At 66.8% G+C, this 54,738-nt stretch carries 54 protein-coding genes and 1 riboswitch (2 of these 55 cut by a window edge); of the genes, 28 read left to right on the top strand and 26 right to left on the bottom strand.

All coding sequences use genetic code 11. The annotated features are described in order from the left end of the window. A protein-coding gene (locus CBY09_RS13175) for a LysR family transcriptional regulator (protein WP_094290051.1) crosses the window boundary here: on the bottom strand, window positions 1-124 show its beginning. 791 nt of this gene lie to the left of the window's left edge; the window shows 124 of its 915 coding nt (coding positions 1-124); its start codon is at window positions 122-124; its stop codon lies beyond the left edge, outside the window. A 158-nt stretch (window positions 125-282) separates the two neighbouring features. Between CBY09_RS13175 and CBY09_RS13170 the strand changes: the two genes are divergently transcribed. Next, complete coding sequence (locus CBY09_RS13170) at window positions 283-684, top strand: RidA family protein (protein WP_094290050.1); 402 nt, start codon at window positions 283-285, stop codon at window positions 682-684. Window positions 685-757: 73 nt separating this feature from the next. Here the strand turns inward: CBY09_RS13170 and metH are convergent, their stop codons facing one another. The 3 genes from metH to CBY09_RS13155 all read right to left on the bottom strand — a co-directional run bounded on the left by metH (window position 758) and on the right by CBY09_RS13155 (window position 4,974). Continuing rightward, entirely contained in the window at window positions 758-3,508 is a 2,751-nt protein-coding gene (gene metH / locus CBY09_RS13165; protein ID WP_276208288.1) for a methionine synthase, read from the bottom strand. A 20-nt stretch (window positions 3,509-3,528) separates the two neighbouring features. Next, window positions 3,529-3,627: riboswitch (S-adenosyl-L-homocysteine riboswitch) on the bottom strand. Window positions 3,628-3,668: 41 nt separating this feature from the next. Next, window positions 3,669-4,355, bottom strand: coding sequence for a hypothetical protein (locus tag CBY09_RS13160; RefSeq protein WP_240515731.1), 687 nt, complete (start codon window positions 4,353-4,355; stop codon window positions 3,669-3,671). Between the two features lie 166 nt (window positions 4,356-4,521). After that, window positions 4,522-4,974, bottom strand: coding sequence for a PACE efflux transporter (locus CBY09_RS13155; RefSeq protein ID WP_094290047.1), 453 nt, complete (start codon window positions 4,972-4,974; stop codon window positions 4,522-4,524). Between the two features lie 74 nt (window positions 4,975-5,048). Between CBY09_RS13155 and CBY09_RS13150 the strand changes: the two genes are divergently transcribed. After that, complete coding sequence (locus tag CBY09_RS13150) at window positions 5,049-5,990, top strand: LysR family transcriptional regulator (protein WP_094290046.1); 942 nt, start codon at window positions 5,049-5,051, stop codon at window positions 5,988-5,990. A 5-nt stretch (window positions 5,991-5,995) separates the two neighbouring features. Here the strand turns inward: CBY09_RS13150 and CBY09_RS13145 are convergent, their stop codons facing one another. Beyond that, window positions 5,996-6,877, bottom strand: coding sequence for an MBL fold metallo-hydrolase (locus tag CBY09_RS13145; protein ID WP_240515711.1), 882 nt, complete (start codon window positions 6,875-6,877; stop codon window positions 5,996-5,998). Window positions 6,878-6,995: 118 nt separating this feature from the next. Between CBY09_RS13145 and CBY09_RS13140 the strand changes: the two genes are divergently transcribed. The 7 genes from CBY09_RS13140 to CBY09_RS13110 all read left to right on the top strand — a co-directional run bounded on the left by CBY09_RS13140 (window position 6,996) and on the right by CBY09_RS13110 (window position 15,440). Continuing rightward, entirely contained in the window at window positions 6,996-7,976 is a 981-nt protein-coding gene (locus tag CBY09_RS13140) for a helix-turn-helix domain-containing protein (RefSeq protein ID WP_094290219.1), read from the top strand. A gap of 113 nt (window positions 7,977-8,089) precedes the next feature. After that, on the top strand, window positions 8,090-8,491 hold the full coding sequence (locus CBY09_RS13135; protein ID WP_094290045.1) for a GFA family protein: 402 nt from the start codon (window positions 8,090-8,092) through the stop codon (window positions 8,489-8,491). Window positions 8,492-8,542: 51 nt separating this feature from the next. Continuing rightward, entirely contained in the window at window positions 8,543-9,388 is an 846-nt protein-coding gene (locus CBY09_RS13130; protein WP_165773907.1) for a PPK2 family polyphosphate kinase, read from the top strand. Window positions 9,389-9,604: 216 nt separating this feature from the next. After that, window positions 9,605-10,909: a Glu/Leu/Phe/Val family dehydrogenase gene (locus CBY09_RS13125; RefSeq protein WP_094290044.1), complete on the top strand. Its 1,305-nt coding sequence runs from the start codon at window positions 9,605-9,607 to the stop codon at window positions 10,907-10,909. 313 nt (window positions 10,910-11,222) lie between these two features. Then, window positions 11,223-12,878: a class I adenylate-forming enzyme family protein gene (locus CBY09_RS13120; RefSeq protein ID WP_094290043.1), complete on the top strand. Its 1,656-nt coding sequence runs from the start codon at window positions 11,223-11,225 to the stop codon at window positions 12,876-12,878. After that, a complete protein-coding gene (locus tag CBY09_RS13115; protein ID WP_094290042.1) occupies window positions 12,875-14,239 on the top strand; it encodes an MFS transporter in 1,365 nt (454 codons plus the stop codon). Before CBY09_RS13120 ends, CBY09_RS13115 begins: the two co-directional genes overlap by 4 nt. A gap of 112 nt (window positions 14,240-14,351) precedes the next feature. Then, on the top strand, window positions 14,352-15,440 hold the full coding sequence (locus CBY09_RS13110) for a sensor domain-containing diguanylate cyclase (RefSeq protein ID WP_094290041.1): 1,089 nt from the start codon (window positions 14,352-14,354) through the stop codon (window positions 15,438-15,440). A gap of 19 nt (window positions 15,441-15,459) precedes the next feature. Here the strand turns inward: CBY09_RS13110 and CBY09_RS13105 are convergent, their stop codons facing one another. After that, window positions 15,460-16,284 carry an EAL domain-containing protein gene (locus CBY09_RS13105; RefSeq protein WP_094290040.1) on the bottom strand — a complete coding sequence of 275 codons (825 nt, stop codon included), beginning with the start codon at window positions 16,282-16,284 and terminating at the stop codon, window positions 15,460-15,462. A 137-nt stretch (window positions 16,285-16,421) separates the two neighbouring features. Further along, a complete protein-coding gene (locus CBY09_RS13100; RefSeq protein WP_094290039.1) occupies window positions 16,422-17,552 on the bottom strand; it encodes a hypothetical protein in 1,131 nt (376 codons plus the stop codon). Window positions 17,553-17,745: 193 nt separating this feature from the next. On the opposite strand from CBY09_RS13100, the gene CBY09_RS13095 reads away from it, so the two are divergent. Next, window positions 17,746-18,387 (top strand): hypothetical protein, encoded by a 642-nt coding sequence (locus CBY09_RS13095; RefSeq protein ID WP_094290038.1) that lies wholly within the window; start codon window positions 17,746-17,748, stop codon window positions 18,385-18,387. 118 nt (window positions 18,388-18,505) lie between these two features. Here CBY09_RS13095 and CBY09_RS13090 read toward each other — a convergent pair whose 3' ends face one another. From CBY09_RS13090 to CBY09_RS13060, 7 genes are all read right to left on the bottom strand, one after another. Beyond that, window positions 18,506-20,158, bottom strand: a complete 1,653-nt coding sequence (locus tag CBY09_RS13090) for a magnesium transporter CorA family protein (protein ID WP_094290037.1) — start codon at window positions 20,156-20,158, stop codon at window positions 18,506-18,508. 159 nt (window positions 20,159-20,317) lie between these two features. Further along, window positions 20,318-21,688: an SH3 domain-containing protein gene (locus CBY09_RS13085; RefSeq protein WP_094290036.1), complete on the bottom strand. Its 1,371-nt coding sequence runs from the start codon at window positions 21,686-21,688 to the stop codon at window positions 20,318-20,320. Window positions 21,689-21,718: 30 nt separating this feature from the next. Next, a complete protein-coding gene (gene trhP, locus CBY09_RS13080; RefSeq protein WP_094290035.1) occupies window positions 21,719-23,155 on the bottom strand; it encodes a prephenate-dependent tRNA uridine(34) hydroxylase TrhP in 1,437 nt (478 codons plus the stop codon). Between the two features lie 34 nt (window positions 23,156-23,189). After that, entirely contained in the window at window positions 23,190-24,119 is a 930-nt protein-coding gene (gene ttcA / locus CBY09_RS13075) for a tRNA 2-thiocytidine(32) synthetase TtcA (RefSeq protein ID WP_094290034.1), read from the bottom strand. Between the two features lie 181 nt (window positions 24,120-24,300). Further along, on the bottom strand, window positions 24,301-25,365 hold the full coding sequence (locus tag CBY09_RS13070; protein WP_094290033.1) for a homocysteine S-methyltransferase family protein: 1,065 nt from the start codon (window positions 25,363-25,365) through the stop codon (window positions 24,301-24,303). Next, window positions 25,362-25,910, bottom strand: coding sequence for a GNAT family N-acetyltransferase (locus tag CBY09_RS13065; RefSeq protein WP_094290032.1), 549 nt, complete (start codon window positions 25,908-25,910; stop codon window positions 25,362-25,364). The genes CBY09_RS13070 and CBY09_RS13065 overlap by 4 nt, the downstream gene beginning before the upstream one ends. After that, window positions 25,904-26,365 (bottom strand): rhodanese-like domain-containing protein, encoded by a 462-nt coding sequence (locus CBY09_RS13060; protein ID WP_094290031.1) that lies wholly within the window; start codon window positions 26,363-26,365, stop codon window positions 25,904-25,906. Before CBY09_RS13060 ends, CBY09_RS13065 begins: the two co-directional genes overlap by 7 nt. Before the next feature lie 110 nt (window positions 26,366-26,475). Here CBY09_RS13060 and pdxR point away from each other — a divergent pair, with 110 nt between their 5' ends. The 7 genes from pdxR (at window position 26,476) to CBY09_RS13030 (ending at window position 36,160) form a co-directional block, all read left to right on the top strand. Further along, window positions 26,476-27,948 carry a MocR-like pyridoxine biosynthesis transcription factor PdxR gene (gene pdxR, locus CBY09_RS13055; RefSeq protein ID WP_094290030.1) on the top strand — a complete coding sequence of 491 codons (1,473 nt, stop codon included), beginning with the start codon at window positions 26,476-26,478 and terminating at the stop codon, window positions 27,946-27,948. Next, on the top strand, window positions 27,945-29,852 hold the full coding sequence (recQ, locus tag CBY09_RS13050) for a DNA helicase RecQ (protein ID WP_094290029.1): 1,908 nt from the start codon (window positions 27,945-27,947) through the stop codon (window positions 29,850-29,852). The genes pdxR and recQ overlap by 4 nt, the downstream gene beginning before the upstream one ends. A gap of 144 nt (window positions 29,853-29,996) precedes the next feature. Next, entirely contained in the window at window positions 29,997-30,842 is an 846-nt protein-coding gene (locus CBY09_RS13045; RefSeq protein WP_094290028.1) for a hypothetical protein, read from the top strand. A gap of 935 nt (window positions 30,843-31,777) precedes the next feature. Further along, on the top strand, window positions 31,778-32,977 hold the full coding sequence (locus CBY09_RS13040) for a threonine ammonia-lyase (RefSeq protein WP_094290217.1): 1,200 nt from the start codon (window positions 31,778-31,780) through the stop codon (window positions 32,975-32,977). Between the two features lie 75 nt (window positions 32,978-33,052). Further along, window positions 33,053-33,199, top strand: coding sequence for a hypothetical protein (locus CBY09_RS23870; RefSeq protein WP_165773906.1), 147 nt, complete (start codon window positions 33,053-33,055; stop codon window positions 33,197-33,199). 89 nt (window positions 33,200-33,288) lie between these two features. Then, the gene (gene queC, locus CBY09_RS13035) at window positions 33,289-33,999 is read left to right on the top strand and encodes a 7-cyano-7-deazaguanine synthase QueC (RefSeq protein ID WP_094290027.1); all 711 of its coding nucleotides are present in this window, start codon (window positions 33,289-33,291) and stop codon (window positions 33,997-33,999) included. A 289-nt stretch (window positions 34,000-34,288) separates the two neighbouring features. Further along, a complete protein-coding gene (locus tag CBY09_RS13030) occupies window positions 34,289-36,160 on the top strand; it encodes a phosphoenolpyruvate carboxykinase (GTP) (RefSeq protein ID WP_094290026.1) in 1,872 nt (623 codons plus the stop codon). Between the two features lie 195 nt (window positions 36,161-36,355). On the opposite strand, the gene CBY09_RS13025 is transcribed toward CBY09_RS13030, so the two are convergent. Next, entirely contained in the window at window positions 36,356-36,796 is a 441-nt protein-coding gene (locus tag CBY09_RS13025; RefSeq protein WP_094290025.1) for a hypothetical protein, read from the bottom strand. Between the two features lie 125 nt (window positions 36,797-36,921). Between CBY09_RS13025 and CBY09_RS13020 the strand changes: the two genes are divergently transcribed. From CBY09_RS13020 to CBY09_RS13005, 4 genes are all read left to right on the top strand, one after another. Then, a complete protein-coding gene (locus CBY09_RS13020) occupies window positions 36,922-37,890 on the top strand; it encodes a LysR family transcriptional regulator (RefSeq protein ID WP_094290024.1) in 969 nt (322 codons plus the stop codon). A 12-nt stretch (window positions 37,891-37,902) separates the two neighbouring features. After that, complete coding sequence (locus CBY09_RS13015) at window positions 37,903-38,748, top strand: metallophosphoesterase (RefSeq protein WP_094290023.1); 846 nt, start codon at window positions 37,903-37,905, stop codon at window positions 38,746-38,748. A gap of 114 nt (window positions 38,749-38,862) precedes the next feature. Next, window positions 38,863-39,285: a universal stress protein gene (locus CBY09_RS13010; protein WP_094290022.1), complete on the top strand. Its 423-nt coding sequence runs from the start codon at window positions 38,863-38,865 to the stop codon at window positions 39,283-39,285. 197 nt (window positions 39,286-39,482) lie between these two features. Beyond that, window positions 39,483-40,421, top strand: coding sequence for a fasciclin domain-containing protein (locus CBY09_RS13005; protein ID WP_094290021.1), 939 nt, complete (start codon window positions 39,483-39,485; stop codon window positions 40,419-40,421). A 78-nt stretch (window positions 40,422-40,499) separates the two neighbouring features. Here CBY09_RS13005 and CBY09_RS13000 read toward each other — a convergent pair whose 3' ends face one another. Together CBY09_RS13000 and CBY09_RS12995 are read right to left on the bottom strand one after the other, a co-directional pair. Then, a complete protein-coding gene (locus CBY09_RS13000) occupies window positions 40,500-41,114 on the bottom strand; it encodes a TetR/AcrR family transcriptional regulator (protein WP_094290020.1) in 615 nt (204 codons plus the stop codon). A 127-nt stretch (window positions 41,115-41,241) separates the two neighbouring features. Continuing rightward, entirely contained in the window at window positions 41,242-42,153 is a 912-nt protein-coding gene (locus CBY09_RS12995) for a LysR family transcriptional regulator ArgP (RefSeq protein WP_094290019.1), read from the bottom strand. A gap of 172 nt (window positions 42,154-42,325) precedes the next feature. On the opposite strand from CBY09_RS12995, the gene CBY09_RS12990 reads away from it, so the two are divergent. Then, entirely contained in the window at window positions 42,326-43,663 is a 1,338-nt protein-coding gene (locus CBY09_RS12990) for a D-amino acid dehydrogenase (RefSeq protein ID WP_094290018.1), read from the top strand. A gap of 33 nt (window positions 43,664-43,696) precedes the next feature. On the opposite strand, the gene CBY09_RS12985 is transcribed toward CBY09_RS12990, so the two are convergent. Further along, the gene (locus tag CBY09_RS12985) at window positions 43,697-44,380 is read right to left on the bottom strand and encodes a hypothetical protein (protein ID WP_094290017.1); all 684 of its coding nucleotides are present in this window, start codon (window positions 44,378-44,380) and stop codon (window positions 43,697-43,699) included. A 96-nt stretch (window positions 44,381-44,476) separates the two neighbouring features. Between CBY09_RS12985 and CBY09_RS12980 the strand changes: the two genes are divergently transcribed. Both CBY09_RS12980 and CBY09_RS12975 read left to right on the top strand, forming a co-directional pair. Continuing rightward, window positions 44,477-45,127 carry a TetR/AcrR family transcriptional regulator gene (locus tag CBY09_RS12980; RefSeq protein ID WP_094290016.1) on the top strand — a complete coding sequence of 217 codons (651 nt, stop codon included), beginning with the start codon at window positions 44,477-44,479 and terminating at the stop codon, window positions 45,125-45,127. Then, window positions 45,124-45,699, top strand: a complete 576-nt coding sequence (locus CBY09_RS12975) for an NAD(P)H-dependent oxidoreductase (protein WP_094290015.1) — start codon at window positions 45,124-45,126, stop codon at window positions 45,697-45,699. The genes CBY09_RS12980 and CBY09_RS12975 overlap by 4 nt, the downstream gene beginning before the upstream one ends. A gap of 5 nt (window positions 45,700-45,704) precedes the next feature. Here the strand turns inward: CBY09_RS12975 and CBY09_RS12970 are convergent, their stop codons facing one another. Together CBY09_RS12970 and CBY09_RS12965 are read right to left on the bottom strand one after the other, a co-directional pair. Next, window positions 45,705-46,463 carry a YdcF family protein gene (locus CBY09_RS12970; RefSeq protein WP_094290216.1) on the bottom strand — a complete coding sequence of 253 codons (759 nt, stop codon included), beginning with the start codon at window positions 46,461-46,463 and terminating at the stop codon, window positions 45,705-45,707. 75 nt (window positions 46,464-46,538) lie between these two features. Next, window positions 46,539-47,327 carry an alpha/beta fold hydrolase gene (locus CBY09_RS12965; protein ID WP_094290014.1) on the bottom strand — a complete coding sequence of 263 codons (789 nt, stop codon included), beginning with the start codon at window positions 47,325-47,327 and terminating at the stop codon, window positions 46,539-46,541. A gap of 104 nt (window positions 47,328-47,431) precedes the next feature. Between CBY09_RS12965 and CBY09_RS12960 the strand changes: the two genes are divergently transcribed. Both CBY09_RS12960 and CBY09_RS12955 read left to right on the top strand, forming a co-directional pair. After that, the gene (locus CBY09_RS12960; protein WP_094290215.1) at window positions 47,432-47,953 is read left to right on the top strand and encodes a flavin reductase family protein; all 522 of its coding nucleotides are present in this window, start codon (window positions 47,432-47,434) and stop codon (window positions 47,951-47,953) included. Next, window positions 47,950-48,540: an MOSC domain-containing protein gene (locus CBY09_RS12955; RefSeq protein ID WP_094290013.1), complete on the top strand. Its 591-nt coding sequence runs from the start codon at window positions 47,950-47,952 to the stop codon at window positions 48,538-48,540. The genes CBY09_RS12960 and CBY09_RS12955 overlap by 4 nt, the downstream gene beginning before the upstream one ends. 19 nt (window positions 48,541-48,559) lie before the next feature. Here the strand turns inward: CBY09_RS12955 and CBY09_RS12950 are convergent, their stop codons facing one another. The 4 genes from CBY09_RS12950 to minC are packed head-to-tail and all read right to left on the bottom strand — an operon-like array spanning window position 48,560 to window position 50,908. Further along, window positions 48,560-48,952, bottom strand: a complete 393-nt coding sequence (locus CBY09_RS12950) for a VOC family protein (RefSeq protein ID WP_094290012.1) — start codon at window positions 48,950-48,952, stop codon at window positions 48,560-48,562. A gap of 37 nt (window positions 48,953-48,989) precedes the next feature. Then, window positions 48,990-49,256 carry a cell division topological specificity factor MinE gene (gene minE / locus CBY09_RS12945; protein ID WP_056163087.1) on the bottom strand — a complete coding sequence of 89 codons (267 nt, stop codon included), beginning with the start codon at window positions 49,254-49,256 and terminating at the stop codon, window positions 48,990-48,992. Between the two features lie 3 nt (window positions 49,257-49,259). Beyond that, a complete protein-coding gene (gene minD, locus CBY09_RS12940) occupies window positions 49,260-50,078 on the bottom strand; it encodes a septum site-determining protein MinD (protein WP_063462148.1) in 819 nt (272 codons plus the stop codon). A gap of 53 nt (window positions 50,079-50,131) precedes the next feature. Beyond that, complete coding sequence (gene minC / locus CBY09_RS12935) at window positions 50,132-50,908, bottom strand: septum site-determining protein MinC (RefSeq protein WP_094290011.1); 777 nt, start codon at window positions 50,906-50,908, stop codon at window positions 50,132-50,134. Window positions 50,909-51,078: 170 nt separating this feature from the next. Here minC and CBY09_RS12930 point away from each other — a divergent pair, with 170 nt between their 5' ends. Further along, window positions 51,079-52,002: a DMT family transporter gene (locus CBY09_RS12930; protein ID WP_094290010.1), complete on the top strand. Its 924-nt coding sequence runs from the start codon at window positions 51,079-51,081 to the stop codon at window positions 52,000-52,002. Window positions 52,003-52,067: 65 nt separating this feature from the next. Here the strand turns inward: CBY09_RS12930 and pssA are convergent, their stop codons facing one another. Together pssA and CBY09_RS12920 are read right to left on the bottom strand one after the other, a co-directional pair. After that, the gene (gene pssA, locus CBY09_RS12925) at window positions 52,068-52,694 is read right to left on the bottom strand and encodes a CDP-diacylglycerol--serine O-phosphatidyltransferase (protein WP_094290009.1); all 627 of its coding nucleotides are present in this window, start codon (window positions 52,692-52,694) and stop codon (window positions 52,068-52,070) included. Continuing rightward, on the bottom strand, window positions 52,691-53,653 hold the full coding sequence (locus CBY09_RS12920) for a LysR family transcriptional regulator (protein ID WP_094290214.1): 963 nt from the start codon (window positions 53,651-53,653) through the stop codon (window positions 52,691-52,693). Before CBY09_RS12920 ends, pssA begins: the two co-directional genes overlap by 4 nt. A 116-nt stretch (window positions 53,654-53,769) precedes the next feature. On the opposite strand from CBY09_RS12920, the gene CBY09_RS12915 reads away from it, so the two are divergent. Continuing rightward, a protein-coding gene (locus CBY09_RS12915; protein ID WP_094290008.1) for an acyl-CoA synthetase crosses the window boundary here: on the top strand, window positions 53,770-54,738 show its 5' end (the start). 999 nt of this gene lie beyond the right edge of the window; the window shows 969 of its 1,968 coding nt (coding positions 1-969); the start codon lies at window positions 53,770-53,772; its stop codon lies beyond the right edge, outside the window.

Below are 54,738 nucleotides of genomic sequence, written 5' to 3'. Positions count from 1 at the left end.
CTTCGAGCTGCTGCACCAGCTGTGTGACGGTGGTGCGGCTCAGGTGCAGGGTGAGGGCGGCCTTGGTGAAGCTGCCGGATTCCACAACGCGGGCGAAGGCCTGCAGGGCGTCAAAACGGTCCATGGCGTAGAGGTAGTTGAGGCATGCCGAAGGGGCAGCGTGCCCGCCATTGTTTGGCAATTAGGAACAGTGGTGCGCAGATTAGCCTGTTTATCAGAACAACGCGCGCTTCTACAGTGCCTTCATCGCAATCATCTGCCCTGCAGAACGAAAGGATTTCCATGCCCCACCGTGATGTTGTCTTCCCCGCAGGCCGCCAGGCGCTGTACGAGCGCAACCGCTATTCGCCCGCCGTGCGCTCAAACGGCTTCTTGTTTGTGTCCGGCCAAGTGGGCAGCCGTGAGGACGGCTCGCCCGAGCCCGACCTGGCCACTCAGGTGCGCCTGGCGTTCAGTAACCTCAATGCCGTGCTGCAGGCAGCGGGCTGCACGTTTGACGATGTAGTGGACGTGACGATGTTTGTAGTCAACCCCGAAGCGAACTTCGAGACCGTCTGGGGCGTCGTGCCAGAGTTCTGGGGCGAGGCGCCCCACCCCACGCTCACCGGCATCGGCGTGACCTGGCTGTATGGCTTTCAGTTCGAGATCAAGGTGATTGCGAAGCTGCCGGGCAGCGCAGGTTGATGGTCAATTTTTCGAATCAAATAGGCTGCTAGAGCTTTTTGATCAAGCGCTAGCAGCTATCTAATTCATAGCATCACAGATTCGGCGCCAGCAGCCGCTCCAGCACCTTCTCGTCCATGCCCCGGCGCTGGGCCATGTCGTGCAGCTGGTCTTCGCCGATCTTGCCGACATTGAAATACACCGCGTCGGGGTGGCCGATGTAGAAGCCGCTCACGCTGGCCGCAGGAGTCATGGCCAGGCTTTCGGTGAGGCCCATGCCGATCTCTTCGGCGTTCAGCACGCGGAACAGGTCGGTCTTGGCGCTGTGGTCCGGGCAGGCGGGGTAGCCCGGCGCGGGGCGGATGCCGCGGTACTTCTCAGCAATCATGTCGTCGTTGCTCAACTGCTCGCCCGCTGCGTAGCCCCACAGGTCGGTGCGCACGCGGTGGTGCAGGCATTCGGCAAAGGCTTCGGCCAGGCGGTCGGCCAGGCTCTTGAACATGATGGCGGAGTAGTCGTCCAGCGCGTCGATGAAGGCTTTTTCCTTCTTCTCCACACCCAGCCCGGCGGTGACGGCGAACAGGCCCGCGTAGTCGGCAATGCCGCTGTCTTTGGGCGCCACAAAGTCGGCCAGGCAGCGGCTGGGGCGGGTCACGCCGTCGATGGTGTGTTTTTCGGCCTGCTGGCGCAGGCCGTACCAGGTCATGGCCACCTCGGTGCGGGTGTCGTCGGTGTAGAACTCGATGTCGTCGCCCACGCTGTTGGCGGGCAGCAGCGCCAGCACGCCGCTGGCCGTAAGCCAACGGCCTTCGATGATCTTTTTCAGCATGGCCTGGCCGTCGGCAAACACGCGCGTGGCTTCCACACCCACCACTTCGTCGGTGAGGATAGCGGGGTAGGGGCCGGCCAAGTCCCAGGTCTGGAAGAACGGGCCCCAGTCGATGTACTTGGCCAGTTCGGCCAGATCGAAGTTCTTGAACACGCGGCGGCCCAGCGCGCGGGGCACGGTGGGCTGGTAGGCCGACCAGTCGATCGGCGTCTTGTTGGCGCGGATCTTGGCCAGGGGCCACAGGGGTGTGGCCTTTTTGTTGGCGTGCTGGGTGCGCACTTTTTCGTAGTCGGCGTTCAGCTCATCGACGTAGCTCTGCACGCCGTCGCCCAGCAGGCTTTGCGCCACGCTCACGCTGCGCGAGGCGTCGGGCACATAGACCACGGGGCCTTCGTAGTGCGGCGCGATCTTGACGGCGGTGTGCACGCGGCTGGTGGTGGCGCCGCCGATGAGCAGCGGGATCTTCTTGATGCGGAAGTGGTCGTCCTTCTGCATCTCGCCGGCCACGTACTGCATCTCTTCGAGGCTGGGGGTGATGAGGCCCGACAGACCCACGATGTCCGCCCCCTCGACCTTGGCCTTGGCCAGGATCTCGTGGCAGGGCACCATCACGCCCATGTTCACCACCTCGAAGTTGTTGCACTGGAGAACGACAGTGACGATGTTCTTGCCGATGTCGTGCACGTCGCCCTTGACGGTGGCGATGACGATCTTGCCCTTGCTGCGCACGTCGCGCCCGGCCAGTTCGTCCTGGCGCTTTTCTTCCTCGATGTAGGGAATCAGGTGGGCCACGGCCTGCTTCATCACGCGCGCGCTTTTCACCACCTGGGGCAAGAACATCTTGCCCGCGCCAAACAGGTCGCCCACCACGTTCATGCCGTCCATGAGCGGGCCTTCGATCACGTGCAGCGGACGCCCGCCCTTGGCCAGGATCTCGCGGTAGGCCTCTTCGGTGTCTTCGGTGATGAAGTCGGTGATGCCGTGCACCAGCGCGTGCGACAGGCGCTCGCCCACGGTCTTGGGGTGCTCTGGCGTGCCGCGCCATTCAAGCTTCTTGCTCTCGTCCTTGGCGCCGCTCTTGGCGGTTTCGGCAATCTCGACCAGGCGCTCGCCAGCGTCGGGACGGCGGTTGAGCACCACGTCCTCCACGCGCTCGCGCAGCGTGGGCTCCAGGTCGTCGTACACGCCCACCATCCCCGCGTTGACGATGCCCATGTCCATGCCGGCCTTGATGGCGTGGTACAAAAACACGGTGTGGATCGCCTCGCGCACCGGGTCGTTGCCACGGAAGCTGAACGACACGTTGGAAACGCCGCCCGAGACCTTGGCACCCGGCAGGTTCTGCTTGATCCAGCGCGTGGCCTCGATGAAATCGACCGCGTAGTTGTTGTGCTCTTCAATGCCGGTCGCCACGGCAAAGATGTTGGGGTCGAAGATGATGTCCTCGGGTGGGAAGCCCACCTCATCCACCAGCACGCGGTAGGCGCGTTCGCAGATCTCGATCTTGCGGGCATAAGTGTCGGCCTGGCCCACCTCGTCAAACGCCATCACCACGGCGGCAGCGCCGTAGCGCTTCACAAGGCGCGCCTCGTGCTTGAACTTCTCCACGCCCTCTTTCATGCTGATGGAGTTGACGATGCCCTTGCCCTGGATGCAACGCAGCCCGGCCTCGATCACATCCCACTTGGAGCTATCGACCATGATGGGCACGCGGGCGATGTCGGGCTCGGACGCGATGAGCTGCAGAAACCGCACCATGGCGGCCTTGCTGTCGAGCATGGCCTCGTCCATGTTGATGTCGATGACCTGCGCGCCGTTTTCCACCTGCTGGCGCGCCACGGCCAGGGCCTCTTCGTACTGGCCGTTCAGGATCATGCGCGCGAACGCCTTGGAGCCGGTGACGTTGGTGCGCTCGCCGATGTTGACGAACAGCGTGCCCTCGCCAATGGAGACGGGCTCCAGGCCGGACAGCTTCATGGGGGGCAGGGACGGGGCAGACGCGGACATAGGACTCACCTGTGCAGGGACAGCAGAAAAACAGGTGAGCGTCGTTGCGGTGGGGCTTTACAGCTTTTGGGTACCCAAGCCTGACGGCCCCGTCGTGGTGAGAGGCCGCTGCAACGCTCCTTGGGCAGGTGCGGATTTTACCGGGTGATACAAGCAGGCGTTCGCCGCCTCAGCGCACGGGCAGGAATTGCAAAAAGGTACCGCCCACAATGCCCTGCACATAGCTGATGGCGGCGCGGCGGTACTTTTCGGTGGTGAAAGTGGCCAGCAGGTCCAGCCGCGCAATGATCTTTCCGAACTCACGCTCGAAGCTCAGGTTGCGGCCCTGGGCGCCGATCTCGTCGGCCAGCAGCAGCGGCTGGCCCTGGGCATTGCGGCGCTGCGCGAGCAGCCAGGCGGCGGTCTCGACGTTGCGCGCGGCGTTGTAGAGGTGCTGGGCGTCCACGCCATCGAGCAAGAAGAACTCCGTTTTGCCGCCGTGGGCCGTGATGACCATGTCGGCCGTGGCATGGATGAAGGCCGCCACGCGGTCGCCTGCAAACTCGGGCGCCAGGGCCAGCGCCATAGCGGCGATGTCACGGCGGCCCTGCAGTGGGGCCCAGGGCTGGCGCTGCAGCACGGCGGTGCGCAGTTGCTCCAGCGCCTGCTCGCGGCTGGTGGCGCTGCCCTTGCGCCATTCGGCGGGGTTGCGGCGGTAGAGCTTGTCGGCCAGGCGCAGCAGGCCGTCCAGGTTCTCTTGCATGGCCAGGGTGGCCATGCGGTTGGCGTCGGACTGGGCCAGCTCGGCCGCATGGGTGGGCGCACCCTTCACCTCGCCGCGCGGCGTGGGGGCGTTGCTGGCGCAGCCTGCCAGCATGCAGCAGAACACTGCCACGCCAGCCCACCGGCCCGGCAATCCCCGCAGCAGCAGCAATAAAAACGGCCCACGCATGGGGCCGATTATGGGTGGCGACTGAGCGCCCCTGCCCGCCGCCGAACTGCGGTTGACATTGTTTGAAGAAGCGCGCTCGGGGCTGTTGTTACTACGCTGCCATGGCCGATGCGGGCAGGCCGAACAGGTGGTCAAACACCCAGTTGAAGACGAAGGTGTAGCAAAGGAAGAACACGATCAGCCCCAGGTCCATCACAAACGCGTGCCAAAGGCTCACGCCAAACCACCAGGCAAACAGCGGCACCAGCGTGAACACCAGGCCGCCCTCAAACCCGATGGCGTGCGCCACGCGCCGCGCCACACTGCGCCCGCGCACGGGCTGGCGCGCCTCCCAGCGCTCGAACGCCCAGTTGAAGACAATGTTCCAGACGATGGCAATCACCGAGGCCGCCACCGCCACCACGCTCGAATGCCCCGCGCCCTGGCCCGTGAGCAGCGCCAGGCCCACCGTGGCGGCGCCGATGGCGATCAGCTCGTACAGGGTGACGTAGATCACGCGGCGCTTGACGCCCTGCAGGCCAAAAAGAGAAGGTTTCTTGTCCATGGCGGGTACTTTATATTCGTCACACTGACACATAAAGTCAGCTTGTTTCAGTTTTTTTGACAGATCAAACCACCATGGCCTTCAACTCCGACAGCGTGCAGGTGTTTCTGACCGTGCTCGACCAGGGCTCGTTTTCGGCCGCCGCGCGGGCGTTGTCGCGCGTGCCGTCGGCGGTGAGCATGACGATGGCGCACCTGGAGGCCGAGCTGGACATCCAGCTTTTTGACCGCAGCGGCCGCGAGCCCCGCCCCACCGCCGCCGCACGCGCGCTGGAACCCCAGGCGCGGCTGCTGGCCCAGCAGCTGCAGCAGCTCAACGCCCAGGCGCTGGCGCTGACCCAGGGACTGGAAGAACGCCTGACCCTGGCCATCGCCCCCGAGCTGCTGGCCGCACGCTGGCGCGGCCCGCTGGCGGCGCTGGCGCACGAATACCCGCTGCTGCAGGTCGAGGTGCTGGCCGCGCCGCAGGTGGACGCGCTGGCACTGCTGCACAGCGGGCGCGCGCAGCTGGCGCTGGTGTTCGAGCGACCCAGCATCGACGGGCGCGAGGGTTTTCAGGAGGTGGGCACCGAAACCCTGGTGGCCGTGATAGCTCCCGATCACCCCGTGCTGGCCGGGGCCCGAGCGGCCGCCCAGGCGCGCGGCGAGCCGCCCGAGCGCGCCATGCTGCGCGAGGAGCACCTCACCACCACGCGGCAGATCGTGGTGGCCAGCCGCGACCTGGGCCAGACCGATCCACGCTTTGTGTTTGCTCGCCACCACTGGCGCACCGACAACCACCTGGCCGCGCTGGGCCTGATCGAGGCCGGGCTGGGCTGGGGCTGGCAGCCGCGTGCGCTGGTGCAGCCGCGCATTGCGGCGGGCACGCTGGTGGAGATGCCGTTTGAAAACCTCAGCAACGGCACGGCGCTGTGGGTGGATGTGGTGTGGTCCAAGGAGCGGCCCCTGGGCCTGGGCGCGGCGCGGTTTGTGGCGCTGATGCGCGACAGCGCCACGCCGCAGGGCGCGGCCCGGTAACGCATTCAGGGCCATAAAAAGGAGTCAAAACCGGCCTCTGCGCGCGTCCATATTGTCTCATTAGCTATTATTTGTATAGCAACCTGCGCCGTCACAGCCTGGTACTCCCGGCACTCGCCGTCCTCCGGCACCCACAGGCGGTGGGCCCAGCCGCCGTCCAGCGCCCGCTGGCGCACGGCAGCGCGGGTGGTGGGGCAGTGGTCCAGCGCTTCCAGGTGGTTCACCACCAATGCCCCGGGGGTCAGCTGCGCGGCCTCGGCCATGTCGGCGGCGTCCATCAGGATTTCTGCCCCCACATCGAACCGCGCCCCGCCCGCAGGCAACACGGACACCTCGGGCTGCAGGCGCGCCAGGCAGTCGCGCACCGTGGGCGTGAGCACGGTGTCGCCCGCCAGATAGACGCTGGGCTCGCCCGGCAGCTCCAGCAGGTAGCCGTGGCCGTGCTCCATCAGGCGGCCCACCCAGCCCCGGCCGTGCACGCAGGGGATGGGCGTGATGTGGCCGCCCAGCACCAGCGGCTGGCGCCCGGGCCCTGCCAGCGGCACCACCTGCAGGCCCCGCTGCGCGAGGTACGCCGCATCGCGCGGCATGCACAGCACGGGGATCTGCCGTTCGCGCAGAAAGCGCTTGCCCGGCCGGTCCAGGTGGTCGAAATGGCCGCGCTGGCAGTGGGTGATGAGGGCGTGGGTCACGCGCTGCAGCAGCGCGTCGGTGCCCTCGGGCAGCGCCACGATGGGGTTGCGCTGGCGGCCCGCGCCCAGGTAACGCAGCGCGGGCAGGCTGCCCCGGGGCGCGAGCATGGGGTCCACCAGCAGGCCCACGGGGCGGCCCTCGGCGGAGGTGAATTCAAGCAACACGGTGGCGTTGCGCAACTGGGTGATTTGCATGGCGGGGCTCCAGGGGCGGTGGGAATGCCATGGATTGTTGGGATTCTGGGGTGCAGAGAAAATGGCTGGTTTTGACAACTTCTTTCCATTTCAGGCCACCTGCGCTGAAGCGACTGCCATGCCCTCATCCCCCCCGCCCCCCCTGCGCCTGGCGCTGCTGCTGTACCCCGGCTGCATGCCCGCCGGCCTGTTTGCCACGGCCGACCTCGCACGTGCCGCCAACCTGCGTGCGCAGCGCACCGTGGTCACCACCTGCTGGGCGGGGGTGGACCTGCAGCCCGTGCCCACCTGGCAGGGCCCGGCCCTCACGCCCGGCGTGGCACTGGCGCAGGCCGAGGTGGACGCGGTGCTGGTGCCCGGCCTGTGGCTGTCGTCGCCCGACGGCTGGCAGACGCCCGCGCTGCAGCAACAGCTGGCGCCCGCCGTGGCGGCGTTGCGCGCCCTGCCCCGTCGCACCCGGGTATGGAGCTACTGCGCCGGGGTGGCGCTGGCCGCCGCCAGCGGCCGCTTGCGCGGGCGCGGTGCCACGGCCACCTGGTGGCTGCGCGCTGCGCTGGAGCAGCAGTTTGGCGCCGTGCACTGGCGCTTTGACGAGCCCCTGGTGGAAGACGGCCCCGCCACCACCGCCGCAGGCGCCAACGGCCACCTGCCCCTGATGCTGCACGCCCTGGCCCAGCGGCTCGATGCCGTCGCGCTGGGCGACCTGCAGTCGCTGCTGATGCTGCCGCGCCCGCGCACCACCCACCCCGCGTTTGCGGAGCACGACCTGATGGCTGTGACCGATCCCACCCTGCGCCGTGCACTGCTGTGGGTGCAGCGTTGCCCGGCCACCGCGCTGCGCCTGCCCGCTCTGGCCGAGGCACTGGCCTTGTCGCCCCGCACGCTGGCGCGCCGGGTGCAGGCGCATACGGGGCTGTCGGCCGCATTGTGGATGCGGCGTATCAAGCTGCGCCAGGTGGGCGAGGCGCTGTGCGACACGCCCCTGCCGCTCAAGCGCATTGCCGAAGATTTGGGCTTTGCCAGCGAGGCGGGCCTGCACCGCGCGTTCCAGCAGGCCACGGGGCAAACGCCGCTGGCCTACCGCATGGCCCATGGCTGAACGCCGCTGCGGCCATGGAAGCGGCCCACGCCCCACATCGTTCATCCCAACGATGACTGCCGGGCCATCCTTTGCGATCATGTCCGCTGGCTGCCATGCTCAGGAGTGAACCCATGCCCACCACCCACACCGCCACCTGCCACTGCGGCGCCGTCGAAGTCGAGGCCACGCTGGACCTCAGCCAGCCCACCTACCGCTGCAACTGCAGCATCTGCCGCCGCACGCGCTTCTGGCCTGCGGTGGCCCTGCCCGGGGGCTTTCGCATCGTGCGGGGGCAAAGCGACCTCACGCGCTACACCTTTGGCACGCACAAGAACCACCATTACTTCTGCCGCCACTGCGGCGTGCGCGTGTTTGGCCACGGCACCGACACGCCCATGGGCGAGATGTATGGCGTGAACGTGGGCTGCATCAATGGCCTGACGGACGAAGACCTCGCGCGCCTGGCCGTCGTGCGGGTGGACGGGCTGCACGACCAGTGGCAGCAGGCACCGGCGCACAGCGGGTATCTTTGAGTTCCGGTTGAAATTCCCGGCGCATCGCGCCGCCCTGCCAGGAGCCCGCCCGTGCCTTCACCTTTTGCCACCACCCCGCCCTCCCTGCAGCAGCGCCTGCAGCCCTGGCAACCGCCGGGCAAGCACATGTCGCTGGACGACATCGACCCCGGCGCCAAACCGTTCTCGCTGGGCGACAAGGCCCGCGACAAGGCAGCGGTGGAGGAGCTGGCGGTGGAGCTGGATGCGCTGCAGAACCTGTTCTACGCCGACAAGCGCTACAAGCTGCTGGTGGTGCTGCAGGGCACTGATACCTCGGGGAAGGACGGCACGATCCGCGGCGTGTTCGGCCGCATGAGCGCCCTGGGCGTGCACGCCGTGGGCTGGAAGGCACCCACCGAGACCGAGCGCGCCCACGACTACCTCTGGCGCATCCACCAGCAGGTGCCGCAGGCGGGCGACATCACCGTGTTCAACCGCAGTCATTACGAAGATGTGCTGGTGCCTGTGGTCAATGGCTGGGTCACGCCAGAGCAGCACCAGCAGCGACTGGCGCACATCAACGACTTCGAGCGCATGCTCAGCGAGACGGGCACCATCGTGCTGAAGTTCTTGCTGCACATCGGCAAGGACGAGCAGCGCGAGCGCCTGCAGGAGCGGCTGGACGACCCCGCCAAACACTGGAAGTTCAGCATGGGCGACATCGACGCACGCAAGCAGTGGGCCGACTACCGCCGTGCCTACAACACGCTGCTGGCCGCCACCCACACGCCCTGGGCGCCCTGGACCATCGTGCCCGCCGACTCCAAGACGCACCGCAACCTGATGGTTGCCACGGTGCTGCGTGCGGTGCTGCAGAACCTGGACCTGCGCTACCCGACGGGCGACCCGGCGCTGGCGCATTTCACCGTCGAGTAGCCCTGTGCACCGGGGCCCGGGCAGATCCGGACGGCAGGTCGCGAAACGCGCTTTTGAGCCCGCGCTGCAGCCCTCATCTTGCTGCAGTGCCGCATAAACAGGCGCTTTCCGATGGTTATGCACAGTTTGCATAGCACTGAAACACTCCGGCCTTAGACAGCGTGCGGACACAGGCATAAGCTTCGCGGCTTGAACTGATCCCACAAGGAATTCACCATGTCTTCACCCACTGGCGCTGCCAGCCCCACCCACTCCCTGCCCTCGTACCTGCAGGCCGACCACCTCGGCCCCTGGGGCAACTACCTGCAGCAGGTGGACCGCGTCACCCCTTACCTGGGCAGCCTGGCGCGTTGGGTGGAAACGCTCAAGCGCCCCAAGCGCATCCTGATCGTGGATGTGCCGATCGAGCTGGACAACGGCACCATCGCCCACTACGAAGGCTACCGCGTGCAGCACAACCTGAGCCGGGGCCCCGGCAAGGGTGGCGTGCGTTTTCACCAGGACGTGACGCTGTCCGAGGTGATGGCCCTGTCGGCCTGGATGTCGGTGAAGAACGCGGCGGTGAACGTGCCTTACGGCGGTGCCAAGGGCGGCATCCGCGTGGACCCCAAGAAGCTGTCGATGGGTGAGCTGGAGCGCCTCACGCGCCGCTACACCAGCGAAATCGGCCTGCTCATCGGCCCCTCCAAGGACATCCCTGCCCCCGACGTGAACACCAACGGCCAGGTCATGGCCTGGATGATGGACACGTACTCGATGAACGTGGGCGCCACGGCCACCGGTGTGGTCACCGGCAAGCCCGTGGACCTGGGCGGCTCGCTGGGCCGTGTCGAAGCCACCGGCCGCGGCGTGTTCACCGTGGGCGTGGAAGCCGCCAAGCTGACCGGCCTGCATCTGGACGGCGCCCGCGTGGCCGTGCAGGGCTTTGGCAATGTGGGCGGCATTGCTGCCAAGCTGTTTGCCGAAGCAGGCGCCAAGGTGGTGGCTGTGCAAGACCACACCGGCACCATCTTCAACAGCAAGGGCGTGGATGTGCCCGCACTGCTGGCGCATGTGAAGGCACGCGGTGGCGTGGGCGGCTTTGCGGGTGCCGACGTGATGAAGGCCGAGGAGTTCTGGGGCGTGGATTGCGAGATCCTGATCCCTGCCGCCCTCGAAGGCCAGATCACCAAGGACAACGCGGGCCAGATCAAGGCCAAGCTGGTGATCGAAGGCGCCAACGGCCCCACGACCACCGAGGCCGACGACATCCTGCACGACAAGGGCGTGCTGGTGCTGCCCGACGTGATCGCCAACGCCGGCGGCGTGACGGTGAGCTACTTTGAGTGGGTGCAGGACTTCTCCAGCTTCTTCTGGAGCGAGGACGAGATCAACGCCCGCCTGGTGCGCATCATGCAAGAGGCCTTTGCGGGCATCTGGCAGGTGGCGCAAGAGCACAAGGTGAGCCTGCGCACCGCCACCTTCATCGTGGCCTGCCAGCGCATCCTGCACGCCCGCGAAATGCGTGGCCTGTACCCATAAGCCATCGCCCGCACCTTCGGCCCGCTCCTACCCGGGGCAGGCCGTCAAACCCACCGCCAGCCGCTGCGATCCAGCCCTGGCGGTTTTTTTCTGGCCGGTACATCGCCAGGCATCCAGCGGCCGATCTGGAATTTGTTGTGCTGCGGCGACGCGAACCCCGATGCATGCCCGCCGTTTGGGGAGCCAGAACGACCGCGCAGGCGAATCCGAAACACAAAGATACGTACACATACAAATGGTCATCTCTTGACACGCCTCGGCGTGAAAAACTTCCTGGACACAGTTTCAACAAGCCCTCTCCAGGGAGACTCCGATGGCTTTCCCATCCTTGCGCAGCCTTGTTGCGCGTTTTCTGCTCAACCGCCTGCGCACCGCGCGCTCGGTGGCGCGCCTGGCCTACCGGCGCCATGCCCACAAGCCTGCGCTGATTGACCGGCGCGGCACCCTCACCTACGCCCAGCTGCAGGACCGCGTGTACCGCCTGCAGGCCTGGATGCAGGCGCAGGGCGTTAAAAAAGGGGACGTGGTCTTCACCTGGTTGCCCGAGACTGGCGAGCAGTACGAAACCCGCCTGGCCACCTTCGAGAACGGCACGATCTTTGCCAGCTTTCACAAGCATCTGCCCGCCGATGCGGCGCTCACCACCATGGGCCGCGTCAAGCCCACGGTGTTCATCCACGACCCGCTGCTGAGCGCCCCCATCCTGCAGGCCGTGCGCGAACAGCTGCCCGGTCTGCGCACACTGGCGCTGGGCGACGAATACGAACAGGCCCTGGCACAGCATGCGCCCGCAGCGGGCACGGCCGATGTGCACGAGGACGATGTGTTCGCGCTGCACATGACCTCTGGCACCACGGGCCTGCCCAAGTCCATCGGCTACAGCAACCGCAAGTACCTGGACAGCGTGCGCCTGATCTCGCGCGCCATCGACTTCAAGCCGCCCGCCAACGGGCCGGACGTGAACATGCTGGGCCTGCCGCTCACCGGCCCGGGCTCGGGCCTGGTGCTGCCCACACTGCTGGCAGGCGCGGCGCTGTTGATGCCCGAGGACTTCCGCGCCACCACGCTGGCCGGGCTGATCCAGAAGCACCGCGTGTCGCGCGCTTTCCTGTCGCCCTCGGCCATCATCGACCTGCTGGACGAGCCCACACTGGACCGCTACGACCTGTCGTCCCTGACCCATGTGCCCTATGGCTCGGAGATGATGCCCGCACCCAAGATCGCTGAAGCCATCCGCCGCTTCGGGCCCATCTTCCAGCAGGGCTACGGCTGCCTGGAGGCGCTGCCCCCCATCACCTGGCTGCTGCCGCACGAACATGTGGACGCGCAGGGCAACCCGCTGGGCAACGACATCCTCTCGACCGTGGGCCGCGTGATGCCGGGGGTGGAGGTGGTGATCCGCGACGATCAGTTTGCGCCGCTGCCCCCGGGCCAGATGGGCCTGATCACCGTGATGACACCCGTGCGGTTTGAGGGCTACTGGCTGGACCCCGAAAAGACCAGCGAAACCCTGCGCGATGGCTGGGTGGTGATGGGCGATGTGGGTTATTTCGACGCCGCAGGCTACCTGCATGTGCTGGGCCGCAGCGCCGACCGCGTGACGCGCAATGGCCACGCGCTCAACCCGCGCGAGATCGAGGAGGTGGCGCATTGCCACCCCGCCGTGAAGGAGGCCTGCCTGGTGCAGCACGGCAGTGCCGCCGTGCTGGTGGTGAGCCTGCGGCAAAGCTGGCGCAGCGACCGCAGCACGCAGCCGCTGGAGCATGACCTGGCGGAATTCCTCGTGCAGCACCTGCCGGTGCAGATGCAGCCCGACGATGTGCGGGTGGTGCCCGAGATCCCGCGCAGCTTCCTCAACAAGATGCTGCGCCGCGAAGTGCGCCTGATGCTGGAAGCCACACCGCCCCGCACACCGGCCCCTGCGGTCGCTGACCAGATCCCCGGCCAACCCGCTGCCGCGCACCCATGAGTCTCTCCGCGAACCGCCTGAGCATGGGCACCAAACTCGGCTACGCCGTGGGCAATGTCGGCCTGCAGATGCTGATTGCCGCCATGAGTTTTCTTCTCATGATCTTCTACACCGACGTGGCCCTGGTGCCGCCCGCCGTGGCGGGCGCGGCGCTGCTGGTGGGCAAGGTGTGGGACACCATCAACGACCCGCTGTTTGGCTGGATGACCGACCGCACCCGCTCGCGCCATGGCCGCCACCGCGTGTACCTGATCTACGGCGCCATCCCGCTGGGGCTGGCGGCGGCCGCCGTGTGGATGGTGCCGCCAGGCCTCTCGCCCGTGGCCGCCTTCCTGTGGATCGCCATTACCTACACCGTGTTCGACACCATGATGACCCTGGTGCAGCTGCCATACCAGGCCATGGCCGCGAACATGACGCAGGACTACGACGAGCGCACCAGCCTCACGGCCTTTGCGTCGATGGGTGCACTGCTGGGCTTTTTTGCGGGCAGCGTGCTCATGCCCGTGCTGGTGCGCGCCGCACCCGATGCGCGCACGGGCTACGCGCTGGCGGGCGCCGTGTTTGGCCTGGTGGCCGGCATGGCCGTGGCCGTGGTGGCCTGGCGCGTGCGCGAACCCGCAACCAGTGCACCCGCAGCTGCCGAGGCCCACGCAGCGCCCCTGTGGGCCAGCGTGCGCGCCACGCTGGGCACCACGCTGCACAACCGCCCTTTTCTGCTGCTGATGAGTGCCGCCACCCTGGTGCGCCTGGGCCTCACGCTGGTGCAGGCCTCGCTGGCCTACTTCGTGATCTACCAGCTGCAGGGCGACAAGAGCGACCTGCCCCGCTTCATGGGCATCCTGCTCGGGGTGGTGGGGCTGTCGCTGTTTGTGTGGAAGGTCGTGGTAGACCGCTGGGAGAAGAACCGGGCCTACATCCTCGGGCTGGTCTTGTGCGCAGCCGGGCTGCTGGCGCTGTACTGGGTGAAACCCGGTGACCGGCACCTGATGACCGCGATCCTGGTGGTGGTGGGCATTGGCATGGGCGCGCACTGGATCGTGCCCTTTGCCATGGTGCCCGACACCATCGACCACGGCCACATGCAGGCGGGCGAGCGTCAGACCGGCATGTACTACGGGCTCTACGGCCTGATGGACAAACTCGCGCGCACACTCGCGACGGTGCTGGTGGCAGGCATGCTGGACGTGACGGGCTATGTGCCCAACGTGGCGCAGTCGGCCGATGCGCTGCAGGGCATCACCCTGATGACCGGCGTGCTGCCCGGGCTGTGCCTGGTGCTGGCGATTCCGCTGCTGCTGGCATACCCCATCACGCGCTCGCGCCACGCCGAGATTCGGGGCCACACCGGCATGCGCTGATCCTGCGCAAAGCCTGGCTGGAGGGTCTTTGCGTGCAGGGGCGCCGCCGCCTGCGGGGATCGTGTACCTTCCAGCGGACCTGCAACCCAAACCGGTTCCCCGCACCACACCCATGACGGAATGGCCGCCGCCCCCACCCGCTGACAACGCCCGCATCCAGGCGGCGCTCCTTGATCCCGAGCGGCTGGCAGCGGTGCAGGACACCGGCTTGCTGGACAGCATTGCGGAAGAGAGCTTTGACCGGCTGACCCGGCTGGCCGCCAAGATCACCGGGGCGCCCGTCGCCTTCGTCTCGTTGCTGGATGCACACCGCGACTTCTACAAAAGCACGTTCGGCATGGACGCGCCATTGAGCACCCTGCGGCAACTCACAGGGCGCACCTTCTGCCACTATTCCCTGGTGTCCGACGGGCCCCTGGTGCTGGAAGACGCCACGCAGCTGCCGGTGTTCCGCGACGTGCCCACCGTGGCGTCCCTGGGGGTGCGGGCCTATGCGGGCATTCCCCTGAAAACCGAGGCAGGCCAGGTGCTAGGCAGCTTTTGCGCAGTGGATTTCAAGGCCAAGCAGTGGACCGAGCAGGACATCGACATCTTGCAGGAGCTGGCGCACTCGGCCATGCGCGAAATCCGGCTGCGGCGCGCATTGCACGACGCCGAGGCGCTCAACCAGCAGCTGGTGCAGCAGCTGCGCAAGGTGGACGAGCTGAACCAGGCACTCCACGAGCTGGCCCGGACCGACCCGCTCACCGGCCTGCGCAACCGGCGTGCTTTTGACGACAGCCTGGGGCTGGAAATCGCCGCCGTCGAACGCACGCGGTCACCCCTGAGCCTGCTGGTGCTGGACTTGGACCATTTCAAGCAGATCAATGACAGCTTCGGCCACGACGCCGGGGACAAGGTGCTGCGCTCCATCGCCCAGGTGCTCAGCGGCTGCGTGCGGATCATCGACATCGTGGCGCGGGTGGGCGGCGAAGAATTTGCGGTGATCCTGCCCCACACCGACGCGCAAGGCGCCCACGAGGTGGCCCAGCGCATGCGCGCCGCAGTGGCCCAGGCAAGCTGGCTGAGCCAGCCCACCACCATCAGCATTGGCGCCGCCAGCCTGCGCACTGCCGAGACCGCCTGCAGCCTGTATGCGCGGGCAGACGCCGCGCTGTACGCCGCCAAAAGGTCCGGGCGCAACCGCGTGGTGGCAGGGTAGGCGCCGCGCCCCCGGACGCTCAGCGGGGCGGGATGTCGAGCGCCAAGGCGTCCACCGTGGCCACCGAGCGAAAGGCCGGTTTGGCAAACAGATAGCCCTGCATCAGGCGGATGCCCGCGTCGAACAGGAAATCCCGCTCTGCGGGTGTCTCGATGCCCTCGGCCACGACCTGGATGCCCATGTCTTCACACAGTTGCACCAGGTTGCGCACGATGGCCTGGCGGGCGCGGTTGGTATCGACGTTGCGGATCAGGTCCATGTCGATCTTGATGATGTCGGGCTGAAAATCCGACAGCAGCTTCAAGCCTGCAAAACCGGCGCCAAAGTCGTCAATGGCGGTCTGGAATCCGCAGCGCTTGTACTCGCGCAGGATCTGGGCAAACCAGGGGCCGTCCTCGATGCGCTCGCCCTCGGTCACTTCGAAGATGATCTGAGACAGTGGAAAACCATGGGCCCGGGCCGCCTCCAGCGTGGTGCGGATGCACACCTCGGGCTTGTAGATCGCATTGGGCAGGAAGTTGATCGACACCGGCTGCGTCAGTCCCAGCTCGGCCGCGCCCTTGATGGCCTTGACCCGGCAGGCCTGGTCGAAGCGGTAGCGGTTGTGGTCGTTGACCTGCGACAGCACGGTCGCAGCGCCCTCGCCGTTGGGGCCCCGCACCAGGGCTTCGTGCGCAAAGACCACGCGGCGCCCAACGTCCACGATGGGCTGGTAGGCATAGTCAAACTGAAAGCCCAGGCCCACGGCCTTGCCGCAGTCATCGCAGTCACGGGGCGTGCCACCCAGCGGCACAAAATCCGCAGGGAAGGCGGGGTTGGACGGGGAGAGGGGAAGCACGCGCATGGATCCGATTCTCCGTTCGATTCACAAGACAGACAGGGTTGCAGGATTTGACCTCGCACGGGCCGCCGGTTGCAAAAGGCCCTGCGCAAAGACCGGTGTGCGGCGCCCCCCCAACTTCAATTTCGCGGTTCCGTACATCAGGCACTGGGCACCGGCCCCACCGGCTCGGGCGGCAGCACACCCCGCATCGCCAGGCAGAACGGCTGCACACAGGCTGCCCGTGCCGCATAGGGGCAGCCCACCGTTTCGCACAAACCCGATGCGCCGTTGCGCGCGCGGTCTTCCTCGCGGGGCACCTGGCCGCTGGCCTGCAGCACGGCCATCTGCGTCCACGGGTCGAGGCGGCCCGTGGCCTGCTGCAGCATGTCGCGGCCATAGACGGTGGCCGCCAGCTGGGGCTGAAAGTCCAGCACCAGCAGCGCACTGGTGCGCGGCGCAGCAGCGTCGGCCCCTTGCAGCACCAAGGCCAGCACGCCCGACTGCAGCGCCTGCGCGGGGCCTGCAAACGGCACCTGCAGCGGCATGGCCGCCGAGGGGCCCGCAGCCCCCTGCGCAGATGCAGGCGTGGGCGCTGGCGGCTGCGATGCGATCCAGGGGACCGGCACGCGCAAGGTCAGCGCAAAACTGCGCGGCCCTTCGGGGGTCAGCACCGCGCCCTGGCGCACCAGCCAGGTCTGCAGCGGCGGTGTGTCTGCGTCCAGCGCCCCACGCTCCAGGGCCTGCGCCAGCCCCACGGGCCAGGGCTGCGCGGCCACCACCCGCTGCGGGGCACCACTGCCTGCCGTGAGCTGCTCCACCAGCGCACGCACCATGCCCATCTGCGGTGCGCCGAGGCCGGTGGCAGGCCAGTCTGCGCCCCGCACGGGAGCCGCACCCGCTGCGGGGGCGGGTGCCCCCACGGGCAGCGGCGGGGGTGGCAGGGGCCCGCGCGCAGCCAGCCCCGGCCGCGTGCCCGGCGCAGCCCCCACGGCACCCGCACCGGGGCCCGCCGCTTCGCGCCGGGGCTCAAACCCGGCCCCCAGCTGCTCGCGCGCCTGGGGCGAGATGCTGGCCTTGTCGGCCGGTACCGGCAAAGGCCCGGCCGCCGGGCTGGGCGAGGTGGCCGTGGGCGGCGGCGCACTGGCATCGGCCGGGGGCAGCGGCGCGGGGGCCACGCCGGGCTTCTTGTCCAGCCCCAGCAGCGCCGTCTGCCGCTGCAGCGCGGCCTCGGCCAGAAACTGGGCCACGGGGGGCAAGGCGCTGCGCGAAGGGTCGATGGGGAGGGCCATACAGGGCAAGCGGGAGGATGCCGGATTCTGTCGCCATTCCCTGCGCATGACCAGTCCTGGAGCCTGTGCAGCGCTTGCACTGCATGTAGGCTGCAATTGCTATCATTTACATAGCTTATAAGGCATATCCATAGCGCGCAGAGGCCGTTTTTGACTCAAAATCCGGGCACCCCTCACGCCCGCTCCGCCCGCCATGGCCTCAGAACCTGTTCCCGCCCCCTCCCGCAGCGCCCTGCCCCCGCCCCACCGGTGGGTGGCCAGCGCCCTGCTGTGTGCGGTGCTGGGCTATCTGCTGCTGGCCGCCTGGTTGTTTGCACCGGGCTGGGAGCGCGCCTTTCGCTCCGACCATTCGCCTGCAGCCTGGCTCTCCAGCGCCTTGCTGCTGGCGCTGTGCACCACCGCGCTGCGCCTCACGGCCGAGCGCTGCCTGCCCTGGCGACTGGGCGCGTGCCTGGCGCTGGCGTTTGCAGTGCTCGCGGTGGATGAACAGTTCATGCTGCACGAGCTGTGGAAGTTCCGCTGCCACGAATGGACAGATGCCTGCCGCTGGGGCCCCGTGCGCGAGGCGCCGATGCTGGCAGTGGCCGTGGTGGGTGGGGCCATGCTGGTGTGGCTGCACCAGGCCCTGGGCCACCGCAGCACCCGCTGCCTGCTGTGGGCCGGGTTTGCCGTGGGTCTGGCGGCGATTGCCGTGGACCAGTGGCCCGCGCTGCAGCCCCACGGGCCCTGGCTGCCAGCGCTGCCGCAGTGGCTGGCGGTGTTGGAAGAAGCGCTGGAGGTGCTGGCCGAGGCGCTGGTGCTGGCAGCGTTGCTGCGGCAGCCGGGGGCACGGTGAAGCGCGGGCGCGTACTGCGGATTTGCATTCGACCGCAAAACCAGGCGGTAAGCCGCAGACCGTGCTGCAGCACGGCAAGCCAAACCAACGACGTGATGCGGTTGAAGGCGAAGCCGTATCACTCCCCCGTGCGCCGCCACACCAGCCCCAGCGCCCTGACTTTTTGCCAGGCGCTGGCGCGCTCGTCCGAGAGCACGTCCAGAAAGTCCGACAGACGCTTGGACTTGACCATGGTGTAGACCGTGAGCGCGGTGGTGAACACAAACACCAGCGCAAAGATGCCCAGCTTCTGCCCCACCGGCGCATCGGCCTCGGCCAGCAGGTTCATGCCCAGAAAGCCCGTGGTCACGGTGCCGATCAGGCCAAAGATGGTCACCACCGTCAGCCGCACCACGGTGTTGGCCTGGCGGCGCAGGCTGTCGGCGTCCAGGTACTGGTTCATCTCGCCGATGCGCTCCTTGACCTCGGTGTAGAGCGGGTCGAGCCCCAAGTGGCTGGAGCACATGCGGAACAGCGCGCGCACCTGGGCCTGCTCGGACACCTCATGGAACCAGTACCGGTGCGTGAAGCGCAGAAAACTCGCAAAGCTGTCGCGGATGGTGCGCTTGAAGCGGCGCACGCTGGCAGCGTCGGCAATGTCCAGGTTTTTCAGGGCCTCGGCCAGCCTGTCCGAGAACATCAGCAGCGCCGCTTTCTGGAAATGCGCAATCAGGAACAGCAAAAAATGCTGGTGCCGGAACTGCGCGAGCACACCCCGGTCGCGGCAGACAAAAAACGGGCTGTTGGCGTCGCCCAGCACCAGCAGTGAATGGCCGCTGCACAGATAGCGCGTGTAGGGGGCGGCGCCGCTGCTGCTCCAGAAGCGGTCGTAGCAGAACCGCTGTTCAAAGTCGGCCAGGTGATCTTCGGCATAGGGCAGGCAGGGGTCGTCGCCCGGCCGGGCCGCGCCGGTCACCAGCCCCAGGCGCACAAAGTCGCTGCGGCTCAAGGCGCGCGGGTCGTCCAGCGCCAGAAACGCCAGTTGCGGCATGCGGTAGTACTCGATCTGCCGGTAGCGCAGGGGGCCGCTGCGCTCGGAATGATCGCTCACCAGCGGCTCCAGCAGCCACGCCCAGTGGGCCGCGATGCGCGGGGCGCGGTGGCTGCTGACATGGGCCATGAAGAGGTCGCGCTGGTTGGCGTCGGACTGGGCCAGCACCTGCCCGGCGGCGTCCAGCCACTCGGCGCTGAACAGGCAGTGCTGGGCGTGGCCGTCCGCGTCCCAGCCGGCGGGGTAGCCCCGGCCAAAGCGGTACAGCAGCTCCTGCGCCTGGGGCAGCGCCAGGTCGCGGGCGCTGACCTCGACATTCAGCAGCACCAGGTCCAGGTCAAGAAAAAAGTACAGGTCCACATGGACGATATCGAGCGTGATCGGCGCCGCGCCGGGGTGCAGCACCGCCCGCACGGCGCTGACATCGCTGCGCCGGAACACCCGCATCGGCGAGCCCGTGGCGCTGCCACCTTTCTGGCTGCGCCCCTCGCCGTACAGGAAGCGCTGCACATAGGGCAGAAAGGTCACGAACTCGTTGTAATGCCGCTCGTGAAACCGCTGGCTGTCGCCCGTGAATTCATCCACCACCTCGCGCCAGGGCGAGGCCTCGCCCATGTCCGCCAGCACCTCCCAGGGCTTGGCGTGCCGCCCCTCGGAGCCCCGCACCGGCATCAGGCGCAGCGGCCACAACAAAACCTGGCGCAACTCCCGCACGCAGGGGGGATGGGACTCAACGGACATGGGCGGGCCTTTCGTGGGGGTCGGGGCTGCGTGCCAGGCGCTGGCTGGCAAACCCCATGGGCGATCTCCGAAACGATGCTACCCAAAACCACCGGGGGCGGGGGACCTGCTCGGGCCGTTGGCAGGTTGCAGGCCACAGCGCCCCTCCTCAGGGGCCGCTCAGGTGCACTCCTGATCCACCCAATGCCCGGCCCGGAACCACTGGCCGTTGATGTTGAGGTACCAGCGCCATTCAAAGATGGGCTCAAAACTCATGCCACCGGGCGAAGGCGTGTCGATGCGCAGGATGTCGGCCACGCCATCGCGGTCCAGGTCGATCTCGTGCACCAGCACGGCGGTGTTCTTGCGCTGGGGCTTGTCCCGGATGGGCGGGTCGGCGGGCTGCATCCAGCTGGTGGCGTAGCGCCGGGTCTTTACCTTCACCGCATCGGGCGGCAGCTTGCCGGGCACCACCAGGCGGGCCAGCACCTCGGCGCTTTCCGGCAGCCGGGCGTAGCCGCGCAAGGGCTGGGCTTCCTCGCCGGGGTCATTGAACCCCCGGCCGGGGTAGTGGCCACCGCAGTAGTGCTCTTCATTGCTGATGTCCCAATAGCGCTGGCGCACGGTGTGCCCCCCCACCAGGCCCTGGTGGGTAATGGCATAGAGGGTCAGCGCAGGGGCAAAGGCCTGGTCGGCAGTGCCCACGTCCCAGAAACCGGTGACGTATTCGATTTCGGGCCCGCTGTGGCGGTTGAACCGGCCCACCGGAGCGCCCGTGGGGATGACGCTGATGCGGGTGCCTGCCACGGCGGCCAGGCCATCGGCGTCGGTCTCGTGCAGCAGGGCCACGCTGGTGTGGCTGCGGAAGTACGACGGGGCAATCGCTGGCAAGTTAGGCTTGGAGGCCAAAGGGGTCACGGCGGGAATGTGGTCCACGGCACGGGTGGCCAGCTTCAGGTCGTCCAGCGGGTTGATGGGGCTGCCCCGGTCGATCTCCTGCTCGGGCCGCAGCACCACGCCAGCGCGCATGAGCTTCTTGGCGGCTTCCCACTCAGCTCGGGTGGGGTACTGCACCGGCATTTCATGCGCGTGGCTCTTGGCCAGCGCGGGCAGTTGCAGGGCCGGCGGACGCGGCAGGGCGTTGCCGTATGCGCGCAGGCGGTTGGGTGACGGAGCGACCCAGAAGGCGCGGGCGGCGTCCTTGCCCGCCTGGGCCAGGGTGAGGGGCTGGTCGGCCAGGAGGTTGCAGGCCACATGGGCTTGCAGGGGCTCGGCCAACGGCGGGCCCAGGCGGGCATCGCCTGCGTAGAGCACGGCACACCAGCCGTCGCGCTCGGTGAGCTGTTGCAGCACGGTGTTGGCAGGCACCTGGGCCACCACGCGCGCCTGTGACTGGGCCGACTCGCGCAGGTTGACCCAGGAGCCCTGCACATAGCGCTGCTTGGCGGGGGCGACGGTGGGGGCCTGGGCGCTGGCACCGCCAGACAAAACCACACCAAGCACAGCAGCCGCAACGACCCGGTGGGGGCTGCATTCAAAAAAAGTTGTCATGCGGGAGCCCCCGGGGTCGTTATCAAAAAATCAGGCGGCCAGCGCAGGCTCTGCCGCCGCCGCAGGCGGCTGCGATTCGATGACGCGTGCCAGCAGCGCGCCGCTGTAGCGTGCAGGCAGCGGGATCCACACCCGCACCGGGCTGCCTTGCGCCACCTGTACGGGTTGGCCTTCCACGTTGCGCATCTCGTGCAGGCGCACGGTGGTGTTGCCGCTGGGGTGCACGACCTCGATCAAGTCGCCCACGGCAAAGTGGTTCTTGGTTTCGACCTGCACCCAGTCGCCTTGCAGGCCCACTCCCGACTGACCTTCAGCTCCCAGCACCTCGCCCACGTACTGGCTGCGCTGGGTTGCCGAGTGGCCGCTGATGTAGTTCTGGTAGTCGTTGCTGGGGCGGCGCTCCAGCAGACCGCCGGTGTAGCCGCGGTTGGACAGGCCTTCCAGCTCGATCAGCAGCTCGGGGTTGAACGGGCGGCCGGCCACGGCATCGTCGATGGCGCGGCGGTACACCTGGGCGGTGCGGGCCACGTAGTACAGGCTCTTGGTGCGGCCTTCGATCTTGAGCGAATCGACACCGATCTGCGTCAGGCGGGCCACGTGCTCCACCGCGCGCAGGTCCTTGCTGTTCATGATGTAGGTGCCGTGCTCGTCCTCCATGATGGGCATGAGCTGACCGGGGCGGCCGGCTTCTTCGATCAGGTAGACCTTGTCGGCCTTGGGGTGGCGCTGGCCGCTGCCGGTGGTGGAGAACGATTGCTCGGCCTTCTGCTGCGCGGCCTCGAAGTTGAAGTCGCCTTCCATCTTCTGCGCAATGGCTTCGCCCGTGGTGGGGTCGATGTCAGCGTCGTGTGTGGCGTAGTTCCAGCGGCAGGCGTTGGTGCAGGTGCCCTGGTTGGGGTCGCGGTGGTTGAAGTAGCCGCTGAGCAGGCAACGGCCCGAGTACGCGATGCACAGCGCGCCGTGCACGAACACTTCCAGCTCCATGTCGGGGCATTCCTGGCGGATTTTTTCGATCTCGTCCAGGGCGAGCTCGCGCGAGAGGATGATGCGCTCCACGCCCATCTTCTGCCAGAACTTCACCGCCGCCCAGTTGGTGGTGTTGGCCTGCACCGAGAGGTGCACCACCTGCTCGGGCCATTTTTCCTTGACCATCATGATCAGGCCCGCGTCGGCCATGATGAGGGCGTCGGGCTTGCAATCGATCACGGGCTCGATGTCGCGCAGGTAGGTGCGGATCTTGTCGTTGTGCGCAATCAGGTTGCTGGTGACGAAGAACTTCTTGCCGCGTGCGTGGGCTTCTGTAATGCCTTGGCGGATCTGCTCCAGCTTGAACTCGTTGTTGCGCGCGCGCAGGGAATAGCGCGGCTGCCCGGCGTACACCGCGTCGGCGCCAAAGTCGTAGGCAGCGCGCATCTTGTCGAGCGAGCCTGCGGGCAGGAGGAGTTCGGGGGCTTTGAGCGTGGTCATGGGGTGGCCCAATCTAAAAAACGTCGGTGTCAGGTCAGCGGGGCATCAGGGGCAGGCCGCCCAGCATGCCCACGGCCTGTGCTGGAAACTCTTCGGCATCAAACGCCTTGTCGCCATCGGCGTCCTGCACGCCGTTGGGCACCAGGCCCTTGAAGTCGAACTGGCGCGTGTCCATGAAGTGCGAGGGCACCAGGTTGCGCAGCGCCACGGCCATGTTCTCGATGCGGCCCGGGTAGAGCTGCTGCCAGTCGCGCAGCATCTGGCCGATCTGCTTGCGCTGCAGGTTCTCCTGGCTGCCGCACAGGGTGCAAGGGATGATGGGGAAGTTGCGAATCTCGGCCCAGCGCGTGAGGTCGTCCTCGGCCACATAGGCCAGCGGGCGGATGATGAGGTGGTCGCCCCGGTCGCTTTGCACTTTGGGTGGCATGCCCTTGAGCTTGCCGCCGAAGAACATGTTCAAAAAGAAGGTCTGCAGCATGTCGTCGCGGTGGTGGCCGAGCGCGATTTTGGTGCAGCCCAGCTCGTCGGCCACGCGGTACAGAATGCCCCGGCGCAGGCGGCTGCACAGGCTGCACATGGTCTTGCCCTCGGGGATGTGCTCCTTGACGACGCTGTAGGTGTCCTGCGTTTCGATGTGGAAGGGCACACCCACCTGGGTCAGGTATTCAGGCAGCACATGGGCCGGAAAGCCGGGCTGCTTCTGGTCCAGATTGACGGCGATCAGCTCGAACCGATTGCCGTTGCGCTGCTGCAGCAAACGCAGCACGTCCAGCATGGCGTAGCTGTCCTTGCCGCCCGACAAGCACACCATCACCTTGTCGCCGTCTTCGATGAGGCCAAAGTCGCCAATGGCCTGGGCCACTTGGCGCACCAGGCGCTTTTCGAGCTTGAGCGCGGCGTGGGCGGCGGCTTTCTCGGCAGCCTCCGCAGAGGGGGTGTCGGGCAAGGTGGCGATAACGGACATGGCAAACAGACCGGGGCTGACAGAGGGTACGGAAAAGACTTCAGCGGAAAGGCGCAAGGGTGCCGCAGCTTCCGGCGGCACGCAATGCGCTACCGCAGGGCGGTGGCGCATTAATTGCTACATATTTAGTAGCTACAAGCGCTTGATGGTCGCGCGCAAGCGGCCAATTTTTCTCAAATTTTCAGGCTTCTCCAGGGTAAAACATCTTGCGCGTGGGCACATCGGCCACCGCCTTGGCAATGGCGCCGATATGGTCCGGCGTGGTGCCGCAGCAGCCGCCCAGGATGTTGACCAGCCCCTCGGCCGCGAACTCGTGCACCAGGCGGCTGGTGATCTCGGGCGTTTCGTCAAAGCCGGTGTCGCTCATCGGATTAGGCAGCCCGGCGTTGGGGTAGCAGCTGATGAAGGTGTCCTCGGCCACGCGGTTCAGCTCCTGGATGTAGGGGCGCATCAGCGTGGCGCCCAGGGCACAGTTCAGGCCGATGGCCAACGGGCGCGAATGGCGCACGCTGTGCCAGAAGGCCGTGACGGTCTGGCCCGACAGGATGCGGCCCGAGGCGTCGGTGACGGTGCCGCTGATGATGAGGGGCAGGCGCTGGCCGCTGTTCTCAAAATACTCGTCGATGGCGAACAGCGCAGCCTTGGCGTTCAGGGTGTCGAAGATGGTCTCGACCAGCAGCACGTCGGCGCCGCCTTCGACCAGCGCCTCAGTCTGCTCGTAGTAGGCAGCGCGCAGGGTTTCGAAGTCGATGTTGCGCGCGCCGGGGTCATTCACATCGGGGCTGATACTGGCCGTCTTGGGCGTGGGGCCCAGGGCGCCCGCCACAAAGCGGGGCTTGTCGGGCGTCGAATACTTGTCGCAGGCAGCGCGCGCCAGCTGGGCAGAGCGCAGGTTCATCTCGCGCGCCAGCTCGGCCATGTGGTAGTCCTCCTGCGCCACGGTGGTTGCGCCGAAGGTGTTGGTCTCGATGAGGTCGGCCCCGGCCGCCAGGTACCGCTCGTGGATGTCGCGGATCACGTCGGGCCGGGTGATGCTGAGCAGCTCGTTGTTGCCCTTCACGTCGTACGCAAAGTCCTTGAACCGGTCGCCCGCGCCATCGGGCCCGGTGTAGCCCTCGCCCCGGTACTGCGCCTCGCCCAGCTTGAAGCGCTGGATCATGGTGCCCATGGCGCCGTCGAGGATGACGATGCGTTGGGCGAGGATGTCGGGCAGTTGCGCGGCGCGCGTGTAGGCAGGCGTTTTCATCCCCCGATTGTAGAAACCCGCTCAGCAGCCGGGCTCGCCAGGGGTTTCGGCGCCTTCGGCACAACCTCGCCACAAACCAGGGTGTAACGTTGCTTGGCCAGCCGCGTGGCCCCCAGCCGGTCATAAAAGCGGATCGCGCCTTCGTTCCACACGGGGGTTTGCCACTGCAGCTGCGCGCAGCCCAGAGAGCGCGCGCGGCACACGGCAGCGTCCAGCAATGCGCGGCCCAGCCCCAGGCCCCGTGCCGGCGGGTCCAGGTACAGGCAGTCCAGGTGCAGAAAGGGCTGCGCCGCCAGGGTGGCGTAGTCCAGGGTGGCACTGGCGTAGCCCACGGCGCACCCATGGAGAAAACCCAGCCAGGCGTTCAGCCGCCCGGCTTCGAGCCCGTGCGCAAGCCGCTCGGCGTGGCCGTCGGCGCAGTGCGGAATCTGCTCGTAGGCCGCATGCGCAGCGCACAGGCGGGCCAGCACTTCGGCATCGGCCGCCAGCGCGGGGCGCAGGGCCCAGCCCGCAGGGGGCGGGCTGGTAGCCGTGGCGGTCAACATGCGCACTCGATGGCGGGCCGGGCGGCGGGCATGGTGCCGCGTTCGGGGCCGGTGGCCACGGGCTGGCCATCGCGGATCCAGAAGTCCAGGCCGCCCAGCATCTCCTTGACCGTGAAGCCCAGGCGCGCGAGCTTGTAGGCGCCCTTGGTCGAGCCGTTGCAGCCGATGCCGTCGCAATAGGTCACGTAGACCTTGCTGCGGTCCAGGTGGGCCGTGCTGTCCGCGTCCATGGTGCGGTGGGGAAAACTCACGGCGCCAGGCACATGGCCTTGTTCGTAGTGCGCGGGCGAGCGGGTGTCGATCACCACGATGGCATCGATGCCGTTGCGCAGGTCTTCGGCTACATCCCAGGCATCGGCATGAAAGCTGAGCTTGGCGGCCATGTAGTCGCACGACTGCGCGGGGGTGGGGGCGGGAAAGGCCAGAACGCTGGAGGCGGGGGCGGGATGGGTCATGGGGCTCCTTGAGTGATGCAGTGGTGATGTACCGATGGCTGCCAGTGTGCGCTGCTTTGGCCTTATAAATGAGGCCAATTTATCGATGAACATAAGACCAATCTGTTTCCATGGCCACGATCAAACCCCGTCTTTTGTTGGCGCTGATGGAAAACCAGGCCGACGGCGGGCGGCGGGCACGCCTGTGCGCCGCCCTGCGCGAGGCAGTGCGCAGCGGCCAGGCCGTGCTGGGCGAGCGGCTGCCGTCCAGCCGCCACCTCGCACAGGACTTGGGCCTGTCGCGCGTGACGGTGGAGGCCGCCTATGCCCAGCTGGAAACCGAGGGCTACCTGCGCCGCCAGGTGGGCCAGGGCAGTTTTGTGGCCATCGACATGGAGGCCGCTGCGCCGCGCCAGGCCAGTGGCGCCCTCCGCCCGGCGGGCGCTGCGGGCGCGCTGCGGCTGTCGGCCCGGGGCCAGCGCATGGTGGACACCGGGGGCTGCCACGAGCCCGAGCGTCCGCGCGCCTTTGTGGCAGGCAGCCCGGACCTGCAGGCCTTTCCCACAGGCCTGTGGCGCCAGTTGCTGCAGCGACGGCTGCGGCAGGACGCGGCGGCGTTGATGTTCTATGGCGACCCCCAGGGCCTGCCCGCGCTGCGCGAGGCCATTGCGCGCTACCTCGGCCAGTCGCGCGGGGTGCGTTGCCACGCGGGGCAGGTGCTGGTGCTCACGAGTTCGCAGCAGGCGCTGCAGCTGCTGTCGGCCACGCTGCTGGACGACGGCGATGCGGTGTGGATGGAAGACCCGGGCTACGCGGGCGCCCGCACGGCCTTCAGCGCCAGCGGGGCCCGCCTGGTGGACATGCCCCTGGACGGCGAAGGCGCCACGCTGGACCCGGCGCGCCCTGCCCCCCGGCTGATCTACCTCACGCCCTCGCACCAGTTCCCCACGGGCCAGGCCATGTCGCTGGCGCGGCGGCTGGCCTTCATCGCCCACGCCCGGGCCACCGGGGCCTGGCTGGTCGAGGATGACTACGACAGCGAATTTCTGTACGACCACCAACCCACCCCGGCGCTGCAGGGGCTGGACGACCAAGGCCAGGTGGTCTACATCGGCACCTTCTCCAAATCACTGTTTCCGTCGGTGCGGCTGGCCTACATGGTGCTGCCCGAGGCGCTGGTCGCCCCGCTGGTGACGGCGCGCACCATCTACGATGGCCACCCCGCGCAGCCCATGCAGGCGGTGGCGGCAGATTTCATGAACCAGGGCCACTTTGCGGCCCACCTGCGGCTGATGCGGCAGCTTTACCGCAGCCGCCGCGACGTGCTGCTGCAGGCGCTGCACAGCCACCTGCCCTGGGCCACCCCTATGGACAGCCGGGGCGGCCTGCAGATGGCCGTGCGCCTTCCCGAAGGAAGCGAGCAGGCGTACACCCGCCAGGCGGCAGCCCTGGGCATTGCCACCCCCAGCCTGAGCGCGCTGTACCACACGGCGCCTGCCATCGCAGGCTGGCGTCTGGGCTTTGCGGCCCTCCCGCCCGAAGCCATTGATGCGGCAGCGCGTGCGCTGGAGCGCATCGGCGCTCATGGACAATACCGGGGATGAATGTGATCGAAATTTCTGCCCCGGGCGAGACACTGTCGGCCTGCTCCGCCGTTCTGCACGAAGTTTTCGGTTACAAGGCCTTCCGGGGTGCGCAGGCAGAGATCGTCACGCATGTGAGCAATGGCGGCGACGCACTGGTGCTGATGCCCACCGGCGGCGGCAAGAGCCTGTGCTACCAGGTGCCCGCCATCGTGCGCCAGCAGCAGGGACGCGGGGTGAGCATCGTGATCTCGCCGCTGATCGCGCTGATGCACGACCAGGTGGGCGCACTGCACGAGGCGGGGGTGGAGGCGGCGTTCCTCAACTCCACACTGAGCTACGACGAGGCGCAGGACGTGGAGTTTCGCCTGCAGACGGGCGAGATCACGCTGCTGTATGCCGCGCCCGAGCGGCTGAACACGCCACGTTTCCTCGGCCTGCTCGACAGCCTGTACGAGGGCGGCCACCTGAGCCTGTTTGCGATTGACGAGGCGCATTGCGTGAGCCAGTGGGGCCACGACTTCCGCCCCGAGTACCGGGCGCTCACGCTGCTGCACGAGCGCTACCCGCAGGTGCCGCGCATCGCACTCACGGCCACGGCCGATGCGCTCACGCGCGAGGACATCGTCGAGCGGCTGCAGCTGCAGGACGCTCGCCTGTTCGTCAGCAGCTTTGACCGGCCCAACATCCGCTACACGATTGTCGAGAAGAAGGACGCCACCACCCAGCTGCTGCGCTTCATCGAGCGCGAGCATGCAGGCGAGGCAGGCGTGGTGTATTGCCAGTCGCGCAAGCGGGTGGAAGAGCTGGCCGCCACGCTGTGCGACGCGGGCCTCACGGCCCTGCCCTACCACGCAGGGCTGGACACCAAGGTGCGCCAGAAGAACCAGGACCGCTTTCTGCGCGAGGAAGGCATCGTGATGGTGGCCACCATTGCGTTCGGCATGGGCATCGACAAGCCCGACGTGCGCTTTGTGGCGCATGTGGACATGCCCAAGAACATCGAGGGCTACTACCAGGAGACCGGCCGCGCAGGCCGCGACGGGCTGAATGCCGACGCCTGGATGGCCTATGGCCTGAACGACGTGGTCAACCAGCGCCGCATGATCGACGAAAGCCCGGCGGGCGAGGAGTTCAAGCAGGCGCTGCGCGGCAAGCTCGACGCTCTGCTGGCGCTGGCCGAGGCCACCGACTGCCGCCGGGTGCGGCTGCTGGCCTACTTTGGCGAGCAGTCCACGCCGTGCGGCAACTGCGACAACTGCCTGAACCCACCGGCGGTATGGGACGGCACGGACGCCGCACGCAAGCTGCTGTCCACCATCTACCGCGTGCACGCGGCCAGCGGGCTGACCTTTGGCACAGGCCACATCATGGACATCGTGCGCGGCAAGGACACCGAGAAAGTCCAGCAGTTCGGGCACGACAAGCTCTCGACCTTTGGCGTGGGCAAGGAGTATTCCGAAGCGCAGCTGCGCGGCGTGCTGCGCCAGCTGCTGGCCACGGGCGCCGTGGGCCTGCGCAAGGTGATGCTGGAGAGCGGCCACAGTTTTGACACCCTGAGCCTCACCGAAGGCTCGCGCGCCGTGCTCAAGGGCGAGGTGCCGGTGCAGCTGCGCGAATCCACCGCCGCCGCACCCGCCAAACGCGCGCGCACCCGCAAGGGCACAGGGAGCGCCCCACCGGCCGCTGCCGCGAATCTGGGCCCGGATGCACAGGTGCGCTTCATCAACCTCAAGTCCTGGCGCGCCGAGGTGGCGCGGGAGCACAACCTGCCCGCGTATGTGATCTTCCACGACGCCACACTGGCCGCCATTGCCGAGCGCAACCCCGCGTCGCTGGACGACCTGCAGGGCATCAGCGGCATGGGGGCGAAGAAACTGGAGGCGTATGGGGCGGAGGTGCTGCGGGTGGTTGGAAACAACTAGTCAGGGGTGGCCCGCGGACGATCAGTAAATCATCACGACGCCTTGCGAACAAATGCGTTACAAACCTGTTGGCCCGGGATACATTCAACTCGGCATTTCATTTCAACAGTCAGTTCACACATTCATTCAAGAGAGGGTATGTAGATGTTTTTTAAGAAATTGGTGGCTGCAGCACTGCTCACCGGGGCGGGCCTGGCGCAAGCATTCGCACCCCAAGCAGGCACTTGGATCGTGACATCCGAGATGGATGGCAAGCCAGGCCGTGGCTTCGGCATTGATGTACAGAACTCCACGATGGTGATGCAGATGTACGCGTACGAAAGCAGCGGCCAATCCACCTTTTATCTTGCTGTGGGAGAGGTCATTGACAACAAAGTGACTGCATCACTGAACAAATACAACGGAGGTCGCTATTTTGGTAGCGGCGCTCGATCTGGAACTGATGCGGGCAGTGCGGGCAACGTGAGCATTCGTTTTACGTCCGGAACCACCGGATTCATCAAATTCCCCAACGAAGGCGAGATTGCAATTTCTCGTTTCAACTTCGGCTATGGTGCCGTTGCTGAAAGCCTGCGTGGATTCTGGACATTGAATTCGATTGGGTCTGAAGGCCTGCAGTCGGATCTGGTGGAGCTCTCCAGGAACCTGGGCGCCACAGCCAATGGCAATGGCCTGATGGCCAATGCAGGGGAGACCTTTGGCTGTGAACACCAAGTGCGGGGCTCCCTAGCTGGCAACGTGCTGTGCGCCAAAATCAACGGCAGTGGCCAATTGCTGCGCACCTACGTACTGATCTACAGCGTGAATGAAGGTGAAGGGTACTCGCAAGCCTCTGCCACCAGCACCCAGCAGTCCCTGCAAGTGCGACGCATTACGACGCCTAAAGGTGTTGGCACGGGGCTGTTCTACAAGGATGCTGAACAGGGCTCGGGTCCGAGCGCTCTTCGGCAGCAGATCGAACATATCTCCCGTTTCGGTATGACGCAGTAAACGCTCCTGGGGCCCATACCACAGGGCACTACAGGTCCATACCCTGCAGATGTGGGTCGATAGGAACCGCAGACCGCACGGCAGGGTGTGCCACCAAAGCGCGCCATCGGCTGGACGGTACTCTTGACCACCCAGTCCTCGACAGGCCGAGCCGCCAGAAATCGACCGAAAACCCGTAAGTCGTCTTGATCAAAAGCCCGGCATGCCATGCCGCGCTGCACCCATGCGCCACTCCACCTTCAAGCAGATGGCGCAATGGCTGAATTGCTTTGGCGCTGCTGCCGGGGTACCCAGCGTCGCATCGCGCCGATTCTTCCCACTTCTGACGCCCAGCCGTGCCCATCAAGCAGAGGTAGCAGGGCCATAGAGCGTGCCGGGCACATGCCCCTGTGTGCAGGCCTGCTGCAACGCCCATAGCATGGACTTCGGCTTGCGCGATGCACACGCCTGCTTCTAGGGTGGGCTCAGGCTGGAAAACACCACGCCGTCGGGCAAACCCCGGCAGCTTTGCAGGAGGCCAACGCACAAACCCAGGGCAACTGGCGGAGGCACGGCGGCGTCCAGCAGATCACCTCGGCGTTGTTACGGCAGTCAAAGTTTTCGAGAAACACAGCTTCCGTTGTGCTTGTCCTGCTTGCAAGTGCTGAAGCTGGCCATGGGGTGGTGGTACCCCGTCACGCGGGCAAGGCCTCGCAGGGCTGGCGCTCGTCACCGTTGAGCTGACGGCGGTTAGGGCAGAATCTTCTGCAGGGAAAGAGTGACTCAGGGCACGCACTTTGAGTCTGAACACTATGGTTTTATAGCTATCAGTGCCTATTGGATATGGTGACGGCCTTCCTGATTCCAATAGTCCGCAGTAAAGCCAACCGGTGCCAGTCCACGCCCCCTGTGCAACCCTGTGGCGGCCCTATGCAGCCGTGCGCCACAATGGCGCCATGCTGACCCTTCAAGACATCCGCGACGCCGCCACCCGCCTACAAGGCCAGGTGCTGGACACCCCCTGTGTCGAATCCAAGACACTCTCGCAGATCGTGGGCGCGCAGGTGTTCCTCAAGTTCGAGAACCTGCAGTTCACCGCTTCGTTCAAGGAACGTGGCGCCTGCAACCGGCTCACGCTGCTGTCCGAGGACGAACGCGCCCGGGGCGTGGTGGCCATGAGCGCGGGCAACCATGCGCAGGGCGTGGCCTATCACGCGCAGCGCCTGGGCCTGCGCGCAGTGATCGTGATGCCACGCTTCACGCCCGCCGTGAAGGTGGAGCGCACGCGCGGCTTTGGCGCCGAGGTGGTCCTGCACGGCGACACGCTGGAGGAAGCCCGCGCCCACGCCTACGCGCTGGCCGATGCGCAGGGCCTGACCTTTGTGCACCCCTACGACGACGAGGGCGTGGCCGCAGGCCAGGGCACGCTGGGCCTGGAGATGCTGCAGGCCGTGCCCGACCTGGACACGCTGGTGATCGCCGTGGGCGGCGGCGGGCTGATCTCGGGCGTGGCTACGGCCGCCAAGGCCATCAAGCCCGGCATCGAGATTGTGGGCGTGCAGACCGCGCGCTTCCCGGCCATGGTGAACGCGGTCAAGGGCACGCACCACCCGCAGGGCACCTCGACCATTGCCGAAGGCATTGCCGTGGGCACGCCGGGCAAGATCACGCAGGAGATCGTCAAGCGCCTGGTGGACGACCTGGTGCTGGTGGACGAAGGCGACATCGAGCAGGCCGTGCTGATGCTGCTGGAGATTGAAAAGACGCTGGTCGAAGGCGCAGGGGCTGCTGGCCTGGCGGCGCTGGTGCGCTACCCCGAGCGCTTCCGGGGCAAGCGCGTGGGCCTGGTGCTGTGTGGCGGCAACATCGACCCGCTGCTGCTGGCAGCCATCATCGAGCGCGGCATGGTGCGGTCTGGCCGCCTCGCACGCATCAAGGTCAGCGCGCGCGACGTGCCGGGGGTGCTGGCGCGCATCACAGCCACCGTGGCCGACGCGGGCGCCAACATCGGCGAGGTGCACCACCAGCGCGCATTCACCATGCTAGCCGCGCAGAACGTCGAGATCGAGCTGGTGCTGCAAACCCGCAGCAAGGCCCATGTGGACGAGGTGCTGGAGCGGCTGCGCACGGCGGGCATGGAAGCCGCGCTGATGTGACCCCTATGGCCTGCTGGCCGCCCTGGCATGCAGGCGGCTAGAATTGCGCAAGTTTTCAGCATCTGGAGCCCCACCATGTCCGACCACAACACTTCTCACGCCCCTCAGACCGCAGCGCACGATCCCGTGGAAAACGTTGTGCCCATGATGCCCCTGGTGCTCCCCGTGGTCGGTGGCGTGCTGATTTTCCTGCTGGCCTTCATCGCCGTGTTCATGGCCTGATCCGCACGCAAGGCTGCCAAACGCCCCGCGCTGCGGGGCTTTTTTTTGCCCCCGCCTTCCCCGTTCCCCCTTAGACCAGGAGCCCCCCCATGCGACCCGGACACGCACTTGTTCTTTTTTCTGGAGGCCAGGACTCCACCACCTGCCTGGCCTGGGCGCTGGAAAACTTCACCCATGTGGAAACCATCGGCTTCGACTACGGCCAGCGCCACCACATCGAACTGCAGGCGCGGCAGACGGTGCTGACATCGCTGCGCGCGCGGTTTCCACAGTGGAACGCCCGGCTGGGCGACGACCACATGCTGGATCTGGCGGTGCTGGGCCACATCAGCGACACCGCGCTGACCAGCGACGCCGAGATCCAGATGACCGCCGCCGGCCTGCCCAACACCTTTGTGCCGGGGCGCAACCTGCTGTTCTTCCAGCTGGCGGCGGCCGTGGGCTACCGGCGGGGTCTGCACACCCTCGTGGGCGGCATGTGCGAGACCGACTTTTCGGGCTACCCCGATTGCCGCGACGACACGCTCAAGGCCCTGCAAGTGGCCGTGTCCCTGGGCATGGGACAGCGCTTCACCTTCGATACCCCGCTGATGTGGCTGGACAAGGCCGAGACCTGGGAACTGGCCCGGGCCCTCGGTGGGCAGGCACTGGTCGATCTGATCGTGAACGACTCGCACACCTGCTACCACGGCGTGCGCGACACGCTGCATGCCTGGGGTTATGGCTGCGGCACCTGCCCGGCCTGCGCGCTGCGCAAAAGCGGCTATGAGCGCTGGAAAGGCAGCCCGACCAGCCCGTGAGGGAGGAAATCCACAACGCATAACCCCATGTTTTTTTTGCATGGTTTTGACCCCTGTCTGACAGACAAACGGGCGGCAGATTCATAAAATTGACATCCCAGCCGACCCGCGGATTCCGTGGAATAGCCTCCACACCGTGGGGCTGACACACGCTCCCGCCCGCCGACTGAGCACGAAAGCCGTTTTTTCAAAGGCAGCGCTCAGCACCGCAACTGCGCCAGGCCTTGCCGCGTCCCGCCCGGTCCGCTTCCTTTGAAAAAACTGTTTTTCAACTTAGGAAGCTCCCCCGATGAACGCACCCACCATGCAGGGCCTGAATCTCAACGCCCCGTCCTACGTCAAAAACGCCCGGCTGCTCGCCTGGGTGGCCGATATGGCCGCCCTGTGCAAGCCCGAGAGCATCTACTGGTGCGACGGCACGAAGGAAGAGTACGACCGCCTGTGCCAGCAGCTGGTCGATGCTGGCACCTTCAAGAAGCTCAACCCCGCCAAGCGCCCGGGCAGCTTCCTGGCCTGGTCTGACCCATCGGACGTGGCGCGCGTGGAAGACCGCACCTACATCTGCTCGGCCGCCAAGGAAGACGCCGGCCCCACCAACAACTGGATGGCCCCCGCCGAGATGCGCGCCACGCTGCAGCCCCTGTTTGACGGCTGCATGAAGGGCCGCACCATGTACGTGGTGCCCTTCAGCATGGGCCCGCTGGGCAGCCACATTGCCCACATCGGCGTGGAACTGACCGACAGCGCCTATGTGGCCGTGAACCAGCGCCTGATGACCCGCATGGGCAAGGCCGTGTACGACGTGCTGGGCGTGGAAGGCGAGTTCGTGCCCTGCATGCACACCGTGGGCGCGCCGCTGGCTGAAGGCGAAAAGGACACCACCAGCTGGCCTTGCAACCCCAAGGTCAAGTACATCGTCCATTACCCCGAAACGCGCGAAATCTGGTCGTATGGCTCGGGCTACGGCGGCAACGCGCTGCTGGGCAAGAAGTGCCTCGCACTGCGCATCGCGTCCACCATGGGCCGCGACCAGGGCTGGCTGGCCGAACACATGCTTATCCTGGGCGTGACCAACCCCGAAGGCAAGAAGTACCACGTGGCAGCGGCCTTCCCCAGCGCCTGCGGCAAGACCAACTTCTCGATGCTGGTGCCGCCCGAGGCGGGCTTTGCGGGCTGGAAGGTCACCACCATCGGTGACGACATCGCCTGGATCAAGCCCAATGCCGACGGCAAGATGTACGCCATCAACCCCGAGGCCGGCTACTTCGGCGTGGCCCCCGGCACCAACATGCACACCAACCCCAACTGCATGCGCAGCCTGGACAAGGACGTGATCTTCACCAATGTGGCCCTGACGGACGACGGCGACGTGTGGTGGGAAGGCATGGAAAAGGACACCGGCAAGCTGCCGGACCACCTGATCGACTGGCAAGGCAAGGACTGGACGCCCCAGATCGCCAAGGAAACCGGCGCCAAGGCGGCCCACCCCAACTCGCGCTTCACCGTGGCTGCCACCAACAACCCTGCCCTCGATGCACAGTGGGACGACGCCAACGGCGTGGCCATCGATGCCTTCATCTTCGGCGGCCGCCGCTCCACCACCGTGCCGCTGGTGACCGAAGCCCGCACCTGGACCGAAGGCGTGTACATGGCCGCCACCATGGGTTCCGAAACCACCGCCGCCGCTTTTGGCGCCCAGGGCGTGGTGCGCCGCGACCCGTTCGCCATGCTGCCTTTCTGCGGCTACAACATGAGCGACTACTTCCAGCATTGGCTGAACATGGAAGGCAAGATTGCCGCCACTGGCAAGGCGCTGCCCAAGGTGTTCTGCGTGAACTGGTTCCGCAAGGACGAGGCGGGCAAGTTTGTCTGGCCCGGTTATGGCGACAACATGCGTGTGCTCAAGTGGATGATCGACCGCATCGAAGGCCAGGCCCAGGGCCAGGAAACCATGTTTGGTGTGGCCCCTCAGTACGCCGAAATCAACTGGACGGGCCTGGACTTCAGCGCCCAGAAGTTCGACGCCGTGACCAGCATCGACAAGGCCGCCTGGGCCGAGGAGTTCAAGCTGCACGATGCGCACTTCCAGCAGCTGGCGTACCACCTGCCCCAAGCCCTGCTGGACACCAAGGCCGCTCTGGAAAAGCGCCTGGCAGCCTGATATTGCTGTACTAGTACCTAAGAAGCTTTCCCTTCAAAGTCGCTCTGCTTTCTGGCAGAGCGGCTTTTTTTGCGCCTGGCTTGCGGGGCACGACAAGCCCCAGTCGCCAGGAAAAAGGCATAAAAAAAGCCGTGGCAGGCCACGGCTTTCAATGAATTGCTTCCTCGCCGCCCACCAGTGCGGCGGGTTCGGTGGTCAGTAGTACTTGCGGATGTCTTCCACCGTGGGGATGCCCATCGCGTGGTTCAGTTCGGCCATGATGCGGGGGTCCTTCATGGCGACTTGCCAGGTGCGCTCGTCTTCGGCGGCGCGGCGGCGGCTCTCGGCCCATGCCTGCACACCAGCGCGCAGGGCAACGCCGGCGCGGCGTGCGGGGGCGGTGAGCAGGGCCAAGGCGGCAAACGCCACCAGCCACAGCACCATCCAGGCGGCCAGCAGGTGGCCTTCGCTCCAGGTGTCGATCACCTGGTTGGCCACCACCAGCAGTGCGGACACCACGGCCGCGAGCAGGAGGGAGGCAGCGCCGCGGGCGCCATCAAAGCGGGCAGCAGCGCCCTTCAGGGCTGCAGCGGCGTTTTCGGCGCGGACAACGCCGGGGTGTTCAGTGGGGTATTCAACGTGTGCAAAGGCGGTCATTTCGGTTTCCCTTTTCTAACGCTTGTGGCGAGATTGCCGGGCGATGGGGTGATATTAGGGTTTACCCTTTGCATGTTCAAGTTTATATTTTGAATCATAGATATTCACAATGGTGATGACTAACCATGACGCCCCTGAACTTCTGCACCCTGGACCTGAACCTGCTGCGCGTTTTCGACGAGGTGATGGCGGAGCGCAGCCTCACGCGCGCGGCACACAAGCTCTCAATCACCCAGCCCGCCGTAAGCAACGCCATGCGGCGCCTGCGCGAGGTGCTGGGGGATGAGCTGCTGGTGCGCAGCGGCCAGGGGGTGGAGCCCACCCCCCGGGCGTTGGCGCTGTGGCCGCCAGTGCGCGAGGCCCTGGCCCATCTGCAGGAGTCCCTGGCACCAGGCCTTTTCGACCCGGCCACCGCCGAATCCACCTTTGTGCTGGCCATGGCCGATGCCACGGCCGCCACGCTGGTGCCTGCCCTGGTCGAGATCATTGAGCGCGAAGCGCCCGGCATTGCCATCCGCGTGCTGCCACTGACCACGCGCGACCCGCGCCGCCTGCTGGACGAAGAAGCCGCCGACATGGCCGTGGGCTACTTCCCGGCTGCACTGGCCGACCTGACGGCCCGCGCCCAGTCGGGCGGCGTGGTGGCGTTTGAAAGCCGCCGCCTCTACGACGGCGAATATGTGTGCGTGATGCGCCAGGGCCATCCGCTGGCGGATGCCCCCCTGACGCTGGACGCCTACTGCCAGGCGCGCCACATGCTGGTCAGCTTCTCGGGCCGACCCTTTGGTTTCATTGACGAGGCCCTCGCCTCGCTGGGGCGTGAGCGCAAGGTGGTGATCACCGTGAACCAGTTCTTCACAGCGGGGCGGGTGGTGTCGGGCTCGGATCTGCTCACCGTGCTGCCACGCCACTTTGTGCCCGTGACCGGCATTGCCGACAAGCTGGTGCAAAGGGCTTTGCCGCTGGATGTGCCCCCGGTGCACGTGGACGCACTGTGGCGGCGCCGGGGCCCGCAGCAGGCGGCCATGACCTGGCTGCTGCATGCACTGGCGCGCTCTGCGCGGCGCACTTTCCCGGAACAGGAGAGCCCGTAGACTGTGTGCTGCATGAACATCCAGCTCCTGTCCGACCTCCACCTGGAGGCCCATCCCCACTTTGTTCCCGAACCCGCCCCCGGTGCCGACGTGCTGGTGCTGGCGGGGGATGTGGGCTCCTACCAGCCCGGCTCGCAGTTGGCCGACGACGACTTTGGCCTGGCGCGCTTTTCGCCGCTGCCCCAGAACGCGGGCTGGCCCACGCCCGTGCTGTTTGTGCCCGGCAACCACGAATACGACGCGCAGGACTTCGACGCCGCACACTTGCGCCTGCGCCAAACCTGCGACCGCCTGGACATCGTCTGGCTGGAGCGCGAAACCATGGTGCTGCAGGGCGTCCGCTTCGTGGGCACCACGCTCTGGAGCGACTTTGACGCCCTGGCCGACCACGAAGGCAGCACCGACCTGGCCCGGCGGCTGAAGCTGCGCGACAAGGCCTTCCGCGCCGCCAATTTCTACCTGCGCAAGACCGGCGGCACGCGGCATGGCGAGCCGTTCCTGGCCGAACCCCTGCGCGAGCAGGCCCTGGCCTGCCAGGAGTGGCTGGCCGCCGCACTGCAGCAGCCGTTTGATGGGCCGACGGTGGCCGTCACCCACTTTGCGCCCAGCCTGAAAAGTGCCGACCCGCGCTATGGCCTGGTGCCCGGCACGGCAGGCTTCTGCAACGCTCTGGACCACCTGCTGCCCCATGCGCAGCTGTGGCTGCATGGCCACCTGCACGCGCCCAGCGACTACCTCGTGGAAGGCGCGCACGGTGATGGTTCTGCCTGGAAGTGCCGCGTGGTCGCCAACCCGCTGGGCTATGCCCGCAAGGGGGAACAGGCCACCTTCCGGCCTTGCTGGACGGTCACCGTATGATCCAGCGCGCGGTTCTTGTGAATTCGCCACGCGCCGGACAAAAAAGCATGACCCAGGTCAAGACAACAGGCACCTGCGCAGAGTAGTCTGCCTTATCCCTTCTCGGAGAACACCATGAACATCCTGCTTGCTGTCGATGGCAGCGCCTACACCAAGAAAATGCTGGCCTACCTGGCCACCCACGAAGAACTGCTGGGCGGCACCCACACCTACACCGTACTGACCGTGCAGGCCCCGCTGCCCGCCCGCGCCCGCGCGGCCCTGGGCAAGGAAGTGGTGGACGCCTACCACGCCGAAGAGGCCGAAAAAATCCTCGCGCCCGTCTGCAAGTTCCTGGGCCGCCATGGCGTGGATGCCAAGCGCAGCGTCAAGGTGGGCACCGTGGGCGAAACCATTGCCAAGGTGGCCGACACCGGCAAGTTCGATCTGCTGGTCATGGGCTCGCATGGCCATGGCGCCATTGCCACGCTGGTGATGGGCTCGGTCACCACCCAGGTGCTGGCCCACAGCAAGGTGCCTCTTTTGATCGTGCGCTGAGCGACTGGCCGGGCTCCCTCGCCGGGAACTCTCCCGTCCCGCTGCCTCCGCCCTGCCTGCGCAGGGCATTTTTTTGCCCATCCAATACCAATCGGTCCACAAATAACTGATTGGTTTACTTTTGCACCGATTGGTTATAAATTCGCTCCGCGCCCATCCTGGCGTGTCATTTCCATCGATACCGAGAGGAGCGACCCATGAACACCGCATTCAACCGCCGCACCGTGCTGATGGCCGCCGCCCTGGGCGCGGGCACCACCCTGTTGCAAGCCTGTGGGGGCAGCGATGACGAGCCCCAGCGCAACATCGTCGAACTGGCGCAGAACACTCCCGACCTGAGCATCCTGGTCGAGGCCGTCACGGCTGCCGGGCTGGCCAACACCCTGAGCACCGGCATGCTCACCGTGTTTGCCCCCACCAACGCCGCCTTTGCGGCGCTGCTGACCGAGCTGGGCGTGACCAAGGAAGCGCTGCTGGCCAACAAGCCCCTATTGACCGCCGTGCTGACCTACCACGTGCTGGGAAGCAAGGTAATGCGGGCCGATGTGCCGCTGGGCAAGGCGATCACACCGGTGTCAGGCGGCTTCTTCAAGATCGAGTCGAACAACGGCCTCAAGATCACCGACGGCCGCAACCGCATGAGCACCATCACCAGCACCGACATCCAGGCCAGCAACGGCGTGGTGCATCTGGTGGACAAGGTGCTGCTACCCGCCGACAAGGACATCGTCGCCACGGCTTCGGCCCTGCCGGACTTCAGCATCCTGGTCGAGGCCGTGGTGGCTGCAGGGCTGGTGACCACCTTGCAGGGCACCGGCCCGTTCACGGTGTTCGCCCCCACCAATGCCGCCTTTGCCGCCCTGTTGACCGAGCTGGGCGTGAGCAAGGCCGAGCTGCTGGCCAATACCGCGTTGCTGACCAAGGTGCTGACCTACCATGTGGTGCCCGCACGCGTGCTCAAGGCCGAAGTGCCCGTGAACACTGCCATCACCACCGTGCAGGGTCAGACGTTCACCATCAACTCCAACCTCGTGATCACTGACCAAAACATGCGCACCAGCAACATCACGGCCGCCGATGTGTTCACCAGCAATGGCGTGATCCACGTGGTGGACAAGGTGATCCTGCCCAAGTGATCCCCGGGGTTGCCCCCACACGCAAGAAAGCCCGGCATGCCGGGTTTTCTTGTTTGTCAGGTGAGACCAGGAAATGGCCTAACGCGCCGCCAACCCGTCAAAACAGGTACGCACCACCAGGTCCACGATCTCCGCGTCCGAATACTGGCCGCTTTCCTTGAGAAAACTCACCACCGGGTCGCAGGCGCGGGCATAGAGGGTGTACAGCACCACGATGGGCGGCAGGCTGGGGCTAATCCCGCCCTGGGCCTGGGCCTCGGTGATCCATTCGCCGATCTGGTCACTCACGCCCACCAGGCCGTTGAGGTAGTCCTTGTTGGCCATCAGCACCGCGCGCAGCGTGGAGTTGCGGCTGGGCAGCAGTGGCATCTCGTTGGTCAGCAGGCGCTCCAGCGACCAGCGCACCAGGGCGCGCAGCTTGTCCAGGGGCGGCATCTCAGCGGGCAGGCCTGCCAGGTAGGTCTGCACACGCCCCAGGATCTGCACCATGGCGGCGCTGCACAGCTCTTCCTTGCTGCAGAAGTGCTTGTACAGGCTGGCCTTCGCAATGCCCACGGCATTGGCGACATCGTCCATGGTCATGGCGTCAAAGGCCTTTTCGCCCAGCAGACGGCAGGCCGACTGGAGGATGGCCTCCTCGCGCGCCTGGTGCATCTGCTCCTTGAACGAGACTTTGGGGGGCTGGGTTTGCATGGCCTATATTTTATACATTGCGGTAAAAAAATAAATGACTAAGTTGCAATGCAACTACGCCGTTCACGTTTTAACCAGCACAAAGTGTGCCTTCCACCGTGCGCTGAGGGAGTGCACGCAGGTGCGTTCAGGACACGAGCGACTGGGCGGCGGCACCGGTCAGCGCGGCCGACAGCGCATCGAGCAGTTCGGACTCCAGGTTCCAGCAATGCCAGTAGAGCTGGATGGGCAGGGACCGACCGGGCGCCAGGTCCACCATGCTGCCGTCGGCAATCGCGCCCCGCGCCAGCAACTCGGGCACCACGCCCACAGCCCAGCCTGCGGCCACGGCACGCATCTGGGCCTCGGAGCCGGGCACGAACAGGTGGTTGAGCGCCACGCGCTTGAGCCCGAAGGCGCGCGCCACAAACTCGGCCGCCATGTCGTCCTTGCGGTTGAACGACAGGAACGACACGTCGCGGAAGTTGTGCGGCGTGAGCCCTTGCGGCAGATGCTGCTCGGCATAGCTGGCCGAGGCCACGGCCACGTAGTGCATGGCCCCGAGCGGCACCATCTTGCAGCCGCGCAGCGCCTGCTTGAGCGTGGTCACACAGCCCAGCACCTGGCCCGAACGCAACCATTCCTGCGTGAAGTCCTGGTCGTCCACGATGATTTCGAGCGGCAGACGTTCGCGCACCAGGTCGTGCAGCGCGCCCATGGCCCAGGTCGCGATGCTGTCTGCGTTGATGGCAATCGAGATGCGCTCGTCCTCGCGCGTACCGCCAGGCGCGCTGGGCGCCAGCTCCTGCAGATCGCGCTCCAGGTCGGCGCGCAAGAGGCGCATCTGCTTCGTGTGCTTGAGCAAGAGTTGCCCCGCCGACGTGGGCCGCAGTGGCCGGCTGCGCACGATGAGCACCGAGCCCACCTGCGCTTCGAGCGCGCGCAGGCGCTGCGACACGGCCGACTGCGTGACGTTGAGGCGCTGCGCAGCGCGCTCGAAGCCACCCTCTTCAACGATGGCGGCAAGGCATTCCAGGGCGGCGGGGTCGTAGGTGCTCATGGCAAGGGTCTCCAACAAGGCGGTGCCAGAGTGCGCACTTTATTAGGCACTCTGATGTTTTTGGAGTAAGTTTAATTTTGCTTTTAGTTGAATGCAATGTCGCGCACACTGCGCCCCATCGTGTCCCGCACTGGGGCGTGTGGCACGCAAAGGCTCACAAGGCATTCCGCATATGAAAACCATTGTTCTCGGCGCCGGCATCATCGGCATCAGCACGGCGTGGCACCTGCTGGAACGCGGTCACGAAGTCATCGTGATCGACCGCCAGCCCGATGCAGCACTCGAAACCAGTTTTGCCAACGCCGCGCAGATCTCGGTGAGCTACTGCGAGCCCTGGGCCAACCGCGAGGCGCCGCTCAAGGCGCTCAAGTGGATGTTCGACAAGGAGGCGCCACTGCTGTTTCGTCCGCAGATGGACTGGCAGCAATGGCGCTGGGGCCTGCAGTTCCTCGCGCAGTGCAACGACGCGGCGTTCGAGCGCAATGTGGCCCAGATCGTGGCGCTGGGCGCCTACAGCCATGCGGCGCTGAAGGATCTGGTGAGCACCACCGGAATTGAATACAACCGGCTCGAACGCGGCATTGCCCACTTCTACACCGACCAGAAGTCGTTCGACGCCGCAGGCCACGCCGTGGAGCTGATGCGCAAGCATGGCGTGCAGCGCCGCCTGGTGAGCCGCGACGAGCTGCTCAAGATCGAGCCCGCCTTCAAGGCCTACGGCGACAAGATCACTGGCGGCACCTACACCAGCACCGACGAAAGCGGCGATGCCCGTGTCTTCACGCAAGAGCTGGCGCGCCGCTGCGCGGCACGGGGCGCGCAGTTCCTGTACGGCCACGATGTGCTGCGCCTGAACAAGATCGGAAATGCTATTGATTCTGTAGCTGTCATGGCATGCCAGCCGGGCGGTAGAGGCAAAAAAGACTTCATATTGAAGGCCGATGCCGTCGTGGTGGCCTGCGGTTCCTACAGCGCGCCGCTGCTGCGCAGCGTGGGCGTGGATCTGCCCATCTACCCCGGCAAGGGCTACAGCGCGACCTTCCCGCTGCTGCGGCCCGAAGGGGCGCCCATGGTCTCCACCATCGACGACGGCAAGAAGATCGCCATGAGCCGCCTGGGCAACTTCCTGCGCGTGGCGGGCACCATCGAGCTCAACGGCTGGGACCTGACACTCGACAGCTCCCTGGCCCGCGCCCGCTGCCACATGCTTTCGCGCCGCATCGAAGCTATCCTGCCCGGCGTGTGCGACACCCGCACCCCCGAGGAAGGCGGCAACCCCCAGTACTGGACCGGCCTGCGCCCGGCCACGCCCACCAACATCCCGTTCATCGGCCGCACGCGCGTGGGCAAGCTATGGGTGAACGCAGGCCATGGCACGCTGGGCTGGACGCACGGTGCAGGCTCGGGCAAAGCGCTGGCAGAGCTGATCAGCGGCCAGGTGCCAGCAATGAACTTCGGGTTCTGCGGCATGGAACAGGGCCATCGCACCTTGACGGCCAAGGCGGCCTGATCGGCAAACACGCTGCGCCATGGGCGCACGGTTTCACTTCGGAGGCAGGGTGGCCCCCGTCAGCCAGCCACCGGCGCCCTGCACCGGAGGCACCCCCGCCAGCATCACCACCAACGTGGCCGCCAGCAACACCCCCACCACCAGGGCCGCCGCCAGAACCGGGGCGCGCAGCCTGGGGGGCAGGTTCCAGTAGAGCGCACAGCCCACATGGGTGCACAGCGCCAGCACCGCCAGAAAGTAGTAAGGCCCGAAGAACCACTGCCAGGGTGGCCGGTGCATGCCCGCCGCCGCAAACTGCAGGTTGGTATCCACCCCATACAGGCGCGCCACCAGCACCGCCGTCACATGGATCAGCAGGAACAGTGACAGATAGCCCCCCGACACCGCCTGCGCCCACGCCACAGCACCTCGGCACTGGCGCCAACCACGCCACAGCAAGGTGAGGCCGCTGACCGCCTGGAACAGCACTCCCGCCAGCAGCAACCCCTCGACCACCGGCTGCCGGTAGACACTGCGCAGCACCTCCAGCACCCCCTGGTGCACGGCCACCCCCGCCAGGCCCGCCAAATGGCCGAGCACATGCGCCACCAGGAACAGCGCCAGCGCCAGGGCACTGCCCCGGTGCAGGGTGCGCAGGGCTGGGCGCTGGCGCCACACCCAGGTGCCGGCAAGTCCCAGGGCAGTGGCGCCCAAGGCGAGTTGGCTGGTGTCGTTCATGGCGGGGTTCTCCAGGTGGTGAGTTGGGTGGTTGGATGGCGGCAGAATAGGCAGCCCCGGCCTTGCCGGCTACTCGCATTGCGCTCAGGTTTGCCCATGTCCAAAGCCGTTTCATCCCCCAGGCGCACGCCCCGGCAGGAACGCTCCCAGTTCACGGTGGATGCCATCTTTGAAGCCGTGGCCCGCATCGTGGCCACGCAAGGCGAGGGCGCCCTGACCACCAACCGCATTGCCGAACTGGCAGGTGTGTCCGTGGGTTCGCTCTACCAGTACTTTCCGAGCAAGGAGGCCATCCTGGTGGCCATGCTGGACCAGCACTGCGACCGTGTGATGCTGGAGTTGGATGCACTGCTGGCCCAGGCGCGCACCGAGGGCTGGCCCCCCGAGCAGCAGGTGCGCCGCTATGTGCGCCACTACCTGCAGGCGTTTGGCGGCGGACCGCAGGAGCTGCGGGCTCTCGCCCGTCTGTCGTGGAAACAGGACTACCGCGCGACCATGCTGGTGTCGGTGCGGGGCAGCAGCGAACGCATCGCCCTGCACCTGCAGCGCATGGCCGACGAGCACCATCTGCAAGCGCCATCGGCCGCGCAGCTGTTCGTGCTCACGCGCGCCTTCATGGGGGCGGTGCGGGCTGCGTCGCTGGAGCAGTCGCCGCTGCTGGACAGCGCAGAGTTTGAGGATGCACTGGTCGCGCTGTGCCTGGCGTACCTGCAGCCCATGCAGGCCAGCGCTACGATGGCGCCATGACCACACCCACCGCTGCTCACTACCTGTTCCTCACCACTTCCACCCGCGAACCGGGCCATGTCGGCAACACCGAATGGCTGGCCCGGCAAGCCGCCGCCGCACTGCCAGCGGGTACCCCACAAACCTGGCACCACCTGGCCCGCATGGACCTGCCGCCTTTTGTGGACCAGCGCCACACCTCCGGCACCTACGCGCCGCCCGAGGGCGACATGAAAACCCTGCTCGACGCCACCCTGGCGGCCACACACATCGTTTTTGTGGCCCCGGTTTACTGGTACAGCATCCCCTCGCCGCTCAAGACCTACCTGGACCACTGGAGCGCCTGGATGCGCGTGCCCGGCCTGGCCTTCAAGGAACCCATGGGCGCGAAGACGCTGGCACTGATCACCACCAGCGGCGACCGCACCAAGGCCCAGCCCATGATCGACTCGGTGGCGCTGTGCGCGCAGTTTCTGTCGATGACCTGGGGCGGCGCACTGTGGGGCAAGGGCGGGCCACCGGGAGCGGTGCAGAATGATGCGCAGGCCGTGGCGGCGGCCAGCCGCTTTCTGACGGCGCCTGCCGCAGCCTGATCGCGTCAGCGATCGAGCGACCAGTGCTGGGCCAGGATGCCCAGCCATTCATGCAGCGCCAGGCTGCTGTCGGCCAGCGCGGACGCCCGGGGCAGCAGCCGGTACAGCTTGCGCGCCTGACCGCCCTTGAAGCCCATGGGAGCTGGCAGCACCTGCAGCCCGGCGCGCTCAAAGTCGCGCGTTGCGCGCACCATATGCCAGGCATGGGTCACCAGCGCAATGCGCTCGATACCCGCCGCCTTGAGCTGCACGGCCGATTTTTCGGCGTTGCTGCGGGTGTCGAGCGATTCCACCTCGGTCCAGCGCACCCGGCCCTTGAACTCGCGCTCCACCACGTCCTTCATCACGAGCGCCTCGGCGCGCATGCCACCCGTCGAGCCCCCCGTGGCCAGGATGGGCAGCCCCGTCTGCTGCTGCAGGTACACGGCGTAGCGCACCCGCTCGCGGGCGCCCCGGCTGAGCACGTCCACCCCGTACTCGGGGGCCACGGTGTCGGCCCCGCCGCCCAGCACCACAATGGCCTGGACCTGCGCCTGGGGCAACTGTTTGGGCGCCACGGCGGGGTGGCGCTCCAGGCTGCGCACCAGCGCATCGGCCACGGGCGGCCACGACAGCGCCAGCACAGACAACAGCGACAGCACCACCACGGCCGTGCCCGTGCGGCGGTGGTAGCGCGCGAGCCACAGGCCCACAAACGCGAGCAGGATGCTGAACACCGGCGGCATCAGCAGTGCGGACAGGATTTTCTTGAGGGCAAACAGCATAGGGGTCACATCCGAGGCGGCGATCATGCCAGCACGCAGCGGCCGGTCCCTGCCCGGGCGGCAGCCACCCGCTGGTCAGTGCAGCCAGCGGCGCCGGGCCAGAAAGTCCAGCAGCGCAGCGTCAAACCCCTCGGGGTCCTCCAGCTGCGGCCAGTGCCCGACATGGGGCAGCCGCAGCGTTGCCGCATCGGGCAGCACCTGGGCCAGGGCTTCCAGGGCCACCGGCGGCGTGCAGCGGTCCAGGTCGCCACCGACCAGCAGGGCGGGCATGGTCAGCTGCGCCAGGGCGGCGGCGCCCCGGTCGAACGTGGGCAGGGCCGCCAGCGCACGCCGATAGGCCCCCGGGTAGACCTGGGCCAGCGCATGGCTGGCCAGCCGCACGCCTTCGGGCAATGCGCCGGTACCGATGAACTGGGGCACCAGCGTCTGCGCCAGCTGCTCCATGCTGCCACCTGCGTCCAGCGCCTCCAGGGCACGCAGGCGGGGCGCCACCCAGTCCTCCACCGCCTGTGCATCCAGCGCAGGCCCACCCGCGCACAGCACCAGGCGGCGCACCTTGGACGGGTCGCGAACAGCGGCCTCCAGCGCCACCATGGCGCCCATGCCGTGGCCCACCAACGCCACGGGGCCGCCCTGCAGCGCGTCGATCAAGGCCAGGCAGCTCTGCGCCAGCGCCTTGAAGGTGTAGGGCTCCACGGGGGCGCTGCGGCCATAGCCGGGCATGTCCCAGGCTACGGCACGGTAACCGGCGGTGGCCAGGGTCTCGACCTGGGGGGCGAAAGTGAGGTGGTCGCCGTCGGCGTCGTGCAGCATGAGCACGGTGGGGCCCGAGCCCAGGGTGGTGAAGGTAGGAAGGACGGCCATGCAGTGGAACCAGTAAACCCCGCAACAGCGCGGTGGTGGGAGCCGCCTGATAATAGTTGCTCCCTTCCATTGCCCCATTGCTGCCCCTGCGGGCGCCGCCCTTCGTGAACCCCTCGCACCCCCGCCCCGCCCTTGCCCTGCCCCCGAGCTTTTCCACGCGCGAGTTCCGCAATGCGCTGGGCATGTTTGCCACGGGCGTGACCATCGTCACCGCCCGCAACGCGGCGGGTGAGCTGGTGGGGCTCACGGCCAGCTCGTTCAATTCGGTGTCGCTGGAGCCCCCGCTGGTGCTGTGGAGCCTGTCGCACGGCGCCAGCTCCATGCCCGCCTTTGCCGATGGCTCACACTACGCCATCCATGTGCTGGCCGCAGACCAACGAACGCTGGCCGAGCGGTTTGCCACACGCGGCATCGACCGCTGGGCCGGGCTGGAGCACCGCCCCGGCATCAGCGGCGCCCCGTTGCTGGCCGGTGCCGCCGCCACCTTCGAGTGCTTCAACCGCAGCCAGTACAAGGAGGGCGACCACACCATCTTCGTGGGCGAGGTGGAGCGCTGCGAGCACCGCGCAGGCGCATCGCCGCTGCTGTACCACGGCGGCAAGTTCTACACCGAGCACCCGCTGTGACCACCGCCCCCGTGGTGGTGCGCCACGTGAATATCGGCACAGCCCGGCGCCTGAAGATGGGCGAGCGCTCCATCCTCAGCGCCATCGGCAAAGCGCCCGCCACCGGCCCCGTGGCCGTGGGCCCGCTGGGCCTGGCAGGCGACGAGCAGGCCGACCTGAGCGTGCACGGCGGCCTGTCCAAGGCGGTGTACGCCTACCCTGCCGCGCACTACGCGTTCTGGCAGACCCAGCGCCGCGAGCGTGGGGTGAGTCTGTTTGACGAGGCACTGCCGCCGGGTTTCGTGGGCGAGAACCTCACCATCGACGGCCCGCTGGAGCACGATGTGTTTGTGGGCGACGAGTGGCATTTCCCCGATTGCGTGCTGCGCGTGACGGCCCCACGCGAGCCCTGTTTCAAGTTCACAACCATCATGGGCTTTGTCCAGGCAGGCCGCGCCATGGCGGTGGCAGGCTGCTGTGGCTACTACTTGGCGGTGGAGCGGCCCGGCACCATCGCCGCCGGACAGACCGCCACGGTGGTACCCGGGCAGCGCGGGCTGAGCATCGCCCAGGCGTTTGCGGGCAAGTTCGCCAAACACGCGCGCTGACAACAGCGGTTCCGCAGGCTCAGGCGTCGCTGTGACAGCAGACGCAGAGCTTGTTGCCCTCCGGGTCGCGAAAGTACGCCCCGTAATAGTTCGCGTGGTACTCGGGCCGCAGGCCGGGCGGGCCTTCGCAGCGGCCGCCATGCTGCAGGGCCAGCGCGTGCACGGCGTCCACCGTGGCACGGTCAGCAGCCAGCAGCGCGTTCATGGCGCCGTTGCCCGGCGCGGCGGGCTGACCGTCAAAGGGCCGGCCGACAAGGAACAGTGGGCGGGCCACCCCGGGGGTCTGCCACCCGGCCCAGGGGCGATCGGACTCGGCAAAACGCAGCACCAGCCCGAGGCGCTCCAGCACGGGGCTGTAGAACGCCATCGCCCGGTCAAAGTCGTTCACGCCGATGAACACATGAGACAGCATGGCAGGGCCTTTCGCACGGCACTTGACGCGCAGCGCTTCAACGTACCGTATCCGGCAGCTCGATCTTGACTTCGAGCACTTCCAGATTGTCCTGGCGCTCCAGGTGCACCTTGAGGTCTTCGGGGTTGATCTTCACGTACTTCGAGATCACAGCCACCAGTTCGCGCTGCAGCGCGGGCAGGTAGTCGGGCTCGGAGGCATTGCGACCGTTGCGTTCGTGTGCCAGGATGATCTGCAGGCGCTCCTTGGCCACACTGGCCGTCTTTTTCTTTTCGCCGAGCAGGAAGGAGAGGAAAGAAGCCATGGCTTATTTGCTCCCGAACAGGCGTTTGAAGAAACCGGGCTTTTCCGCCTCGATGAAGCGCAGCGGCTTGTCGGTGGCGCCCAGAAAGCGGTCGATCACATCCTTGTAGGCCTCGCTCACATCGCTGCCTTGCGAATGGATCGCGGGCGTGCCCTGGTTGGACGACTGCAGCACCACTTCCGATTCCGGGATCACGCCGATCAGCTTGATGCGCAGGATGTCCTGGATGTCCTCCAGGCTCAGCATCTGGCCGTCTTCCACGCGGCTGGGGTTGTAGCGTGTGATGAGCAGGTGTTCCTTGATGGGCTCGCCGCCTTCGATGGCGCGTTTGGTCTTGCTGCCCAGCATGCCCAGGATGCGGTCGGAGTCGCGCACGCTGGACACCTCGGGGTTGGTCACCAGCAGCGCCTCGTCGGCAAAGTGCATGGCCATGAGCGCGCCGCTTTCGATGCCAGCGGGGGAGTCACACACGATGTACTCAAAACCCATCTCGGCCAGGTCCTTGAGGATCTTCTCCACGCCGTCTTGCGTCAGCGCATCCTTGTCGCGCGTCTGGCTGGCGGCCAGCACGAACAGGTTGTCGCACTGCTTGTCCTTGATGAGGGCCTGGTTCAGGTTGGCCTCGCCCTGGATCACATTGATCAGGTCATACACCACGCGGCGTTCGCAGCCCATGATGAGGTCCAGGTTGCGCAGGCCGACGTCAAAGTCGATCACGGCAGTCTTGTGGCCGCGCAGGGCGAGGCCGGAGGCGAAGCTGGCGCTGGTGGTGGTCTTGCCCACGCCACCCTTACCGGAGGTCACGACGACGATTTTGGCCATGTGTTGCTGATTCTCTGTGGGGTTGATACGAATGAAGAGGGGTTCCGTCTGTGTCAGGCCAGCGGCTCGATGAGGAGCTTCTCGCCCTCCAGCCGCACCTGGGCGGGTTTGCCACGCACGTCGGCGGGCAGTTCGGTCTCGGTGGTGCGGTAGATGCCTGCGATGGAAACCAGTTGCGGCTCCAGGCAGGTCGAAAAAATACGGGCTTCGGTGTTGCCCCGCGCACCGGCAATCGCGCGGCCACGCAGCGGGGCATAGACATGGATGTTGCCGTCGGCAATCACCTCGGCGCCAAAACTCACCACGGCCATCACCACCAGGTCAGCGCCGCGCGCATACACCTGCTGGCCGGAGCGCAGGGGCTTGTCCACCACCACCGTGCCGGGGCCGGGCATGGGCACCTGCACCGGGACTTCACGCACCACTTCCACCTCGACCTCGCGGATCACCTCGCGCACCACCTCCTGCACCGGCGCGGGTGCCTCGGCGCGAACGGGGGGCGCGTCGGGCGCTGCGGCCAGGCCTGCAGTGCGTGCCGCCTCCATCTGGGCGGGGCTGCCGCCACGCACGGCCACGGGCAGGGTGCTGTGACGGCGCAGCTCGGCCACGATGGCGACAAAATCGATGGGCGCTTCGGCCTCGCGCACGGGGGCCAGGTCGATCAGCACCGGGTCGTTGTCGAAAAAGCCCGGGGCATCGGCCACGCGCTCGGCCAGATCGGCCGCAAACTGCGCGGCGTCGGTGGTCTTGAGCAACACGGCCACCACGGGCAGCGAGGCGCTCTTGAGGTCAAAGCTGGTGCGGGCCTGGGCCGCCGTCGTAAGGGCCATGAATGGAGGGCGTGGAAAGGGGTGCGGGAAGCTGTTTCAGAAGGCGCAAAGTGTACCGTGGGCCCGTGTAAGCGCCTGTTCCGGCGCTATGGGTGCGCAAAAGCAGGGTTGCAACCGGCCGCGCCACACAGGCGACCACTCGGGCGCAGCACCCCTTTGATAATCCCCCGATGCCTTCCGCCCGCAAAACCCACCTCGACGCCCTCGCCATCTCCCTGCTGCTCGCCTGCTGCATGTTCTGGGGCTTCCAGCAGGTGCTGGTCAAGGCCACGGTGGCCGAGGTGGCTCCGGTGTTCCAGGCCTTTGTGCGCTTTGCGCTGGCCACGGTGGCGGTGGCTGTGTGGTGCCTGTGGCGTGGCGTGCGGCTGTCGGCCGCGGCAGAGCCCGCCGGGGCCGCACGCGCCGGGCTGCTGGCCGGTGCGCTGTTTGCAGGCGAGTTCGTGTGCATCTACCTGGGCTTGCAGTACACCAGTGCGTCGCGGCTAACGGTGTTCTTGTATGCCTCGCCCTTCTGGGTGGCACTGCTGCTGCCGCGTTTCATCCCCGGCGAGCGGTTGCAAGGCTGGCAGTGGCTGGGCCTGGCCGCCGCGTTTGTGGGCGTGGGGCTGGCGCTGGGGGACGGGTTGCTGGGCCCTGCCAATGCCGCCCTGCCCCAGGCCTGGCTGGGCGATCTGCTCGGGCTGGCAGCCGGGCTGATGTGGGCGCTGACCACGGTGGTCATCCGCACCACGCCGCTGGCGCGTGTGGCCCCCGCCAAGCAACTTTTCTATCAAGTGGCGGTGAGCACTGCGGTGCTGCCGGTGCTTTCGCTGGGGCTAGGTGAGGCCTGGGTCTGGCAGTTCAGCGCGTTTGCCTGGGGCTCGCTGCTGGCGCAGGCACTGGTGGGGGCGTTTGTGAGCTACCTGGCCTGGATGTGGATGCTGGCGCACTACCCGGCCACCAAGATTTCGGTGTTTGTGTTTCTCACCCCCGTGTTCGCCCTGCTGTTTGGCGCCTGGTGGCTGGGTGAGCCGGTCACGCCCGGGCTGGTGGTGGCCCTGGTGCTGGTGGCGGCGGGCATTGTGCTGGTCAACCGGAGGTCAACTGCACCGTGAAGTACAAAGAAAAAAGGCCGTCTGCGCGCAACCGTATTAAATTTTAGCTACTAATTTTATAGCAATCAAAACTTCGGAATCTTGATTCGGCTGATCATCAACGACCCCGACACCGCGAACACCAGCACCAGCGGGTGCAGCGTGAAGCCGCCGATCAGCACCTTGCCAAACCACAGGTGCTCGCGCACCGCGCCCATGGATCCCGCCAGCGCCATCAGGCCCACCAGCACGATGGAGGTGGGGATGGGCGTGCCCTCGAAATACTTCACCTTGCCCGTGCCTTCGGACAGCGTTTCGGCGGTGACGTTGTAGCGCGCCAGGCGCGAGACGCCGCAGGCCACGAAGTAGGCCAGCACGATGCGGTCGTACAGGCCCTGCATGCCGCAGCCGTAGGCGATGATGGCCGGGGCGACGCCGAAGGAGATCACGTCGGCCAGCGAGTCCAGTTCGCGGCCCATGGCAGAGCTTTTCTGGCGCCAGCGGGCGATGCGGCCGTCGAGCACGTCGAACACCAGCGCGGCCAGCACCAGGGCGCAGGCGAAGTAGATGTGCACGATGTCGCCGGTCTCCAGGTACGACATCACCGAGAACAGGGCCCCCACGCCGCAAAACGCGTTGCCCAGCGTGAACCAGTCCGCCAGGTGGAATTCACGGATCATCGAAAAACGTTTGGGGGGGTTGGGTGTGTTCATGAAAGGGGCGCTGGGGTGCGCGCAGTGGACATCAGCGGCATTATGGGCGCGCCGCCGGGGTGGGCCGTGCGGCCCTCGCCCACCTTGGCCAGGATGAAATCGATCAGCGTGCGCACCGAGCTGGTCTGGTAGCGGTTGGGCATGTAGAGCAAGAACATCTGCGTACCGAAAACGCTCAGGCGGTAGTCGTCGAGCGCGGTCACCAGCTGGCCCCGGTCCACCAGGTCCTGCACCACGTAGTCGGGCATCAGGCCCACGCCCAGGCCCGCCAGCACGGCGTCGCGCAGGAACAGCATGTTCTCGGACAGCAGCGTGGGCCGGGGCAGCACTTCCTCGCGCTGGCCGTTGCGGTAGGCGGCCACGCGCAGCTCGCGGCCGATGAACCCTGCGGAGATGAGGGGCACCGCCCCCAGGTCGCTGAGCTGCCGGGGCAGGCCCTGCACCTGGGCATAGTCGCTGGAGGCGCAGACCACATAGCGCACGGCCCCCAGCGGGCGGGCCACCAGCGCGGGCGGGGGCTCGGTCATGATGCGGATGGCGATATCCACGTCCTCGCGCACCAGGTCGCTCACGCGGTTCTCGAACATCACCTCCAGCAGGATGCCGGGGTACAGGCGCTTGAACTCGATCAGCCACCCGGCCATGACCACCTGGCCATAGCCCACGGGCATGCTCAGCCCCACGCGGCCCTGCAGGCTCTTGCCCAGGGTGGCAATGGTCTCCTGCGCGGCCAGTATCTCGTTGACGATGCTGCGGCCATGGTCGTACAGGCGCAGCCCCACCTCGGTGGGCTCCACACGCCGCGTGGTGCGGCGCACCAGCTGCACGCCCACCGACTTTTCGAGCTGGGCGAGGTGGTAGCTCACGTTGGCGCGGCTCATCTTGAGCTTGCGTGCCGCCAGGCTGAGATTGCCTGCGTCCAGGATCTCCACCAGCAGGGTCAGGGCCGAGAGGTCCAGGCGGTCGGCAGCCGACGGTTTGTCAAAATTTTTCATACAGAGTGTCAATGCTTCATGGGATTGTCAAGAAATCCTGTCGCCACAACAATGGCTGTTCTGCTCCCCCTGATGCGTCCATGGCCACGACCCCTGCTCAGCAACTGCTTCCCCGTCTCCACCCCCCGTTCACCCGGTCCGCCCCCATCCGCAGCCTGCAGGACGTGCAGCAGCTCGAAGCCCGGCCCCTGGCCGAGGCACTGCCGGTGCAGAGCACCTACGAAATTTTTTTGAACGCGGCAGCGGCGTTTGGCGACAAGACGGCACTCACCTTTCTGCCCACGGCCGACCCTGCCGCCGAACCCATCCGCTGGTCGTATGCGCAGCTGCTCACCGGCATCCACCAGACGGCCAACCTGCTGCACCACATGGGCGTGGGGCCGCAGGATGCCGTGGCCGTGCTGCTGCCCGGCTGCCTGGAATACCACCTGGCCCTGTGGGGTGGCGAGGCGGCGGGCATCGTGCAGCCGCTCAACCCCATGCTCACCGACGAGAAAATCGCGGCCATGATGACCCTGGCGGGTGCCAGGGTGCTGATTGCCTATGGCGGCGAAGGTGATGTGGGCTACTGGAGCAAGGCGCTGCGCCTGCGCGCCCTGGTGCCCACACTCACCACCGTGCTGCGTGTGGCCCCGCACACGGAAGCCCCCGGAGTGGCGGGCCCGCTGCCTGCCGGTGTGGTGGATCTGGCCGAACGCCACCAGCACCCTGGCGACCACCTGGTGAGCGGCCGCCGCATTGCATCCACCGACATTGCTGCGTACTTCCACACCGGTGGCACCACCGGCGCGCCCAAGCTCGCGCGCCACAGCCACGGCGCGCAGGTGTTCACCGCCTGGGGCAGCGTGCAGATGCAGGGCATCACGCCGCAGGACGTGGGCATCAACGGCTACCCGCTGTTCCATGTGGCGGGCGTGTTGCCGGGCTCGCTGGCGGCACTGTCGGCGGGGGTGGAGACCATCATCCCCACCACCGGCCTGTTCCGCAACCGCGAGGTGATTGCCAACTACTGGCGGCTGGTGGAGCGCTACCGCTGCACCTACCTGTCT

This window comes from Acidovorax kalamii, from assembly GCF_002245625.1.
GTDB lineage: Bacteria > Pseudomonadota > Gammaproteobacteria > Burkholderiales > Burkholderiaceae_C > Acidovorax > Acidovorax kalamii.
The sequence above is the reverse complement of the archived record's forward strand: the minus strand, read 5'-3'. Positions and strand labels throughout refer to the sequence as shown.

What these genes read in the sequence shown, in the direction of transcription:
- CBY09_RS13015 (WP_094290023.1), top strand. Translation starts at nt 37,903, where the DNA reads ATGAACATCCAGCTCCTGTCCGACCTCCACCTGGAGGCCCATCCCCAC.
- CBY09_RS13005 (WP_094290021.1), top strand. Translation starts at nt 39,483, where the DNA reads ATGAACACCGCATTCAACCGCCGCACCGTGCTGATGGCCGCCGCCCTG.
- minD (WP_063462148.1), bottom strand. Translation starts at nt 50,078, where the DNA reads ATGGCCAAAATCGTCGTCGTGACCTCCGGTAAGGGTGGCGTGGGCAAG.
- CBY09_RS12985 (WP_094290017.1), bottom strand. Translation starts at nt 44,380, where the DNA reads ATGAACGACACCAGCCAACTCGCCTTGGGCGCCACTGCCCTGGGACTT.
- minE (WP_056163087.1), bottom strand. Translation starts at nt 49,256, where the DNA reads ATGGCTTCTTTCCTCTCCTTCCTGCTCGGCGAAAAGAAAAAGACGGCC.
- CBY09_RS13085 (WP_094290036.1), bottom strand. Translation starts at nt 21,688, where the DNA reads ATGACAACTTTTTTTGAATGCAGCCCCCACCGGGTCGTTGCGGCTGCT.
- CBY09_RS12995 (WP_094290019.1), bottom strand. Translation starts at nt 42,153, where the DNA reads ATGAGCACCTACGACCCCGCCGCCCTGGAATGCCTTGCCGCCATCGTT.
- CBY09_RS13160 (WP_240515731.1), bottom strand. Translation starts at nt 4,355, where the DNA reads ATGCTGGCAGGCTGCGCCAGCAACGCCCCCACGCCGCGCGGCGAGGTG.
- CBY09_RS13115 (WP_094290042.1), top strand. Translation starts at nt 12,875, where the DNA reads ATGAGTCTCTCCGCGAACCGCCTGAGCATGGGCACCAAACTCGGCTAC.
- CBY09_RS13070 (WP_094290033.1), bottom strand. Translation starts at nt 25,365, where the DNA reads ATGAAAACGCCTGCCTACACGCGCGCCGCGCAACTGCCCGACATCCTC.
- CBY09_RS13105 (WP_094290040.1), bottom strand. Translation starts at nt 16,284, where the DNA reads ATGCGCGTGCTTCCCCTCTCCCCGTCCAACCCCGCCTTCCCTGCGGAT.
- CBY09_RS13040 (WP_094290217.1), top strand. Translation starts at nt 31,778, where the DNA reads ATGCTGACCCTTCAAGACATCCGCGACGCCGCCACCCGCCTACAAGGC.
- pdxR (WP_094290030.1), top strand. Translation starts at nt 26,476, where the DNA reads ATGGCCACGATCAAACCCCGTCTTTTGTTGGCGCTGATGGAAAACCAG.
- CBY09_RS13065 (WP_094290032.1), bottom strand. Translation starts at nt 25,910, where the DNA reads ATGTTGACCGCCACGGCTACCAGCCCGCCCCCTGCGGGCTGGGCCCTG.
- CBY09_RS13095 (WP_094290038.1), top strand. Translation starts at nt 17,746, where the DNA reads ATGGCCTCAGAACCTGTTCCCGCCCCCTCCCGCAGCGCCCTGCCCCCG.
- CBY09_RS13020 (WP_094290024.1), top strand. Translation starts at nt 36,922, where the DNA reads ATGACGCCCCTGAACTTCTGCACCCTGGACCTGAACCTGCTGCGCGTT.
- CBY09_RS12975 (WP_094290015.1), top strand. Translation starts at nt 45,124, where the DNA reads ATGACCACACCCACCGCTGCTCACTACCTGTTCCTCACCACTTCCACC.
- queC (WP_094290027.1), top strand. Translation starts at nt 33,289, where the DNA reads ATGCGACCCGGACACGCACTTGTTCTTTTTTCTGGAGGCCAGGACTCC.
- minC (WP_094290011.1), bottom strand. Translation starts at nt 50,908, where the DNA reads ATGGCCCTTACGACGGCGGCCCAGGCCCGCACCAGCTTTGACCTCAAG.
- ttcA (WP_094290034.1), bottom strand. Translation starts at nt 24,119, where the DNA reads ATGTCCGTTATCGCCACCTTGCCCGACACCCCCTCTGCGGAGGCTGCC.
- CBY09_RS12965 (WP_094290014.1), bottom strand. Translation starts at nt 47,327, where the DNA reads ATGGCCGTCCTTCCTACCTTCACCACCCTGGGCTCGGGCCCCACCGTG.
- CBY09_RS13000 (WP_094290020.1), bottom strand. Translation starts at nt 41,114, where the DNA reads ATGCAAACCCAGCCCCCCAAAGTCTCGTTCAAGGAGCAGATGCACCAG.
- CBY09_RS13030 (WP_094290026.1), top strand. Translation starts at nt 34,289, where the DNA reads ATGAACGCACCCACCATGCAGGGCCTGAATCTCAACGCCCCGTCCTAC.
- CBY09_RS13120 (WP_094290043.1), top strand. Translation starts at nt 11,223, where the DNA reads ATGGCTTTCCCATCCTTGCGCAGCCTTGTTGCGCGTTTTCTGCTCAAC.
- CBY09_RS13060 (WP_094290031.1), bottom strand. Translation starts at nt 26,365, where the DNA reads ATGACCCATCCCGCCCCCGCCTCCAGCGTTCTGGCCTTTCCCGCCCCC.
- CBY09_RS13140 (WP_094290219.1), top strand. Translation starts at nt 6,996, where the DNA reads ATGCCCTCATCCCCCCCGCCCCCCCTGCGCCTGGCGCTGCTGCTGTAC.
- CBY09_RS13010 (WP_094290022.1), top strand. Translation starts at nt 38,863, where the DNA reads ATGAACATCCTGCTTGCTGTCGATGGCAGCGCCTACACCAAGAAAATG.
- CBY09_RS13125 (WP_094290044.1), top strand. Translation starts at nt 9,605, where the DNA reads ATGTCTTCACCCACTGGCGCTGCCAGCCCCACCCACTCCCTGCCCTCG.
- CBY09_RS12970 (WP_094290216.1), bottom strand. Translation starts at nt 46,463, where the DNA reads ATGCTGTTTGCCCTCAAGAAAATCCTGTCCGCACTGCTGATGCCGCCG.
- CBY09_RS13025 (WP_094290025.1), bottom strand. Translation starts at nt 36,796, where the DNA reads ATGACCGCCTTTGCACACGTTGAATACCCCACTGAACACCCCGGCGTT.
- CBY09_RS13135 (WP_094290045.1), top strand. Translation starts at nt 8,090, where the DNA reads ATGCCCACCACCCACACCGCCACCTGCCACTGCGGCGCCGTCGAAGTC.
- CBY09_RS13170 (WP_094290050.1), top strand. Translation starts at nt 283, where the DNA reads ATGCCCCACCGTGATGTTGTCTTCCCCGCAGGCCGCCAGGCGCTGTAC.
- CBY09_RS13100 (WP_094290039.1), bottom strand. Translation starts at nt 17,552, where the DNA reads ATGGCCCTCCCCATCGACCCTTCGCGCAGCGCCTTGCCCCCCGTGGCC.
- pssA (WP_094290009.1), bottom strand. Translation starts at nt 52,694, where the DNA reads ATGAACACACCCAACCCCCCCAAACGTTTTTCGATGATCCGTGAATTC.
- recQ (WP_094290029.1), top strand. Translation starts at nt 27,945, where the DNA reads ATGAATGTGATCGAAATTTCTGCCCCGGGCGAGACACTGTCGGCCTGC.
- CBY09_RS13110 (WP_094290041.1), top strand. Translation starts at nt 14,352, where the DNA reads ATGACGGAATGGCCGCCGCCCCCACCCGCTGACAACGCCCGCATCCAG.
- CBY09_RS13155 (WP_094290047.1), bottom strand. Translation starts at nt 4,974, where the DNA reads ATGGACAAGAAACCTTCTCTTTTTGGCCTGCAGGGCGTCAAGCGCCGC.
- CBY09_RS13045 (WP_094290028.1), top strand. Translation starts at nt 29,997, where the DNA reads ATGTTTTTTAAGAAATTGGTGGCTGCAGCACTGCTCACCGGGGCGGGC.
- CBY09_RS12930 (WP_094290010.1), top strand. Translation starts at nt 51,079, where the DNA reads ATGCCTTCCGCCCGCAAAACCCACCTCGACGCCCTCGCCATCTCCCTG.
- CBY09_RS13090 (WP_094290037.1), bottom strand. Translation starts at nt 20,158, where the DNA reads ATGTCCGTTGAGTCCCATCCCCCCTGCGTGCGGGAGTTGCGCCAGGTT.
- CBY09_RS13145 (WP_240515711.1), bottom strand. Translation starts at nt 6,877, where the DNA reads ATGCAAATCACCCAGTTGCGCAACGCCACCGTGTTGCTTGAATTCACC.
- trhP (WP_094290035.1), bottom strand. Translation starts at nt 23,155, where the DNA reads ATGACCACGCTCAAAGCCCCCGAACTCCTCCTGCCCGCAGGCTCGCTC.
- CBY09_RS13150 (WP_094290046.1), top strand. Translation starts at nt 5,049, where the DNA reads ATGGCCTTCAACTCCGACAGCGTGCAGGTGTTTCTGACCGTGCTCGAC.
- CBY09_RS12990 (WP_094290018.1), top strand. Translation starts at nt 42,326, where the DNA reads ATGAAAACCATTGTTCTCGGCGCCGGCATCATCGGCATCAGCACGGCG.
- CBY09_RS12950 (WP_094290012.1), bottom strand. Translation starts at nt 48,952, where the DNA reads ATGCTGTCTCATGTGTTCATCGGCGTGAACGACTTTGACCGGGCGATG.
- CBY09_RS12980 (WP_094290016.1), top strand. Translation starts at nt 44,477, where the DNA reads ATGTCCAAAGCCGTTTCATCCCCCAGGCGCACGCCCCGGCAGGAACGC.
- CBY09_RS23870 (WP_165773906.1), top strand. Translation starts at nt 33,053, where the DNA reads ATGTCCGACCACAACACTTCTCACGCCCCTCAGACCGCAGCGCACGAT.